Genomic DNA, 53,961 nt, shown 5'->3' on the forward strand with positions numbered 1-53,961 from the left:
TGATCGGGGCCTTGCGGCCCGCGCGGGGCCGGGTGGTGCGACAGCGCGGTTTGCGCCTTGGCTATGTGCCGCAGGGGCTGCGCATGGACGAGACCCTGCCGATGACCGTGAGCCGGTTTTTGAACCTGCCCAACAGAACCAGCGCCGAGGCGCGCGCCACGGCACTGGAGGAGGCGGGCGCGGGCGATCTGGCCGACCGCCAGATGTCGGCGCTGTCCGGCGGCCAGTTCCAGCGCGTTCTGCTGGCGCGGGCCTTGCTGAACGATCCGCAGGTTCTGATACTGGATGAGCCGACCACCGGGCTGGACCAACCGGCGCAGGCGCGGTTTTACCTGCGGATCGAGGATTTGCGCGACCGTCTGGGATGTGCCGTTTTGATGGTCAGCCACGAATTGCACGTGGTCATGAGCGCCTCTGACCGGGTGATCTGCCTGAACGGGCACGTCTGCTGCGAAGGCCACCCCGAGGTGGTCGCGCAGGCCGAGGAATATCGCGCGCTGTTCGGCTCTGGCACCCGAGGCGCGCTGGCGCTGTACCGGCACGAACACAGCCACCACCATGATCACGACCACGCTCATGATCACGACCATGATCATCACGGGCATGTTCACGACCATGAGCAAGCGCCGGGGGAGAGCCGCGATGCTGGATGATTTTCTGGTGCGCGCCGCGCTGGCGGCGGTGGGCGTGGCCTTGGCGGCGGCCCCGTTGGGGGTCTTTGTGGTCTGGCGGCGGATGGCCTATTTCGGCGATGCGACCTCTCACGCGGCGATCCTTGGGGTTGCTCTGGCGCTGGCCTTCTCTGTGCCGGTCTTTGCCGGGACGCTGGCGGTGGCGCTGCTGGTGGCCTTTGGCGTCGCGCATTTGTCTGGCCGGGGGTATGGCGCGGACATGGTGCTGGGCGTGGCGGCCCATGCGGCGCTGGCGCTGGGCCTTGTCGCGGCCAGTCTGCTGCCCGGTCCGCGGCTGAACCTTGAGGCCTATCTGTTTGGCGACATTCTGGCCGTCAGCCGCAGCGATCTGGCGGTGATCTGGGGTGGCGGGGCCTTGGTGGCGGCGCTGATCGGCTGGCGGTGGCAGGCGCTTTTGACCGCGACCGTGTCACCGGATCTGGCGGCGGCCTCTGGCCTGCACCCGGAACGAGAGCGCGTGGTGCTGATGCTGGCGCTGGCGCTGGTGGTCGCCGTGGCGCTGAAGGTGGTGGGCGCGCTGTTGATCGGCGCGCTGCTGATCGTCCCGGCAGCGGCGGCGCGGCCCTTGTCGACGACGCCGGAGGGAATGCTGGCGAGCACGGCAGCGGTGGGCGTGCTGTCGGCACTGGGCGGGCTGTGGGCGGCGTGGACCTTCGACACCCCGGCGGGGCCCAGCGTGGTTTGCGCGGCAGCGGTGCTGTTTGCGGTGGCCACGCTGGTGCCCAAGCGCCGGGGCTGACTAGCGTATCCAGACCCGGGCGTAGGGGGGCAGGGCGATTGTGCCGTCTTCGCCCCGGATGATGGCATCCGACAACAGCTCATGCAGGCCGGTTGCGCCGTGCTGGCGCAGCCAGCCGACCGGGACCGATGTCCAGTTTTCGGTGAAGTTGAAAAGGCAGACCACGCTGCCGGTGGGGGCCTGACGGGCAAAGCCGAAGAGGGCGGAATTGCCTGTTTCCAGAATTTCTATCGGGATGTCTCCGTGAAATTCCGGCACGGTGGCGCGGCGGGCAAGGATCGTCCGAAGGCCATGGTACACCCGGCCAGACAGGTTGTCCGGGTGCAGGCGCGCCTGCAACGCCGTGTCCCAATCCATCCGGGGCCGGTGCAGCCAGCGGCTGTCAAATGCGTGGGCCGGGTTGTCCTGATAGCCGTAGTCGTTGAGCAGCCCCAGTTCGTCACCCATGTAGACCAGCGGAATCCCCCCGAAACTGGCAATCAGCGCGTGGCCCATCAGGATGCGGTCGATGGCGCGGTCGATCTCTGCCGCATCCGCTGTTTCCAGCGCCCGCTCCAGTCCGGCCAGCGAGGCGCAGGTGCCGCTGTTGCGCTTGTCGCCGGTGTCGGGGTTGTGCTGGAACAGTTCCCCCTTGGCGAAAGAGCCGGGAAAGACGCCCTCGTAGAAATCCGCAAGAAAGGCCCGGTGGCCCGCGCCGTTCAGGCCGACGGCGGCCGCGTCCTCATCCGTCACCGCCCAGCCGATATCGTCGTGGCAGCGCAGGTAGGTGGCATAGGTCGCATTGGTCAGGCGCGCCGGGAAATGGGTGCGCAGCACATGGGTCATCAGGCGGGTGTCGCGGGTGGCCAGCGCCGACCAGACCTGCACCATCAATGAGTTGTGGTAGGCAAGGTTGCCCTCTTTGCCGTCATGTTCGCCACGGCCCAGATAGGGCAGCATCTCGGCCGGGCTGACGATGGCCTCTTCCAGATGGATCACCGCCGGGGCGACGATGCGGCAGGCGGCGCGCAGCGCCTGAAGGATCATGTGGCATTCCGGTTCCGACTGGCAGCGCGTGCCCATCCGTTTCCACATGAAGGCCACGGCGTCAAAGCGCAGCACATCGACGCCGCGATTGGCCAGCGACAACATGACCTTGGTCATTTCCAGAAAGACCTGCGGGTTGGCCCAGTTCAGATCCCATTGGTGTTCATTAAAGGTGGTCCAGACCCAGCGCTGGCAATCGTCGTACCAAGTGAAACTGCCCGGCGCGTTGTCGGGAAAGATCTCTATCAGGGTCCGTTCGTATTGTTTCGGCAGGGTGTCATCGGGAAACATCAGGTAGTAATCGGCATATACCGGATCGCCGGCGCGCGCCTTTTGTGCCCAGTCGTGCTCTTTGGCGGTGTGGTTCAGCACAAGATCGACGCAGACGCTGATGCCCTGTTCACGGCAGGCGCGGGTGGCGGATTCGAAGTCCTTCATCGTGCCGTAGACCGGGTTGATCTGTGCGTAGTCCTGCACCGAATAGCCGCCGTCGCTGTCGCCGTCGCGCGGTTTGAGGCAGGGCATGAAGTGGACGTAGCGGATGCCCAGATCGCGCAGGTAGTCCAGCCGGTCCGGCACGTTCTTCAGGTGGCCGCAAAAGCGGTCGATGTAAAAGACATAACCCGCCATGTCGGGGCGTTGAAACCAGTCCGGCTCCAGATCGCGCTTGAGATCCAGCAGCCGCAGATCGGCGGGTCGCGCGTCCCATGCCTTGCGCAGGGTCTTGTCCAGTTTCCGCGCGAAATCGCCATAGCCCGGATGATCGCCATACAGCCGGTCGAGCATCTGCCACAGGTCGTCGCGGCTGCGGTCGTAGCGCAGCGCGTAGAGCGTGGCGTGCATGTCGCTGTTGTCGGTCTTGGGAGTCGTCTTGGCCATCGTTTCGCGCTCGCAGGGGGATGTGTGACCTCTGTGTTAGCGCATTGGGCGGGCGCCGCGAAGGGATTGCAGGCCGCAGGTGAGGCATATAGCCATCCGGTGCCTTGTCGGCGTGGTCGGGACGGGGGCGGTTGGAACCCTCTGTCGGGACTTGGAAAATGAGGACAGGTGCGGGCGGGCGCACTTGTCGACGCGCGGATGCGGTTCCGGCCACGTGGAGTCGGCGCAAAGCGGGTCAGAGCATGGACCAGCGACAGCGCCGGGTTATGTCGCCTGCGGGATGGCCCGAGAGATGGCCAGCGGGGCGCACGACCCGTGTCACTGGTATTGTTGAAAATGGTGGGCGACCCTGGAATCGAACCAGGCGTGAGTCGCCTCGAGGGAGTTACAGTCCCCTGCCACACCTTGCGGCCTGTCGCCCACCGGACACCGGGCACGCCCGGTGTGAGGGGCTGACTACATCCGCCCAAAAACCGCGTCAACAGGAAATTCCCTTGGCAAAGCACGGCGCAGGGTGCAAACCCTGTCTCCTCAGAAAGCGGGGGCATCGGCGATGGCGAAGAAACCGAAATGGGTGGTCGAAAAGGAACAGGCGCGCAAGGCCTCGGCCAACGAAACCGTCTGGCTGTTCGGGTTACATGCGGTCCGCGATGCCCTGATGAATCCGCGCCGGGACAGGCTGCGGCTGATCCTGACCCCCAATGCGGCGGAAAAGCTGACAGAGGCGGTCGCCGCCTCCGGCATGACGCCCGAAATCCACGACCCGCGCCGGTTCGATGCGCCGCTGGACCCCGGTTCGGTGCATCAGGGGGCCGCGCTCGAGGTCAAGCCGCTGGATTGGGGGCGGCTGGAGGATGTGGCCTTTGCCGGGCAGGGCGCGCTGCGGCTGGTGCTGCTGGACCGGGTGACGGACCCGCATAACGTGGGCGCGATCCTGCGCTCTGCCGAGGTGTTCGGCGCGCAGGCGGTGATCGGCACCCGCCACCACGCGGCACCCGAAACCGGGGCGCTGGCCAAGACCGCCAGCGGCGCGCTGGAACGGCAGCCCTACCTGCGCGAACGCAATCTGGCAGAGACGATTCAAACGCTGCGCGACATGGGTTACCTTGTGCTGGGTCTGGACGGCGAGGCCGGGCAGACCATCGAAGAGGCGCTGGAGGGACGGCGCGACTCGCCCGTGGCGCTGGTGTTCGGGGCCGAGGGGCCGGGATTGCGGCCCAAGACCAAGGATACCGTCGACGCGCTGGTCAGGATTGATTTTGCCGGAGAGTTCGGCTCGCTGAATGTGTCGAACGCGGCGGCGGTTGCGCTCTATGCGGCGCGTGCCTAAATCGGCCTCATGGCCACGACAAAGATTGCAACCTGCTGTTATTGCGGCACCCGTGCGGCGCTGATCCTGAAGGGCGAGGTCCGTCACGAACTGGCCTGTGCGTCCTGCGGCGCGCCTTTGCACAACATGAAACACCTCAAGGCCGAGGCCACCGCCACCGGGCGGAAGGACAAGAAGCGGCCGCGCAAGATGACCGCCCCGGCATCGTCAGATCGCAAGGTCCGGCAGAAAGCCAGAAAAAAGAAAAGCAAGGGGCTGGCGCACCGCTTTTTCGATGAGGCCTTTGATCTGCTGGACGACATCTTTGACTGAGGTCCCAGAGCGCCCAGATTGCGGCGCGCCATCGACAGGTTGCGTCATGCCCGGGGGCTGAATCACGCGTTTGCGCAGGGGCGCGGTGCGTCACAGGCGACGCTTGGCTCTGGTCTTTGGCGGTGTGCTCAAGTATCCCGCTTCTGACTGGCAAAAGAGAGGCCCCATGCCCGATTTTGAAACACCGGGACCGGTTGAACAGGTCTGGTCCGATGCGATTTCCTCTGTCGAGGAAATCATCGAGGATGCCCGAAACGGGCGTATGTTCATTCTGGTCGATCACGAAGACCGAGAGAACGAAGGCGATCTGGTGATCCCCGCGCAATGGGCGACGCCGGATGCGATCAACTTCATGGCGCTGTACGGGCGCGGGCTGATCTGTCTGGCGATGACCTCGGACCGGATCGAGGAACTTGGCCTGCCGCTGATGTCCACCAACAACTCGTCGCGGCACGAAACCGCCTTTACCACCTCGATCGAGGCGCGTGAGGGCGTGACGACGGGCATTTCCGCCGCCGACCGCGCGCGGACCGTTGCGGTGGCCATCGACGCCTCCAAGGGGGCGGCGGATATTGCCACGCCGGGCCATGTGTTCCCGCTGCGCGCCCGCAAAGGTGGCGTGCTGGTGCGTGCCGGTCACACAGAGGCGGCGGTCGACGTGTCGCGGCTGGCGGGACTGAACCCGGCGGGCGTGATCTGCGAGATCATGAACGATGACGGCACCATGGCGCGGCTGCCTGAAATGGTGGCCTTTGCGCAGCGTCACGGGATAAAGATCGGCACGATTTCCGACCTGATCTCTTACCGGCGGCGTCACGACAACCTTGTGCGGGTCCGTACCGAAGAGACGATCACGTCAGAGTTCGGTGGCGCGTGGAACATGCGCATCTACACCGACGAAACCCACGGCGATGAACACATTGTTCTGACCAAGGGCGACATCTCGACGCCCGAGCCGGTGCTGGTGCGGATGCACGCGATGGACCCGATGCTGGACATCATCGGCACCGGGCCGAAGGGCAGGGGGCATGAATTCCAGCACGCCATGGAGGCGGTCGCCGAAGAGGGGCGCGGCGTGGTTGTCCTGCTGCGCGACACCTCGATGAAACTGGACGTCTCTGACGGAGTGTCGCCCAAGACATTGCGGCAATACGGACTGGGCGCGCAGATCCTGTCGTCGCTGGGATTGTCCAAGCTGGTGCTGCTGACCAATTCGCCGACGCCCAAGGTTGTCGGGCTGGAGGCCTACGGCCTCGAAATCACCGGAACCCGCAAGATCTCGGAGCTGGGCTGATGGCATCACATGAAACCCACCACGTGCTGGACCGTCCGACGTTCGACAAGCCGGTCAAGGTGCTGATTGTCGTGGCCCCCTACTACAAGGACATCGCGGATCAACTGGTGGCGGGGGCCGCGGCCGAGATCGAGGCCTGCGGCGGCTGGCACGAAACCATCGAGGTGCCCGGCGCGCTGGAGGTGCCGACCGCCATCGGTATTGCCGAGCGTCTGTCGAATTTCGACGCCTATGTGGCCCTTGGCTGCGTGATCCGGGGCGAGACCACGCATTACGACACGGTCTGCAACGACAGCTCTCGGGCGCTGACGTTGCTGGGACTTCAGGGGCTGTGCATCGGCAACGGCATCCTGACGGTCGAGACCTTTGAACAGGCCCGCGTGCGCGCCGAGGCGGCGGGCCAGAACAAGGGCGGCGGCGCGGCTGCGGCGGCCTTGCATCTGTTGGCGCTGGCCCGTAAGTGGGGCGGCTCGCGCAAGGGGGTGGGATTCGTCCCCTTTGGCGAGGAAATCCAGATCGCAGGCAGCAGCAAAGGCCCCGACATCGCATGACCCAGCTTTCGGGCAACCAGAAACGCAAGATGAAAAGCGCCTCGCGGTTTTATGCCGTGCAGGCGCTGTTTCAGATGGAACAGTCCGACGCGGGCCTCGACAAGGTCCGGCACGAGTTTCTGGAGTACCGGTTCGGCGCAGAGATCGAGGACGGCACAGAGATGATCGACGGCGATGTCGATTTCTTTGCGCGGCTGCTGGAGCAGGCGGTCAACTGGCAGGTCAAGATCGACCAGATGACCGACCGGGCGCTGGTGGCGAAATGGCCCATCGCACGGATCGACCCCACATTGCGGGCCTTGTTTCGCGTGGCCGGGGCCGAGATGCTGGCCTTTGATACGCCGCCCAAGGTGGTCATTGTCGAATTTCTTGAGGTGGCGTCGGCCTTCTTTCCGGACGGCAAGGAAGCCCGCTTTGTGAACGCGGTGCTGGACCATATGGCACGCGAGGCCAGGCCCGAGGCGTTTTGACGCCATAGGCTATTGGCCCGCCGGGTCGGGCTTGCAGGATCTTGCACAGGTGACGGGCGCTCGCCATCTTTGACCTGACCCAAGACGGACGAGGACGGGATGAGCGTTGAAGTGACGGGAATTGGCGGCTTTCTCCTGCTGGCGCTTGCCGTCTGGGCGATCATTTCCATCGTGAATTCGCGTGCCTCTACCGGTCGCAAGGTGCTGTGGTGCCTGTTGGTTCTGCTGTTCCCGCTGGTCGGTTTTCTGATCTGGCTGATCTTCGGCCCTCGCGCGCGGCGCTGAAATCGGGCTGCGACCGGTTGCCGGATTGCCATTCCGTCCCAAATTGCATTCTGTTAATGGAATGCGAAGGAGTCGCCCATGCCCAAGCTTATCCGTCTTTACATCATTCAGGTCCTGTCCGGTTTCGGCCTCTCGGCGCTGTTTGTCGGCGCGCTGCTGTGGTTCAACGTGGCGAACCTGTGGCACCTGATTTCCGGCAGCGATGTCGCGGTGGTGGCCGTGATCATGCTGGTCTTTTTCAATGGCGTGGTATTTGCCGGGGTGCAGTTCGCCATCTCGATCATGCGCATGGCCGATGAGGACGACACCTCGGATGGCAAGCGTCAGCGTGCCAATCCGCACGTGCCTGCGCGGGTGCAGGTTGCCGCCAAGACGCCCAAGGCGCGGTCGCTGCGGGTTTTGCGCGGTCGCTGATCCTCTGACAAGGCAGGCATTCGGATGCCCCCGACAGGCCTGCGGCCCAGCGGTCCGCCCTCTGGCCAGAGTCCGGTTTTGTATGTCCATGAGGCGTGCGGCGGGAACCACGCCAACCGTGTGGGTAGTGCATTCCCGAGGACCTGTATATACAGGTGGGCGCCAGGTAACGAGACCACGATCCCGCCAGAGCCAGCTCCCTCGGATTTGCTTAAGGCCACCGGAATGTACCCGTTTACGAGAAGGGCAGAACCCGCCAGCGCCTGAGGTAAGGCGCGGCAGGCGTCATGACAAGGCCATCGCTTCGATTTCGTGCAGATTGCCGACAAAGCCATGCCATCCCTTGTCCATCGCAAGCACAAGCCCATAGTCCCCGGCGTCTTCGGGCAGGCCCGAATGTTCCAGCGTCAGGTGGGTGCCGCCGGGGGCGGCGGTCAGGTGCCATTCGACGGTTGTCATCGTTCCGTTCAGAGGGCCGACGGTGAAGGACCAGCGCATGTGATCCTTTGGCGACAGTTTCTCTACCGTGCCCCAGCACATGCGGTCGCCGTCCTTTTGTGACAGCAGCGTATAGGCCTCGCCTTCGACAAGGTCAGAGGTGGCCGGGTGAAACCATTTGCCCAGCAGGTCGGCGCGCGTCAGGTGGTCCCAGACGGTGGCCTGATCTGCGGGCAGGAAGACGGATTTGCGGATGGTGAGGGTCATGTGTTGTCCTTGTCGTCTTGAAGCGTGGTTGAAAGGGCCATGAGCTTGTCGTCCCAGAAGGCATCGAAGTAGCTCAGCCAGTCCGTGACCGGTTTGAGCGCGGCGGCGTTGAGGGTCGAGATCGTCTCGCGCCCCTGGCGGCGCATGTGGATCAGGTTGCCTTCCTCAAGCACGACAAGATGCTTTTTCACGGCGGCGCGGGTCATCGCGCAATGGCGGGTCACTTCGGCAAGGGTCATCTCGCGCGCCGAGAGGCGGCGCAGGATGTCCCGGCGGGTCGGGTCCGCGAGGGCGCGGAAAGCGGGTTGCAGGTTTGGCGGCATGGCGGATCCGGGGTGCTGGGGAAAAGGATGCTGTTTGGTGTCCTTTTTTAGGATGCTAAACGGTATCCTGTCAAGTGCGAAGCAGTTTGGGAAAAAGGCCCAATGCCGGTTGCCGCTAGGACCCGTCGGTGACGAACCCGTAGCGCCTCAGTTCCTCGGGCAGCAGGATGTAGATTTCATCGGGTGGCGTGCCAAGCGCATGGCGCATCACCAGCGGGTCGATTCCCATGTCGTCGAGAAAGCCCATGACCTCTGCCTGACCGCGCTGGATGTCCTCGACCGCGACAAAGGCCGGCAGCAGGGTGCTCTCTCCGAAATAGTGCTGGTGCACGCCGATTGAGGCGGCCGCCGCGGCGCTGCGGGTCTGTCCGGCGGCAAAGAGATACGGGCAGGCGGAATAACAGAATTCGCCCGACAGGACCTCTGTCGCGATGCCCGAGGCGCGCAGGTGGCGGCCAAGGTCAAGGGCGTCGCGGACCGAGCCCCCGGAGGATTGCAGCACCAGCGCGGTGATCGGCGGGTCGGCGCGGTCGATCTGCGGGATCAGGCGTTCGGCATCGCCCTCGGCAATATCACCTTCCAGCCGCCAGATGCCCTCGTTCAGGGTCAGGGTCAGACGTTCGGGCAGCTCGCCGGGGTCGCGTTCGGGCGTCACGGCGGGACGGTCACGACCGGGTTTGAAGATGCGGCGCTGGTCGCCGGGGCGGACTGGTTCGGACAGGCGGGGTGCATCGGGTTTGAAGGTCGGCAGGGACAGGGTGCCTTGCCGCATGTCCCCAAGGACAAGCAGGACGCCGATGCCGACCTGAAAGATCAGCACGGCGGACAGGGTGCGTGCGACGCTGCGGTTCATCGTTGCGGCTCCGGTGCGGACATAGGGCCACCTGTCCCGGCCTTGCGCCGGGACCTCATAGCCGCCGTGTTGCGCCTTGGTCTCGGTCGCGCCCTCGTCGTCATGCGGATTTGCCTTTGAGCGGGGTGACATCGTCGCTCGGCGCGGACGGCGATTCAGGACGCGCGGGCGGCGGGCCTGCGACTGCCTCGACCTCGCGCAGGGCGGTGACGGCGGCGCGCAGTTCGGCCAGCGTCAGCGTGTCCTCCACACCCGCGCCTTCGCGGCCCTGCCGGATCGCGCCATGGGTGATGGCAAGGATAAAGACCAGCACCATGGGCAACAGGTCAATGGCGATGGCCCCGGCCCAAGACGGTATGAAATTGCCCGCATAAAGGATGACCGCGTCGGCGGCGGACAGCGGCGCATAGGTGACATCTGTGGGCGCTTGCAGCGATTGCACGTTCAGCGCCGCCCTTTCGAGGGTGGCGGCCCGTTGCGCCAGCACTTCCAGCACAGAGGTGATGGTGGCGGACTGGTCGGCGCGGCCCTGCGCGGTGGAACTGTCGAGTTCGGGCAGCACCACGGAGGCGGCCAGATCCTGCGCCGCGCGTTCGACCAGCGGGGCCACCGACAATTGCCGCAACTGGGTGATAAGCCCTTGGAGGCGCACGGCGGCCTCTGAGAACTCGACTGATCGAGCCTCGACGTTGCCGGGCTCCACCGTCAGCGCGCGCATCCGTGACAGGATGGTATTGCCCTCGGTAAAGGCGGTGTCGACCAGTGGCGTCTGGGCGGCGATCTGCGCCTCCAGCGCGGTGAGTTCGGCGGATTTCTGGCGCAGCACCCGAAACACCGCGCCGCGCCCGGCCAGACCGGAGAGCGCGCCCTGCGCCTCCAGTTCGGACAGATCCTCAAAGCTTTGCCGGGTGCGCGCCACGTCCCGCTCCAGCGCCTGCCCGGTCAGGGCGATCTCATGCGCGCGTTCCAGTGCCGCCTGATAGTCCTGCACCGTTTCGGCCAGATGCTGTTCGACCGCCGCCGATCCGGCAAGGGCTGCGGCGTTCAGCCAGGATGACATGGCGACGATGGCCAGACTGCCCAGCCCCATGGTGGCCAGCAGGCCAGCGCGGGCGCGCGCGGTGCGCACGGCGGGAAACAGGCGCAGCATGTAAGACCAGAACACGAAGATCCCGACAGAGACGGCGGTGGAATAGGCGATGGCGGCAAAGACCGACATCGCGCCGTTTTCATCCAGCAAGGACGACACGCCTAGATAGGTGTAAATGCCCGACGCGACAGAAAGCACACCCAGCGCTGTGCCCGAAAAGGTGTCGAGCCATGTCAGGTGCCCTTCCAGTTCGCGCGCGGCACGCACACCGCGCGCCTCTTCGCGGGACAGTCGGTTTTCGGGGGCGTCTTGGGACATGGGCAACCTTGGGTGTCATGAAAACGATGCTTTGGCGACAGTAGGCAATTCGCCGCCAGAGGAAAGGCGGCTGGCGGCGGGCTTGCGTTTGTTCACGTATTGTTCAATAATTTGAGCATGGATTTGCCTGTCGCCCCCGACCTGACGCCGCCCCTGATGCCTGGCCAGTTGCTGGCGCGCGGCGTGTCCCGCCATCTGGCGGGGCATGGCTTTGCCGTGGTTGAGGAATTTGTGCCCGATCGCGGTTTGCGGGTCGATATCATGGCGCTGGGCCCCAAGGGGGAGCTGTGGGTGGTCGAATGCAAATCCTCTCGGGCGGATTTCATGAGCGACGGCAAATGGCAGGGCTATCTGCCGTGGTGCGACCGTTATTTCTGGGCGGTGGATCAGGATTTCCCGACCGATCTGTTGCCCGAGGGGACCGGGCTGATCCTTGCGGATGGCTACGATGCCGAGATCCTGAGGATGGGGTCAGAGGACAAGCTGGCCCCGGCGCGGCGCACAAAACTGACCCGCAAGTTCGCGGTACACGCGGCGCGGCGGTTGCAGGGATTGCGCGATCCCGGCGCGGGGCTGAACGGCTGGGGATAGCCCTGTGCCGATTGCAGGGCTTGCCTGACCCGGCATTTCCGGTGGACGGTGGGACCGTCATCTATCGCACGGAAAGGATCTGCCATGAAGCTTGGAGCATTCTCGGTCAGTTTGTCGGTCAAGGATCTGACCGCCTCACGGACCTTTTACGAGGCGCTGGGGTTTCAGCAGGTCGCCGGTGTCGCCGAAGAGGGATGGCTGATCCTGCGCAATGGCGACAGCGTGATTGGCCTGTTTCAGGGCATGTTCAGCGGCAACATGCTGACCTTCAACCCCGGCTGGAGCGGCGGCGGCGAGCCGCTGGACGATTTCACCGATATCCGCGAGATGCAGGCACGGCTTCGCGCTGAGGGGATCGAGCCGGAAAAGGCCGTGGAGGAGGACAGTTCCGGGCCGGCCTGCATGACGCTGGTCGATCCGGACGGGAACACGATCTTTGTCGATCAGCACGTCCCCGCGCCGTCGCGGGCTTAACGCTTTGGCTTGCCCTTGCGCGCGGTTGCGGCGGCGGCGCGCAGTTCTTCGGCGATTTCCTCGGCTTCTTCGGGCTCGAAATCCATCGGAATTTCCAGCCCGTCAGCGAAGATGAACAGGCGGACCATGCCCTTGTCGGTGGGTCCGATCTGAAGGTTGGCTTCGATGTCGCGTTCGTCGTGGATGCTCATGTCACCAGTGCCTTGTCCGATAGGTTTAGAGGATCGACGTCACGTAGCGGCGCGGGGCTTGATTTGCAAGTCGCGCGGCGGTTTGGTCCGGGTATGGATATCGAATTGAAACCCCTTGGCCCCGGCGACATAGACTGGCTGGTGGCGGAACACCGTCGCCTTTACACGCGCGACGAAGGCTTTGACGAGACATTCCCGGCGCTGGTGCGCGAGATCCTTGAAGGATTTGACGCGCACCATGACCCGTCCTGCGAGCGCGCCTTTATAGCCTGGGAAGGGGCGCAGCGGTTGGGCAGCATTTTCTGTGTGCGTGAAGATGCGCAAACGGCGAAATTGCGGCTGTTCCTGCTGACGCCTGCGGCGCGCGGCAAGGGACTGGGCAAACGCCTGCTGGCAGAGTGCATGGGATTCGCGCGCGCCAGCGGGTATCGTCGCATGGCGCTGTGGACCCATGAAAGCCACCGCGCCGCCTGCGCGCTGTATGAAAAGACCGGCTGGCGTCTGGTCCGGTCCGAACCGAAACGCAGTTTCGGCATGGATGTGGTCGAGCAGGGCTGGGAGATTGATCTTTGACCCTGCGGATCACCGCTCTCCGGTGAACTTGGGCGCGCGTTTGTCGAGGAAGGCCGCGACACCTTCGGCGTAGTCGGGATGCTCACCGCAGGCCTTCATCAACTCGGCCTCCAGATCCAGATGGGCATCCAGCGTATTGGTGGCCGCCGCATCAATCGCCTGCTTGGTGCTGGAAAAGCCAAAGGTCGGGCCATCGGCAAATTGTGCGGCCAGTTTGCGCGCCTCATCCATCAATGTCTCATCCGGCAGCGCCTTCCAGATCAGGCCCCAGTCCTCGGCCTGCTGTGCGGGCAGCGGCTGGGCCGTCAGCGCCAGACCCATGGCGCGGGCGCGCCCCAGCAGGTGGGTCAGGTGCCAGCTGCCGCCGGTGTCGGGGATCAACCCGACCTTGGCAAAGGACTGGATGAACTTGGCGCTGTGCGCGGCCAAAACCATGTCGCAGGCCAGCGCCACGCTGGACCCGGCCCCGGCGGCCACGCCGTTGACGGCGCAGATCACCGGCATTTGCAGAGCGCGGATCTGGCGCACCAGCGGCGCCCAGTAGCTACGCACCGTTTCCCCCAGATCGGGCGGGCCATCCATCTTGCGCGGATCGCGGTCGCCCAGATCCTGCCCGGCGCAAAATCCGCGTCCCGCGCCGGTCAGCAGCACGGCGCGCTTGCCGTCTTCTGCCGCGCGGTTCAGCGCGGCGCGCAATGCCAGATGCATTTCGGGGGTAAAGCTGTTCAGCCTGTCGGGCCGGTTCAGCGTGACCTCGGCCCATGTGCCGTGGTCGGTGACAAGAATCGTGTCCGACATGTGATCCCCTCCGATACGCGGTCAGGGCAAGGGATGGCACGCCCGGATGCGATGATCAACTGACACTCAGTGCGCCGGGCTTTCGGGCTTGTCCTTGGGCAGCCGCAGCGGCGCGCGCGTCCGGTCGTTGCCGGCGGCGGCAACCTTGGCGGCGAGGCGGATAAACTCTGCTTTTTCCGTTTCGGTCAGGCCGACCAGCAGGTTCTTCTGCATCGTCTCGACGATGGGCCGGATATACGCAATGCGCTTTTCACCCTCGGGCGTCAGCGCCAGCACCTTGGCCCGGCGGTCAGTGAGGTTGGTGCGCCGTTCGATCAGCCCCTTGGCGCACAGCCGTTCGATCACGCCGCCGATGGTGGCGCGGTCATGGGCGATCAGACCGGCCAGCGTCGCCTGATCGATGCCGGGGTGTTCCTGCAACATCGTCAGCGCCGCAAATTGCGGCGAGGTCAGGTCAGAGCCGACGGCCCGCATCTGTTCGGCGAAGATCGACGAAGACAGTTGTTGCAGTCGGCGTATCAGATGGCCGGGCATGTTATAGATCGCGTGCATCTCCACAGGGTAGGCGACCGGGCAAAAGCCGCAAGTACGCATATTGTCATCACACTTCGTTTTCATCCGGTGGCGGCGAGCGGGCCGTTATGTGCATTATAGTGCGATTCTTGGTGGATTTCATGTTACTTGTTGCAAAAAATTGCACCTTTTGAATATAAGGTGTACGCTTATCAAAGAGGCGATTCCGCTGCCGGGCATGGGCCGGGGCACGGATCGAGGGGCCGGTGGTTTGGAGGAAGCCGGTGTCCGGTGCCAACCCGCCGAGACTGCAAACGCCATGGCGGGAGAGGCCCGCGCAACGTTAGTCTGGTGCGGGGACCGGACCGAATGGAAACGCCGCCACGCGGCGCGGGTGACAGGCAGGGAGGAGGCCACGTCATGAATGAAAACGCAGCACTGTATTTTGTCGACCGCCATCTGGACGAGGGGCGCGCCGACAAGGTGGCCTTTCAGGAGGCGGACGGGCGCAAGCGCAGCCTGACCTTTGGGCAACTGGCGGAGGAAAGCGGGCGATTTGCCGGGGCGCTCGACCGTCACGGCGTGCGCCGCGAAGAGCGGGTCGCCATGATCGTGCAGGACCAGATCGAGTTTCCGGTGATCTTCTGGGGCGCGCTCAAGGCCGGGGCGATCCCGGTGCCGCTGAACACGCTGCTGTCCGCGCAGGTCTACGACGCGATCCTGACCGACAGCCGGGCCTCGATCCTCGTGGTGTCGGAAAAGCTTTGGGAGACGGTACAGCCGGCGATCGCGGACAACCCGTTCCTGCGCGCGGTGCTGGTGATCGGCGACGCCCCCGAAGGCACCGAAAGCTATCACCAGTTTGTCGCCGGCGCGCCGGTTGTGCCAGCGGTCGAGGCGCATGAGGATGAGATGGCCTTTTGGCTGTATTCCTCCGGCTCGACCGGCCAACCCAAAGGCGTGCGGCATGTGCATTCCAGTCTGAAGGCGACCTCGGACACCTTTGGCGCGCAGGTACTGGGCATCCGTGAGGACGACATTGTCTATTCGGTGGCCAAGATCTTTTTCGCCTACGGCCTTGGCAACGCCATGTCGTTTCCGCTGTCGGTGGGGGCAACGACGGTGCTGCTGTCGGGGCGGCCGACGCCGGAGGTGGTCTTTGATATCCTCGGGACGCATCGCCCGACGCTGTTCTGCGGGGTGCCGACCTTTTACGCCGCGATGAACGCCGCGCTGGAGAAGTCCGGCCTGCCGCAGGGGATGGCCGTGCGGTTGTGTACCTCTGCGGGTGAGGCGCTGCCGCGCGAGGTGGGGGAACGCTGGCACCGGCTGACCGGCACCGAGATCGTCGACGGCGTCGGCTCGACCGAGATGCTGCATATCTTTCTGTCGAACCGTCCCGGAGAGATCGTCTATGGCACTTCCGGCACGGCGGTGCCCGGCTACGAGGTGCGGTTGGTGGACGAACGCGATGAGGATGTGGGCCAGGGCGAGGTCGGCGAATTGCTGGTGCGCGGACCTTCGGCGGCGGATGGCTATTGGAACAAGCGGCACAAGTCGCGCTCTACGTTCGAGGGCCACTGGACCCGGACCGGCGACAAGTATGAGTGCACCGCCGAGGGGCGCTATATCTACTGCGGGCGCACCGACGACATGTTCAAGGTATCCGGCATCTGGGTCAGTCCCTTTGAGGTCGAACAGGCGCTGATCGAACATCCCGCCGTGCTGGAGGCGGCGGTGGTCGCCTGCGCCGACGACAAGGGGCTGGACAAGCCCAAGGCCTTTGTCGTGCTGAAAGAGGGGCAGGAGGCGGCGGCGGTCGAGGGGCTCAAGGAGTTCGTGAAAGAGAAGATCGGGATGTGGAAATATCCGCGCTGGGTTGAGGTCGTGGACGATCTGCCCAAAACCGCGACGGGCAAGATTCAACGGTTCAAACTGAGGGCGCAGGCATGACAGTAGAGTGGACGGAAAACGGGCGGCTGACGGCGGCTGGCAAGGCGTTGGAGTACGCCTGTTTCGGGCCAGCCCCGGACAAGGCGCCGACCTTGGTCCTGTTGCATGAGGGGTTGGGGTCCGTGGCGCTGTGGCGCGATTTCCCGCAGGCTTTGGCGCAGGCGACGGGCTTTGGCGTCTTTGCCTATTCGCGGGCGGGGTACGGTCAGTCGGATCTGGCGGACCTGCCGCGCCCGCTGGACTATATGACCCGCGAGGCGGTGGATGTGCTGCCGCAGGTGCTGGACGCCATCGGATTTCAGCGCGGGCTTCTTGTGGGCCACAGCGATGGCGCGACCATCGCCGCGATCTATGCGGGCAGCGTATCCGATCAGAGGGTGCGGGCGCTGGTCCTGATGGCGCCGCATTTCTTCACCGAAGAGGGGGGGCTGGCCGAGATCGCCAAGGCGAAGACGGCCTATGACACCGGCGACCTGCGGACAAAGATGGCGCGTTACCACCGCGACCCGGACAACACCTTTCGCGGCTGGAACGACAGCTGGCTGCATCCCGATTTCAAGGCATGGAACGTGGCGGATGTCATCGACTACCTGCGCATTCCGGTTCTGGCGGTGCAGGGGCGCGAGGATCAGTACGGCACGCTGGCGCAGGTCGAAGAGGTGGAAAACCGCAGCTATGCGCCGGTCGAAATGGCGATCCTCGACGCCTGTCGCCATTCCCCGCATCTGGACCAGCCAGAACGGGTGGTGGCAGAGATCGCCGGGTTCTGCGCCCGGCTGGAGCGGATCGAGGCCGCCGCACCCGAACTCGCGTGAGCGCGGGCGACTGGTTCCTCCCGGCACAGGCCTATGTGCCGGGGCGCACCGCGCGGCACCCCGAGGGGCTGTTCGACCCTGTCCGTGCAACGGTGCATCCGGGGATGGCGGCTGATGACCTGGCGTACAGCGCCGCGTTTCGCCACGGGCTGTTCTATATTGAACGTGGTTTCTATTGGGAAGCGCATGAAGTGTTGGAGCCGGTCTGGATGGCGCTGCCGGATGGCAGCGTCGAGCGGCGCTTTGTTCAGGCCCTGATCCAGACCGCCAATGGCTTGCTCAAACTGCGCATGGGCCGACCGAAGGCCGCGCAGCGCCTGTGCAGGATCGCAAGGGCGCTGTTGCCCGAGACCCGCGACGCGCAGATCATGACAGTTGGCGCGGACGAGGTACACGCTATGATCGATTCTTTAGAAGTCAGCGTGAGATGTGAATTATAATGCATAAAAATTCGCAAATGGGCGGCGATTCTTGTAAGTAATTGAGAATATTCGTGAAATAATGTGCTTTATTGTGCATACATAAGTTTACTTACTTTCACCATTGATGTACGTTGCCTGCAACTTCGCGACCAGGGAGGACCCGATGACCAAGATGATCGACTTTCAGACAGACCCGTCCCGCTACCGCCATTGGCGTGTCGAATACGACGGTCCGGTGGCCACTCTGTTCATGGATGTGGACGAGGACGGTGGCCTGTTCGATGGCTACAAGCTCAAGCTGAATTCATACGATCTGGGCGTCGATATCGAGCTGAACGACGTGGTGCAGCGGATGCGATTCGAACATCCCGAGGTCAAGACCATTGTCATGAAGTCCGGCAAGCCCGGCGTGTTCTGCGCCGGCGCGAACATCCGTATGCTGGGCGGCGCGGCGCACAGCCACAAGGTGAACTTTTGCAAGTTCACCAACGAAACGCGCAATGCCTATGAGGCCGCCGAGGCGGAGAGCGGTCAGAAATACATTGCCGCCGTCAAGGGCGCCTGCGCCGGGGGCGGGTATGAACTGGCGCTGGCCTGCAACCATATCATGCTGACCGACGACAGCACCTCTTCGGTGGGTCTGCCCGAGGTGCCGCTGCTGGCGGTGCTGCCGGGCACCGGCGGGCTGACCCGCGTCACCGACAAGCGCAAGGTGCGCCGCGATCGGGCCGATATCTTCTGCTCGATCGAGGAGGGCGTCAAAGGCAAGCGCGCCAAGGAATGGCGGCTGGTCGATGAGGTGATCCCGAACTCCAAGTTCGACGACACCGTGGCCGAACGTGCCCGCGAATTTGCCACCGCGTCGAAGAAGGCTGACGTGGCTGAGGGCATCGCACTAGGGCCGTTGTCGCGCAACATCACCGAGGACGCAGTCAGCTATTCTCTGGTCGAGGTCGAGCTTGACCGGGCAGGGCGCAAGGCCGTGATCACCCTGAAAGGCCCGGAAGAGGATGCGCCCGCCGACATGGACGCCTTTGTGGCGCAGGGCGATCAGGCCTATATGCTGCGCCTCTGCCGCGAGCTTGAGGACGCGATCCTGCACCTGCGCCTGAACGAGATGGCGCTGGGTTTGTGGATCTTCCGCACGCAGGGCGATCCGGAAAAACTGGCCGCGCATGAGGCGCTGCTGGCGGCGAATGCCGATCACTGGCTGGCCAACGAGGTGCGCCAGTTCTGGAAGCGCACGCTGAAACGGATCGACGTGACCTCGCGCTCGCTGGCGGCCTTTATCGAACATGGCTCGTGCTTTGTCGGTGTGCTGGCGGAAATCCTCTTTGCGGTCGACCGCAGCTATATGATGGAAGACGAGTTCGAGGGCGACAATCGCCCCACGGCGACGATCACCCTGACCGACGACAACTTTGGCCCCTATCCGATGGGCAACGGCATCACCCGTCTGGAAACCCGTTTCCTTGCGGAGCCGGAGCATGTCGAGGCGCTGAAATCCAAGATTGGCGAGGCGCTGGAGGCCGAAGAGGCCGACGAACAGGGGCTTGTCACCATGATCCTCGACGACATCGACTGGGAGGATGAGGTCCGCATCTTCATGGAGGAACGCGCGTCGTTCAGCCCGGATGCGATGACCGGGATGGAGGCGAACCTGCGCTTTGCCGGACCCGAGACCATGGAAACCCGCATCTTTGGCCGTCTGACAGCCTGGCAGAACTGGATCTTTATCCGCCCCAACGCCGTGGGGGCCGATGGCGCGCTGCAACGCTACGGCACCGGCATCCGGGGCGATTACAACATGGAGCGTGTCTGACCGACGCGCGCAACGGCGGGGTAAACCCCGCCCTACGGGCCCCGGCAGGTGTCGGTCCCGTTGAACGCTGTAGGGCGGAAAATGCTCCGCCGCACCAAATGGGAGAGAGACATGCTCGATCTGATCAACGTAAGTTATGACACCCAGATCCCCAACAACGTGGGTCTGAGCTCGGACAAGAAGGTGCTGAAGGCGCTGGAAAAATGGCACCCCGGTTATATCGACTGGTGGAACAAGCTGATCCCGCAGAACTTTCAGGAATCGATGGTCTACCTGCGCACCGCCGTCAGCGTTGACCCCAAGGGCTGGGCCAAGTTCGATTACGTGAAGATGCCGGAATACCGCTGGGGCGTGCTGTTGGCCCCGCAGGTCGAGGGCCGTGTGATCCCCTGTGGTGAACATATGGGCGAACCGGCATGGCAAGAAGTGCCGGGCGAATACCGCAACATGATGAAGCGTCTGATCGTCATTCAGGGCGACACAGAGCCGGGCTCGGTCGAGCAGCAGCGCTTTCTGGGTCTGACCGCGCCGTCGCTGTACGACATGCGCAACCTGTTTCAGGTCAACGTCGAAGAGGGCCGCCACCTTTGGGCGATGGTCTACCTGCTGCAAAAGTATTTCGGCAAGGACGGTCGCGAAGAGGCGGATGACCTGCTGATCCGCTCGTCCGGGTCCGAAGAGGCGCCGCGCATGCTGGGCGCATTCAATGAGGAAACGCCGGACTGGCTGTCGTTCTTCATGTTCACCTATTTCACCGACCGCGACGGCAAGATGCAGCTTGAGTCGCTGGCGCAATCGGGTTTTGACCCGCTGTCGCGCACCTGCCGGTTCATGCTGACCGAAGAGGCGCACCACATGTTCGTCGGCGAAACCGGCGTGGGGCGCACCATTCAGGCGACCTGCGAGGCAATGAACAAGGCGGGCATCACCGACCCCCATGACATCAACAAGATCCGCGATCTGGGTGTGATCGACCTGCCCACCATCCAGAAAAAGCTGAACCTGCACTACACCCTGTCGCTGGATCTGTTCGGTCAGGAAATCTCGACCAATGCGGCGAATGCCTTCAATGCGGGCATCAAGGGCCGCTACATGGAAAGCCGGATCGACGACGACCACCAGCTCAAGAACGACACCTACAAAGTGCTGGATCTGGAAGGTGGCGCGATTGTCGAAAAGGACGTCCCGGCGCTGACTGCGATCAACATGCGCCTGCGCGACGACTATGTCCGCGATGCCGCGGGCGGGGTGGGTCGCTGGAACAAGATCATCGAAAAGACCGGGATCGAGTTCGAGCTGAAGCTGCCGCACCAGTCCTTCAACCGCAAGATCGGCGTGTTCGCGGGTCACAACTTTGACCCCGACGGCAATCACGTCGCGGGCGAGGCGTTCGACAAGGGGTTGCCGAACTGGCTGCCGACCCATGGCGACGGCGATTTTATCCAGTCGCTGATGAAGCCCTGCTACGAGCCGGGCAAGTTCGCCAGCTGGATCGCGCCGCCGAAAGTGGGCATCGACAACAAGCCGGGCGATTTTGAGTACGTCAAACTGCACATGGCGTGACGTGGAGAGAGAGACGAATTTTCGTCGAAAATTCGTCTCTGCCACGGTCAGCGGCCAGCAGGAGGAGGAAAGGCTATGATCACCAAACGCAACGTGGGTCATGCACCGCGAGTAACCGAGGTCGCCAGGGAACTGGGTGAGACCGGCTGCTGCATTGGGTGCGAGGATTGCCGGGGCCTGTGTCAGGCCTTGATCGAGGCAATCGCCATCCCGGAGGCCGTGCTGAACCGGGGCCGCTGATGCCGGACCCTGCCCTGGTCCCGGAGCGGCGCAGATTCGTGCGCGGCGTGCCAACCGGGACGCTCGGGTCTCTTCGCGCAGCCAAAGTGGGACGGTTTTCGCTTTGCAATTCAGGGGACGGCCCGGCCCTGACCGCGACGGGATGACGTTCGGGTGGCGCTGGTCCGCCACCCTGGCCACCCCCGCGCGAGGCAATCGGATAGAAACACCGTCAGAAGATGCTGTGTTTTATTGCGAAATCGGCCTAGATCGTGCGCAGATCAAGCAGGAACAGGAACGGTGTCTCGCCTAAGATTGGTCGACCGCTCCGTTCTGGGAGGAATGACGAGATGAACAAGCCGCTGAAACAGCACCTGATCGACCCGGAAATCTGTATCCGCTGCTACACCTGCGAGATGACCTGCCCCGTGGGCGCCATCGAGCATGATGACAACAACGTCGTGGTGAATGCAGAGGCCTGCAATTTCTGCATGGATTGCATTCCGGTCTGCCCGACCGGGTCAATCGATGAATGGCGCGTGGTCGACACGCCTTATTCGCTGGAGGAACAATTCGGCTGGACCGAACTCCCCGAGCAGGGAGAGGTCAGCACGGCCGACGCGGCGGATGCGGGTGTTGAGGGTGGTGAGGATCCCGTGGCGGTCCTGTTGGCAGAGGCGCACAAAGGGGCAGGCGGCAAGGCCACGGCCCCTGCCTCGGCGGCGAAACCGACGGTAAACCTCTACAATCTCGGCAGCCCGGTCGAAGCGGTGGTGCAGGGCAACTATCGCCTGACCGCCGAGGGGTCGGATTCGGACGTGCGCCACGTCATCCTCGACTTTCAGGGCAAACCGTTCCCCGCGCTCGAAGGTCAGTCGCTGGGCATCATCGCGCCCGGAACCGACGCCGAGGGCAAGCCGCATCTGCCGCGGCTATATTCGGTGTCCAGCCCGCGCGACGGTGAGCGGGCGGGGTATCACAACGTCTCTCTGACGGTGAAGCGCGAAGAGGGCGGCCTGTGTTCGAACTACGTCTGTGACCTGAAGAAGGGCGATACCGTTCAGGTCACCGGGCCGTTTGGCGCGACCTTCCTGATGCCCAACGACCCGGACGCGCGCCTGCTGATGATCTGCACCGGCACCGGCTCTGCGCCGATGAGGGCCTTTACGATGGCGCGGCAACGGACGGTCGGCAAGAAATCCGGCGGTATGGTCATGTTTTTCGGGGCCCGCACCCCGGAATCGCTCCCGTATTTCGGTCCGTTGAACAAGGTGCCGTCCACCGTGCTGCAAAAGCATCTGGTGTTCAGCCGGATGCCGGGACAGGACAAGGAATACGTTCAGGACCGGATGCGCATCGAAGAGGACATCGTCGCAAACATGTTGCAGGACCCGGCGACCCATATCTACATCTGCGGGCTGAAAGAGATGGAGGAAGGCGTAGAGCGGGCCTTTACCAACATCGCCGAAAGCATCGGCCACCAGTGGCGCAACCTGCGCGACGTGCTGCGCGAAGAGGGCCGCTATCACGTGGAGACCTACTAGCATGGAGCCACGTCCCGACACAGCATACCGCCATGAGATTCGCGTCACATGGGGCGACTGCGATCCGGCGAGAATCGTCTACACGGCGCGAATCCCATGGTTTGCGCTGGATGCGATCAATGGCTGGTGGGTCGAGAATCTGGGCGGCGATGGCTGGTTCCAGATGGAACTGGATCGCAATGTGGGCACGCCCTTTGTCCGGTTGGAGATGGATTTTCGCGCGCCCATCACGCCCCGGCATCCGCTGATCTGTCATGTCTGGCCGGTGCGACTGGGCGAAACCTCGATCACCTTTCGGGTGGATGGCACGCAGGACGGGACGCTGTGTTTTTCCTCGCGCACGGTCAGTGTGTTCATTGACGCGGCGGCCTTTTCCAAGCGCACCCCGCCCGACGACATGCGCGCTGCGATAGAGCGGCTGTTGCCCGGCGCGGGCTGATTTCCGGTACCGGTCTGACATGCCGGAATTCCGCCCGACAGGGTGTGCCGTGGGGCTTGCGCTTGGATTTTGGCTTTGCTAAATAGCCCTACGTTCGGCGTCGGACCTTGGTGTTCAGCGCCCTGTGCCGCCTTAGCTCAGTTGGTTAGAGCGCTTGATTGTGGATCAAGAGGTCCCTGGTTCGAGACCAGGAGGTGGTACCACTCCCCCCAATTTCTTCGGTCCGGGCCACGTCACAGGGGGTGTCGCAGGGCGGCCACTCTGGAACATGTCGCGGGGCGACCTCTCTGGTCTAGGTCGGTCATCCGTCGTCCGGCGCATCCGCGTTTGACAGGTCCAGATCCTGGGTGACGTTTTCCAGCGCGTCCAGCAGATCGGCGATCCGATCCGCGCCTAGCCGCTCTTCGATTTCCTTGTAGATCCCGGCGCTTGTCTGGCCCGCTTCATGTAGCAGCGCCTTGCCCACAGCACTGATGTTCACCAGCGTGCGGCGGCGGTCTGCCGCATCCCTGTGCAGGGCGATCAGGCCCCGTGCCTCAAGAGTCTTGAGGATGCGCGTCAATGAGGGGGCCAGCACGCAGGCGGCGCGGGCCAGTTGCGTGGCGTCGATCTCGCCAGCTTCCTGCACCACCCGCAAGACGCGCCATTGCTGTTCGGTCACGTCGATCTCGCGCAGCATCGGGCGGAACCGTTCCATCACCGCCTCACGGGCGCGCAACAGGGCGATCGGCAGGGTGCGCTGCGTTTCGGACAGCGGAAAGGCGTCGGGGCGGTGTTTGGTCGGGGCCATGGATTTCTCCTGTTGACAGGCAGTCTAATATTTAACATGTTAAGTGTCAAAGGGAGGGCTGCTGGATGCCGCATCTGAGGGTGGAGTATTCTCCGGGGCTGGAGGCGATAACGTCTATACAGGCCATGTGTGATGCACTGCACGCGGCAATGGCCGCGACCGGAGTGTTTCCTTTGGCGGGCATCCGGGTCAAGGCGCATCGCTGCGCGCAGGTCTGCGTGGCCGACCGGCATCCGGACAACCACTTTGTGGCCTTGGAACTGTCGGTCGGTGCCGGGCGGCCCAAGGCGATGTTGTCCGGGGCCGGAGATGCGGTGTTCGCGGCGGCCAAGACCGCGCTGGCCCCGCTGCTGGCCCATCCGCATTTCATGCTGTCGATGGAACTGCGTGAGATCGACCCGGAGCTGAGCTGGAAAGCCAACCCAATCCATGACCGCCTGCGGGCGCAGAGTTGAGAGGACGCCATGAGTGACCTGACTGAAAACCTCGCCAAGGCCGAGACCGCGCTGGCGCGTTTCCGGCGTGAGGGCGTTCTGAACCACATCGGCGGCACGCAACGCCTGGCGGCCTCGGGGGCGACGTTCGACACGACCTCTCCGGTGGACGGTGGCGTTCTGGCGGCGGTGGCCAAAGGCGGGGTAGAGGACGTGGACGCGGCGGTCCGCGCCGCCACAGAGGCGTTTGCCGCGTGGCGTGACCTGCCCGGCAAGGACCGCCGCGCGATCCTGCACAAGGTCGCCGACGGCATCGTCGCCCGAGCCGAGGAAATCGCGCTGGTCGAAAGCATGGACACCGGGCAGGCGATCCGTTTCATGTCCAAGGCGGCCATTCGCGGGGCCGAGAATTTCCGGTTTTTCGCCGACAAGGCACCCGAGGCCCGCGACGGCCAGACCCTACACGCGCCGGGCCAGATCAACATCACCTCGCGCCGCCCCATCGGGCCGGTGGGGGTGATCACGCCGTGGAACACGCCCTTCATGCTGTCGACGTGGAAGATCGCCCCGGCGCTGGCGGCGGGCTGCACCGTGGTGCAGAAACCGGCCGAGTTTTCGCCGATGACGGCAAAACTGCTGGTCGAGATCGCCGAAGAGGCGGGTTTGCCGCCGGGGGTGCTGAACGTGGTCAACGGCATGGGAGAGGACGCAGGCAAGGCGCTGACCGAACATCCCGGCATCAAGGCGATCGCCTTTGTCGGCGAAAGCCGCACAGGCTCGATGATCATGCGGCAAGGGTCAGAGACGCTGAAACGTGTGCATTTCGAACTGGGTGGCAAGAACCCGGTGATCGTGTTCGACGATGCGGATCTGGAGAGGGCGGTCGATGCGGCGGTCTTCATGATCTACTCGCTGAACGGCGAACGCTGCACCTCTTCTTCGCGGCTGCTGGTGCAGGACACGATTTACGATGACTTTTGCGCCCGTGTGGCTGAACGGGCCGCGCGTATCAAGGTGGGGCATCCGCTGGACCCCGACACCGTGGTCGGGCCGTTGATCCATCCGGTGCATGAGAAAAAGGTGCTGGGCTATTTCGACACCGCGCGCGCAGAGGGGGCAGAGATCGCCACCGGCGGCGTCAAGGTCGGAGATGCGGGCTGTTACGTGGCCCCCACGTTGTTCACCAAGGCCACCAACGATATGGCCATCGCCCGCGAAGAAATCTTTGGTCCGGTCCTGACCGCCATCCCCTTTGCCGATGAGACAGAGGCGATGCGCATCGCCAATGACACCGACTACGGCCTGACGGCCTATCTGTGGACCAATGACCTGACCCGCGCGCTGCGCATGACCGAACGGCTGGAGGCGGGCATGATGTGGGTCAACTCGGAAAACCTGCGCCATCTGCCAGCGCCCTTCGGTGGGGTCAAAGCCAGCGGGATAGGCCGCGACGGCGGCGACTGGTCGTTCGATTTCTACATGGAGACGGTGAACGTCTGCCTTGCCACAACCGCGCATAAGATCCCCCGGCTGGGGGGCTGACCGCCGGTCCGGGCCAACCTGATCCTTGATCTGCACTGAGGAGGTGCGTGATGCCAATTCCTGACCCAAATCTATATCCGCCATTCAACATCGTGCGTCTCAGCCATGTTGAATTCGGGGTGACGGACCTTGCCGCCAGCCGCGCCTTTTATGTCGACACGCTGGGTCTTCAGGTGACGGAGGAAAGCAATGAGGTGATCTGCCTGCGCGCGCTCGAAGAGCGCGGCCATCACTGCATGGTGCTGCGCCGGGCCGACACAGCGACCGTGCGCTACCTGACCTACAAGGTCTACGCCGAAGAGGATCTGGACAAGGCGCATGACTGGTTCACGGCCGAGGGCCATCCGGTGGAGTGGGTCGAGCGGTCGCATCAGGGACGCACCCTGCGCACGCAGGACTGTTTCGGCGCACCGATGGAGTTCTATCACAAGATGGACCGCCTGCCGCCGATCCATCAGGAATACCGGCTGTATCACGGGGTCAAACCGCTGCGGATCGACCATTTCAACTGTTTCGCGCCGGACGTGGACAAGGCGGTGGCATTTTACGGGCGGCTGGGGTTCCGGGTGACCGAGTACACCGAGGATGACACCAGCAAGAAACTCTGGGCGGCGTGGATGCACCGCAAGGGCGGCGTGCATGACGTGGCCTTTACCAACGGCACCGGCCCGCGCCTGCATCACACCGCCTTCTGGGTGCCGACGCCTTTGAACATCATCGACCTGCTGGACCTGATGTCGACCACCGGCTACCTCGCGAATATCGAACGGGGGCCGGGGCGGCACGGGATTTCCAACGCGTTCTTCCTGTACATCCGCGACCCGGACGGCCACCGGATCGAGATTTATTGCAGCGATTACCAGACCGTCGATCCGGATCTGGAGCCGATCAAATGGGACCTCAAGGACCCGCAGCGCCAGACGCTCTGGGGGGCGCCCGCGCCGCAGTCGTGGTTTGAAGAAGGCTCGCTGTTCGAGGGCGTGACCCCTGTCGAGGCGGCGTTGAAGGCGACGCCCATCGTTGCACCCTAGGAGGACACATGGACTGGGATGAATTCGCCCGCTGGGGCCGCCAACTGAGCGATTACGGTGCCGAGTATCACAAGACCCTGCGCGACCGTCCGGTGCGGCCCCGCGTGTCGCCCGGTGAGATCGCGGCGCAACTGCCTGCCTCCCCACCCGAGGGCGGTGAGGGTATGAAAGCGATCCTTGAGGATTTCGAACGCATCGTGATGCCGGGCCTGACCCATTGGCAGCACCCCCGGTTCTTCGCCTATTTCCCGGCCAATGCCGCGCCGCCGTCGATGCTGGCAGAGATGCTGGTCACAATGCTCGCCCCGCAGTGCATGTTGTGGCAGACCTCTCCCGCCGCGACAGAGATGGAAGGCGTCATGCTGGACTGGCTGCGGCAGGCGGTGGGTCTGCCGGACGGCTTTCAGGGTGTGATTCAGGACTCGGCTTCCTCGGCCACGCTGGCGGCGGTTCTGGTGATGCGGGAACGGGCGCTGGGCTGGGCGGGCAACGTCAAGGGGCTGGCAGGGGGGCCGGCGGTGCGGATCTACTGTTCCGATCAGGTGCATACCTCGATTGACCGGGCGGCCTGGGTGTCCGGTGTGGGGCAGGAGAACCTTGTGAAGCTGCCCACCGTCGCGGGCGATCCTCTGCGGCCTATGGATATGGCGGCACTCAGGGCGGCGATTGCGGCGGACCGGGCGGCAGGCCATCTGCCAGCGGGGATCATCGGCGTGACCGGGGCCACCGGCATGGGTGCCTGCGACCGGCTGGGCGATCTGGCTGACGTGGCACAAGCCGAAAACCTTTATCTGCACATTGACGCGGCATGGGCCGGGGCGGGCATGATCTGTCCCGAAAACCGGGTGTTGTGGGAAGGCGTCGAGCGGTCCGACAGCATGGTGTTCAATCCGCACAAGTGGATGGGTGCGCAGTTCGATTGCTCTGCGCATTTCATCCGCGACCCGGATGCGCTGCGCCAGACGCTTGCGATCCGGCCCGAATACCTCAAGACATTGGGCGCGGAGGACGTGACCGATTACAGCGAATGGTCGATCCCGCTGGGCCGTCGCTTTCGCGCGCTGAAACTGTGGTTCCTGATCCGCTCCTACGGGCTGGAGGGGCTGCGGCAGATGATCCGCAACCACGTCGCCTGGTCGCGTGATCTGGCGACGCGGCTGGCGGCGGAACCGGATTTTGAGATCGTGACCGCGCCGGTTCTGTCGCTGTTCACCTTCCGGCACACAGGCGGTGATGCGCATAATCTGGCCCTTGTCGAGGCGATCAACGCCGACGGGCGGATCTATCTGACGCAGACCAAGGTGGACGGGCAGGTGGTGATCCGCTTTCAGGCCGGGGCCTTTGGCGCGACAGAGGCGGATGTGGCCATGGCCTTTGATGTCATAACGGAAATCGCGAGGGACCGGGCATGATGACACCGCATTTTGTGACCTACAGCCATGAAGGGCGGCTGGCCTACGGGCTGCACACCGGCGACGGCGTGATCGACCTGTCCACGGCAAATCCGCACTGGCCGACCCTGCGCGAGGTGATCGCGGCGGACGGGTTGAAAGAGATATTCATGCAGGCGGCGGGGCGACAAGCCGATCTGCCGCTCGGGGCGGTGACGCTGGAGCCGCCGATCCCCGCGCCGGAAAAGATCATCTGCGTCGGGGTGAACTTTCCCGACCGCAACGCCGAATACAAGGACGGGCAGGCGGCGGCGGGTCGGCCGTCGCTGTTCATCCGCTTTCCGCGCACCTTTGTCGGCCATGGTGCAAACCTTGTCCGTCCACCCGAAAGCCCGCAACTGGACTATGAGGGGGAAATCGCGCTGGTGATCGGCAAGGGCGGGCGGCGCATTCCGGTTGAGCACGCCTATGATCACGTCGCGGCGCTGACCCTGTGCAATGAGGGCACGATCCGCGACTGGGTGCGGCACGCCAAGTTCAACGTCACGCAGGGCAAGAACTGGGAGCGCTCCGGCGCGATTGGCCCTTGGCTAGTGCCGTTCACCAGTGCGGCGCAATTGGACGATATCGCGCTGGAATGCCGGGTGAATGGAGAGGTGCGGCAGCTAGACCGGACCTCGCGGATGATCTATGACTTCCGCTACATCATCAACTACGTCTCGACCTTTTGCACGCTGGTGCCGGGGGATGTGTTGGTTTGCGGCACGCCCACGGGGGCGGGTGCGCGGCTGGACCCGCCGGTCTGGTTGCAGCCCGGCGATGTGATCGAGGTTGAGGCAGAGGGTATCGGCATCCTGCGCAACGGGGTGGAGGACGAGGCGTGACCGAGGATGAGGTTCACGCGGCGGCCCGTGCCTTGGTGCGGGCAGAGGCAGCGGCTGAGCAGATCGGTCTGCTGTCCTTGGCGCATCCGGGCATGACCATGGCCGAGGCTTATGCGGTTCAGGCGGCCTACGTGACGGCCCGGCTGGCGGCGGGGCGGCGGCAGGTGGGGTGGAAGATCGGCCTGACCTCGCGGGCGATGCAGGACGCCCTGGGCATCGACACGCCTGACAGCGGCGTCTTGCTGGATGATATGGTGTTCGAGAGTGGCGGCGTGGTGCCCAAGGGGCGGTTCATTCAGCCTCGGGTCGAGGCGGAGATCGCTTTTGTGATGAAAGGGCCGCTGGAGGGGGCGGTGACGCGCGAGGAGGTCGTGGCCGCGACGGACCATGTCTGCGCGGCGTTGGAGATTTTGGACACGCGGATTGTGCGCAAGGATCCGGCGACGGGGACGGCGCGAAATGTCTGCGATACGATCGCCGATAATGCGGCCAATGCGGGCATCGTTTTGGGGACTCGTCACATGAATCCAAGGCTGGTGGACCTGCGCTGGGTCGGGGCGATTGTGGCCCGTGACGGTGAGGTCGAAGAGACCGGGCTGGGCGCGGGGGTGCTGAATGATCCGGTCATGGGGATCGTCTGGCTGGCCGAGAGATTGGCCCGATATGGGCAGAAAATCGAGGCCGGGCAGGTGGTCCTGTCGGGGTCTTTCATCCGGCCGGTGGAGTGTCCGGCGGGGTCGATGATCGAGGCAGATTTTGGCGATTTTGGCAGCGTTTCTATCGCCTTTGAATAGACCTGTCCACGCGTGGACAGAAGGGTGACGTCGCGTCTTCAATGGCTTGCAGAGGCGTTTTAACGAAGGCTTAGGATTTGCCACCGCGCCGCAAGCCCAGTCAGTCCGCCGTCTCGATCTGCATTTCCTGCCGCAATTTGCCCGATCCGCGGTCAAAGATCAGGATGCGGTCGTCTCCGGTGACAACGGCGTACCAGTCGCTGCCTTGGGTATAGGCGGTGGCCGTGGTGCCGTCAGGCAGGGTGATGACCTCTGGCAGCGGCGCGCGGGCGTTGCTATAGCGGTGCCAGATCAGGCCGAGGATCCCGACGATCCCGGCAATCATCACACCTGTCAGAACCGTGACCAGCACGCGCAGAAAACGCAGGCCAGCCGGTTCGGGCAAATTGTCGTCTTCGGGTTCGGGAGAGACCATGGACATCCTTCGGGTCGAAATCGCGGACAACCCGCCGCCGCGCCTTGATAAGGCGCTTGCGCGCGATGTGCCAGAGGAGGCGGCGCTGTCGCGGACCCGGCTGGCGCGGCTGATCGCAAGCGGCGCTGTCACCCGCGACGGTGTGGTGCTGACCGACCCCAAGGCCAAGGTGGCCGAGGGCGACGTGCTGGACATCGCCGTGCCACCTGCCGAGGACTATGACGTTGTGGCGCAGGACATTCCGCTGGTGGTGGTCTGGGAGGATGACGATGTGATCGTCATCGACAAACCCGCCGGAATGGTGGTGCATCCCGCACCCGGTACGCCGGACGGCACCTTGGTCAACGCGTTGCTGCATCACTTTGGCGGCAAGCTGTCCGGTGTGGGCGGCGAAAAGCGCCCCGGCATTGTCCACCGCATCGACAAGGACACCAGCGGGCTGCTGGTGGTGGCGAAATCGGACCGGGCGCATCACGGTCTGGCGGCGCAGTTCGAAAAACACACCGCGCGGCGCGCCTATCTGGCGCTGGCGCATGGGGTGCCGGAAATCGCCGACCCGCGTCTGGTGAACACGCGCGGCGTCAAACCCGGACCGGATGGCGGCGTGACCATCACCAGCGGGCTGGCCCGGCACAAGACCGAACGCCAGCGGCAGGCGGTCTATTTCGACGGGCAGGGGCGGCACGCGATCACCCATGTCAAACTGCTGGAACGGTTCGGGCAACCGGCCTGCATCAGTCTGGTGGAATGTCGGCTGGAAACTGGTCGCACCCACCAGATCCGGGTTCATATGGCCCATGCGGGCCATGCGCTGATCGGAGATCCGGTTTACGGCGGGCGGCGCAAACTGTCGGAGAAGGCGCTGGGCGCGGCCTATGCGCCTGCGCGGGGCTTTGCCCGGCAGGCCTTGCACGCCGCCGAACTGGGCTTTGACCATCCGGTGACGGGTGAGCCGCTGATGTTCAACAGCCCGCTGCCCGACGATATGGCGGATCTGTTGGCGGCGCTGCGCGCGATCTGAGGCCTTGGACAAAGGCCGTGTTGGTGGCATCCTGCGGGCTTTTCCGGGGGCGCGATTGATGAAATATCACCTGTTGTATTGTGACGACGCGGGCGACAGCCATTGGCGTGATGTGGACGTGGCGCTGACCGAGACGGAATTTGCGCCGCCCGCCCGCAGCATTCTGGTGTCAGAAGGAGAGGCCGCCAAGGCCACGCTGTTCCTGCGGCTGGAGGCCGGTTGGAATGAGCCGATCCACCCGACGCCGAAACGCCAGACCCTGATCCCGCTGGCGGGGCGTATTCGCGTCACCGCCAGCGACGGCGAGGCGCGCGACTTTGGCCCCGGCGACGTCTGGCGGATGGAGGATACGCAGGGCAAGGGCCACCATACCTGCGTGATCGGCGATGAAGATTTCGACTGCGTGGTTGTGCAGTTCGACTGAGGCATGTTTCGGGGCGGCGGTCAGATCCGCCCGGTGATCAGCAACCAGAGGCACAGCGCGCTTTCGGCAAGGATACAGACCAAATAGGCGGGCTCAAACGTTGCTGACAGGCTGGGGGCGGTCAGGCGCAGCAGGCTGCCGGTCAGGTAGACAAGACCCGCCGCCGCGATGCCAAGGGCGATGATCCGGGGGGTGTCCCCAAGGGCCAGCAGCCGGGCCATGAGCAGGCTGTTCACGCCGAACAGGATCAGGCCGATGTCATAGCCAAGCGCGTGCATCTCGGTCATGTGGACGGCCATGCGCGGCGCGTCATCCAGCAGGGCGGGGGCGCTGGCCAGCGCCATCAGGCTGGCCCCGATCAGCACCGCCTGACCAAGGCGAAAGACAAGTGCGGCGCGGGCCAAGGCAGGGGCGCGGTCCCGCAGCAGGCTGAAGAACACAAGCGCCAGCGCGATGTCGGCCAGCAGCATGATGACATCCGCCAGCAGGCTGAGCCGCAGGTGCGGCAGATGTGCGGCCATCGCGGCGGCGATCTCTTGCGGGGTGCCGTGCAGCAGCGGGCCGCGCAGGGCAAGCTCGGCCGTCAATCCGCACAGGATGATCACAAGGTACAGCGCCCCGGCGCTGCGGGTGAGGGCGGGGGATTGGGCGAGGGCAGGCATGGGGAGGCTCCGTTCCGGCGAGGGCTGACGACACCCTTATATCATGCCATAATGCTTGAATATTGGCGTATTATGCAGTACAAGTATGCAGTTCTGCATGTATTGCAGGAATATCGGAACCAAGCACGTCTTCGTGACGCTGTGACATAAAGCGTGACAGCCCGGAGGCTGGGTCATAGCTGCGGTTCAAATAGAATGCGACGGGTCCAGGACTTGAACTGAAGCGTTCAGTTACCTAACTAATGTTAAGCCCCGTAACATGCGGGTCCGAACGGAGGGACACAAACAATGTCGAACTATGCAAATTTGCCGGCACCCTCGCCGGAAGCGGGCCTGAGCCGTTACCTTCAGGAGATCCGGAAATTCCCCCTTCTGGAACCGGATCAGGAATACATGCTGGCCAAGCGCTGGGTCGAGGATGAAGACACCGAAGCGGCGCACCAGATGGTCACCTCGCACCTGCGGCTGGCGGCCAAGATCGCCATGGGCTATCGCGGTTACGGGCTGCCGCAGGCAGAGGTGATTTCCGAGGCCAATGTGGGTCTGATGCAGGCGGTCAAACGGTTCGACCCGGAAAAGGGCTTTCGCCTTGCGACCTATGCGATGTGGTGGATCCGGGCGTCGATTCAGGAATACATCCTGCGGTCGTGGTCGCTGGTCAAGCTGGGCACCACCAGCGCGCAGAAAAAGCTGTTCTTCAACCTGCGCAAGGCCAAGGCGCGCATCGGCGCGCTGGAAGAGGGCGACCTGCGCCCGGAACATGTGCAGAAGATCGCCACCGATCTGGGGGTGACCGAAACCGAAGTCATCAGCATGAACCGGCGTCTGTCGGGCGGCGATGCCTCGTTGAATGCCACCGTCGGCTCTGAAGGCGAGGGCACGATGCAATGGCAGGACTGGCTGGAGGACGAAGACGCCGATCAGGCCGGGGATTACGCCGAACGCGATGAGCTGGAGGCGCGGCGCGCCTTGCTGGCCGAGGCGATGGAGGTTCTGAACGACCGCGAAAAGGACATCCTGACCCAGCGGCGTCTGGAAGAGTCGGCGGTCACGCTGGAGGAGCTTTCGGGACAATACGACGTGTCGCGCGAACGCATCCGCCAGATCGAGGTGCGCGCGTTTGAAAAGCTGCAAAAGCGGATGCGCGAGCTGGCCAAGGATCAGGGGATGCTGGTCAGCGCCTGACACAGGGTTCGTGCGACCGCCGTTCGACAACCCCGGCCCAAGACTTCCCTCAAGTGTTCCAAGGCACGGGTTGGCCCCCATCGGTTTTCCGGTGGGGGTTTTTTCATGACCTGACGGGTGGTCAGTGGTCGCACGGCGGGCCGACCCCCGATCCGGCGACATGTCAGGCGCGCCGCCCCAGGCGCGGAGCGTCCCGCGCGGCGGCGGAGGCGGCACAAGGCGCGACAGGGGCCTGTCGGTGGCGCGGTTGCGCGGCGGGAGCCAACGGGCGTCACCCCGATCAGCCAGGTGTTGCAGGCGGGCGCGCATGAAGTAAGGTTACCGCAATCACAAAAGGATTGAGCCATGACAAACCACGTTCGCTGGGGCATTCTGGGCGCTGCGAAATTCGCGCGCGAACATATGGGACCGGCGCTGCATATGGGGCGACGCGGGCGGCTGGCCGCATTGGCAACCTCGTCGCCGGACAAGGCCGCGCCGTTTGCGGCGCTGGCACCGGGGCTGCGCGTCCATGACAGCTATGACGCGCTGTTGGCGGACCCGGAGATCGACGCGGTATATGTGCCGCTGCCCAACCATCTGCACGTGGAATGGGCGCTCAAGGCGCTGGAGGCGGGCAAAAACGTGCTGGTGGAAAAGCCGCTGGCGATGACGGCGGCAGAGTTTGACCCGGTGATCGCCAAGCGGGATGAGACCGGCCTGCTGGCGGCAGAGGCCTATATGATTGTGCATCACCCGCAGTGGCAAAAGGCCAGCCAACTGTATCAGGAAGGCGCGATCGGCAAGCTGGTGCGCGTGTCAGCCGCGTTTTCCTATGACAACCGCACCGATGGCGGCAACATCCGCAACCGGGCGGACACCGGCGGCGGCGCAGTGCCGGATATCGGTGTCTATATCTATGGCGCGACCCGCTTTGTGACCGGCGAAGAGCCGGAAGAGATCCTGTCGGCAGAGGTGGTGCGCGAAAACGGCGTGGACGTCTGGACACATATCACCGCGCGCTTTCCCTCGTACCATTACACCGGCATCGTCTCTATGCGGATGGCGCCGTGGCAAGAGGTGGTCTTTCACGGTGAGGACGGCGTGATGAAGCTGACCGCGCCGTTTAACGCAGGCGTTTACGGTGAGGCGCGGGTGCTGGTGCAATCCAAGGATCTGGTGGAGACGGCGTATCGCTTTCCCTCGGACAATCACTATGTCCATCAGGTCGAGGCGTTCAACGCCAGCGTGCTGGACAAGGTGCATTACCCCTGTCCGCTGGAGTTCAGCCGGGGCACACAGGCGATGATCGACATGGTCTGGGCCAAAGAGCAGGCAGGCTAGGGATCCAGATCGGTCACGATGACCTCTGTCAGGGTGCCATCTGCGTCGCGGGTAAGGGTGATGCCTGTCGCCTCTTGCACCGCGTCGCGGCGGATGTGGGAATAGTCGCTCTCCATGATCGGATGGTTCGGAAACCGCAGCGGGACATAGTCGCGCGCCAATTCCGGACCGTCCAGAAAGCCGGATGCAGCGGCAAAGTTGCGCGCGCCAAAGATGAAATGCGGCTGTTTTTGCTCAAAGATATAGGGGCGCAGGAACTCGGCGTTGCCCATGTTCTTGGCCACGTCGCGGTCGACCAGCCCGCCCAGATCGACAAGGCCTATGGATCGTTCATAGCTGATCGCGCCCGCGTCGTGATGCGCCAGCAGGGGGCTTTGGATGCTCATGCGTTCGGCCACCTTGGCAAAATTCTGACCGATCTCTGACACCACCGCCAAAGGCGTGGTCGGGTCGGCGTCGAACTTGTCCACCTGCGTCAGCGTGTTGGCAAACAGCGCGACAGAGGCGAGCGTGGCAAGCCAGGCCCGCGACCGCAGGGAAAACCCGTGGTCGATGGCCATGACCGCAGGCAGCACGATCAGCGGCAGCACCGGCATCAGGAACCGGTACTGTCCCATCCAGTCGCCCTTGGCCCAGACGACAAAGCCGATGTGCCCGGCCAGCGCGGCAAAGATCACCCAGCGGCGCGGCAGGCTGTCCCTTGCCCCGACCACCATGACCAGCGGCAGCATCAGGATCAGCCCGCTGTCCTGCAACCCGCCCCAGACATAGCGCCAGCCGCCGCCAAAGGGATTGACCAGCCCGGCAAAGCTGCTGGCCGAGGTCTTGGCGTGGTAGGGGTTGGGGAAGGGATCACCGAAATACTGCATCCGAAAGGCCATCAGCCCGGCAAAGGCGGCAAAGGGCAGCGCGGCAAGGATCAGGTTGCGCCAGAACCGGGTGCGCCCCTCTTCGACGCGGGTCATGTACAGCGCGGCGGTAAAGACGGCGATCACGATCAGTGGGGTTTCGGGGCGGGTCCAGACAAGGAGTGACAGCAACAGCGCCACCGGCAGCCGCCAGCGACGCAGATGGGCGGCGACCGCGATGAGCAGTAGCAGCAGCGCTTGCAGCGCGTGTTCCTGCCCCGAGGTCGCCCAGACCACCGTGGGGGCGGTGCCGATGGCCGCGACGGTCAGCACCATGGCCAGCGCGCTTTCGGTCACGCGCCAGACCCAAGTGATGCTGATCCACAGGGTCAGGACCGTCAGCCCAAGGCCGATGGTTTTGGCCGCCTGCGGGATGTCGACGCCTAGGCTGTGCGCCGCCGCAAGGGTCGCCATCCATGTGGTGCTGGAATAGCCCTCGGTCGGTGGGGTGCCGGGATGAAAGGTCAGGCCCGCGCCCTCGGCCAATGAGCGCGCGTAGGAAAAGGTGATGCCCGCGTCGTCGATCCACCAATCGGAGAGTTGCTGGGCATAGAGCAGGAAACAAGCCGTCAGTCCCGCGCCCAGCAGCCAGAGCAGCCCGGCGACGGGCTGGCCCTCCGCCCGGCGGGCGTCGATCCACAGCGCCAGGGACAGTGCGATCATCCCGGCGCCAAAGCCGCGCATCAGCCAGTCGCGCGTCTCGAACGGACCGGCGAGGTGTGAGACCCGCGCCAGCACCGCCTCTGGCATGGCAAGGGCCGCGCCGCCAAGCGCCAGCAGCAGCAGATGCGCCACGAGGGTTGGCAGGACATGGGCGGTTCGGGTCATGGCGGGTCTTCCCGGAGAGGCGTTCGGGGGGCCGGGGCCCCCTCAGCCGTGGTTAACCCGCGCCTATGGCGAAAATGGGGCGTCAGACGTCCAGCGTGACGACCACCTTGCCAGTGGATTTGCGGTTGCGCAGCAGTTCCATCCCCTCTGCCGCGCGGTCCAGCGGCAGGACGTGGCTGACGTGAGGCTTGATCCGCCCCTCGGCGTGCCACGCCATCAGTTGCGCCAGCGATCCGGTCAGCACCTCGGGGCGGAACTCCAGATAGCCGCCCCAGTACAGGCCCATGACCGACAGGTTCTTGACCAGCAGGTGATTGGCCTTGATCTGCGGCACCTCGCCGGAGGCAAAGCCGATGGTCAGGATGCGCGCCTCTGGTCGGCAGGACCGGAAGGCGGCCTGAAACTGGTCGCCGCCGACCGGGTCATAGACCACATCCGCGCCGCCAAGCGCCTTCATCTCGGCGCGGATGTCGGCGTCGGAGGCGTCGATCAGGTGGTCGGCCCCGGCGGCCTTGGCGGCGGCCAGCTTGTCCGCGCCGCGTGCGCAGGCCACAACCCGCGCGCCCATCAGCTTGCCGATCTCCACCGCCGTCAGGCCGACGCCGCCTGCTGCCCCCAGCACCAACAGCGTCTCACCCGGTTGCAGGTGCGCCCGGTGGTCCAGTGCCACATGGCTGGTGCCATAGGCGATCTGAAAGGCGGCGGCGTCGACCCAGCCCATGCTGTCGGGCAGATGCACCGCGCGGGAAGCCGGAAAACAGCCGTAGTCCGCCAGACCGCCCTTGCCGCCAAACACCGCCACCCGGTCGCCGGGTTTGAACCCCTCGACACCTTCGCCAACCGCATCGACGATTCCCGACACCTCCATCCCGAGGACAAAGGGCAGGGCGGGGGTGTCCTGATAGGTGCCGGTCTGCATCAGCAGGTCGGCGAAATTCAGTCCGCAGGCGGCGATACGCAGCCGGATTTCGCCCGAAGCGGGCTCTGGCACGGCGATCTCGCTCAGGCTAGGCGGGCTGTTGTGGTCGGTCAGATAGTAGGCGCGCATACCGGTCTCCGCTTGAGATTATGCCTTTGCCTAGCGGAGATCGCACAGGAGGCAAAGCCATCGACCATCCCGATGCCCTGCAAAAGTATCCAAAAGGATAAGGACCCTATTCAACTTTGTCGTGTTTTTGGGTTTGGTTTTCCATCAATGGGTGGTCGCGCGGCTTGATTTCGGGGACCGTTATGATGTAGCAATTCAGGGTATATACGTGCAGGATGATGCGGGTCTTTGGGGGATTGGGGTTCGGTCCCGGCTCATCTGGTCACACCCATAGTACAGGAAGACACAGATGGCGCACCCCGTGGATGTTCACGTCGGCAAACGAATCCGGCATCGCCGTTGGCTGGTCGGAATGACCCAGCAGCAACTGGCAGAACGTGTCGGTATCAAGTTCCAGCAGATCCAGAAATACGAAACCGGCGCCAATCGTGTCAGTGCCTCGCGGCTCTGGGACATTGCCGATGCTCTGGACGTGCCCGTGAGCTTTTTCTTCGAGGGAATCGAGAACGAGAATGCCGAACCGCAGAGCGGCGAAAGCGTTCCGGCGGATATCATGGGCGACAAGGAGGCACTGGATCTGGTGCGTTCCTACTACGCGATCCCGGAAAACCAGCGCCGCCGTCTGTTCGAACTGGCGCGCGTTCTCTCTGACGTGGCTTGAGCCGGTCCAGTCCCTGCTGTAGCCCGGTGACGGGCACAGGAGGGACGCATGGATCGGATCGCAGGGGATCTCGCAGTTGAGCTGATGGACACCGCCGAGGCCCTGGCCGACGCGGCGGGCAAGGTGATTCTGCCGTATTTCCGACAGCACGGGCTGGCCACCGAAAACAAGGCCGGCGGGGCCGGATTCGATCCGGTGACAGCGGCCGACCGGGCGGCGGAACGCGCCATGCGCGATCTGCTGGCGCGGCTGCGCCCAAACGACTCGATTCTGGGTGAGGAATACGGCACCAGCGCCGGGAACAGCGGCCTGACGTGGGTGCTGGACCCGATCGACGGCACCCGCGGCTTTATGTCCGGCACGCCCACTTGGGGCGTGTTGATTGCGGTCCGCGACGCGCAGGGGCCGCTATACGGCGTGATCGACCAGCCCTACACCCAAGAACGGTTTCGCGGCGGCTTTGGCCGCGCCGATTTCGCCGGGCCGCATGGCGCAGGCGCGCTGGGCACCCGAGACACCACCGGGCTGGATCAGGCGATCCTGTTCACCACCTTTCCAGAGGTCGGCACGCCCGCCGACCGCGCAGGCTTTGACCGGGTCGCGGCGCAGGCGCGGCTGGTGCGCTATGGCATGGATTGTTACGCCTATGCGCTGCTGGCGGCGGGGCAGATCGATCTGGTGATCGAGGCCGGGTTGCAGACCTATGACATCCTTGCCCCCATCGCGGTGATCGAGGCCGCAGGCGGCCTTGTCACCAACTGGGAGGGCGGCCCGGTCCATGACGGCGGGCGCGCGGTGGCCGCCGCCAACCCCCGGATTCACGCCGCCGCGCTGGACTTTTTGCGGGCAAACGGCTAGAGACGCCGCGCAGAGCGTGCGTCCTTCCCCTTTTCTGGCGCGCTGCTGTGGATCTCTCACCGAAATGGGGCCCAGTGAGAGTCTGACATGGCACAATCCGAACGTCTTATCCGCAATGCGCGCACCGTCCTGTGTATGGACGACGCGAAAACCGAACTGTCCGGCGTCGACCTGCGGCTGCGCGACGGGGTGATCGCAGAGATCGGGCAGGGGCTGACCACAAATGGCACGGTGATCGAGGCGGGCAACTGCGTGGTCACGCCGGGCCTCGTGAACACGCACCACCATCTGTATCAGACCCTGACCCGCGCGGTGCCCGGCGGGCAGGATGCGTTGTTGTTCGGCTGGCTCAAGACGCTCTACCCGATCTGGGCGCGCTTTGGCCCCGAAGAGATGTTTGTCTCAGCGCAGGTCGGGCTGGCCGAACTGGCGCTGTCGGGCTGCACCCTGACCTCTGACCATTTGTACCTCTATCCCAACGGCGCGCGGCTGGATGACACCATTGCGGCGGCGGCGGAGGTGGGGTTGCGCTTCCATCCCACGCGCGGCGCGATGAGCATTGGCGAAAGCGCCGGGGGCTTGCCGCCCGACAGTCTGGTCGAGCGTGAGGCGGCGATTCTGGAGGATTGCATCCGGGTCATCGACGGCTTTCACGATCCGCGCCCCGGCGCGATGGTGCGCGTCGGCGTCGCCCCCTGTTCGCCGTTTTCGGTCAGCCGTGATCTGATGCGCGACGCCGCCTTGCTGGCGCGCGACAAGGGGGTGATGCTGCACACCCATCTGGCCGAAAACGATGAGGATATCGCCTATTCTCTGGCGCAATTCGGTTGTCGCCCCGGCCAATACGCCGAGGATCTGGGGTGGACCGGCGATGACGTCTGGCACGCCCATTGCGTCAAGCTGGACAGCCAAGAGATCGATCTGTTCGCGCGGACCCGGACCGGCGTGGCGCATTGCCCCTGTTCCAACTGCCGTCTGGGCAGCGGAATTGCGCCGGTTCGGGCGATGCGGGACGCGGGCGTGAAGGTTGGGCTTGGCGTCGATGGATCGGCCAGCAATGATATGGCCAACCTTGTGGCCGAGGCGCGGCAGGCCATGCTGTTGCAACGGGTCACACGCGGCGCGGACGCCATGAGCGCGCGTGAGGCGCTGTGGATTGCCACGCGCGGCGGGGCCGAGGTGCTGGGCCGCGACGACTGCGGTCAGATCGCGGTGGGCAAACGGGCGGATCTGGCGCTGTGGGATGTCACTGGCGTCGAAAGCGCGGGCAGCTGGGATCCGGCGGCGCTGTTGCTGGCGGGACCGCAGCGGGTGCATGGCCTGATTGTCGAGGGACGCGAGGTGGTCAGGGCCGGGCAGGTCGTCAGTTTCGATCTGGAGGCCGCGATTGGACGCCAGACCCGTTTGGCGCGGAGGCTGGCGGAAACAGTGTAGGAGGGCACGGGATGCGGTGGTTGGCTTTGGCGCTGGTGATGGCGGCGGGGGCCGCCGGTGCCGGTGAGGAACGCGCGCTGTTGAACGGGTTGCGGGCCGAGGCGGGGCTGGCGCCGCTGTCCACCTCTGCAACGCTGGAAAAGGCGGCGCGCCGCCACGCGCGCGACATGGCGCGCCGGGGGTTCTTTGCGCACAGCGGGTCCGACGGCAGCGACGCGATGGACCGCGCCCGCCGCGCCGGCTATCGCCCCTGCCAGATCGCCGAGAACATCGCCAAGGGCCAGCGCAGCCTTGAAGAGGTGTTTGCCGACTGGATGACCTCACCCGGACACCGCCGCAACATGCTGAACGGCGGTGTCAGGGATTACGCTCTGGTGCGCGGCGACGGCAATATCTGGGTGCTTGTGCTGGGCCGCGACGGCTGTTGAGGCGTTATTCCTCGACGTCGTCCATATCGACCTGACCGGACAGCTTGCGCCGGATGATCGACCAGCTCAGGCCCACGCCCAGCACCAGCGACAGGGCAAAGATGCCGACCCATGTGGCCAGCTTGGGATTGCTGAGGTCGACCAGCCCGTAAAAGATCAGCACCCAGAGAATCGCCCCCACAAGCGCGAGGATCAGCGCCATGCCGAACAGGCCGATCGACCGCAGCGTGGCGCGCAGATAGATGATGTAGCCGATCAGCAGCACCAGCCCGAGCAGCACCACCACCGGCATCTGGCTGTCGAAATTGGCCGACGCCCAGCGGACAAAGTTCCACTGCGTCGGATTGAACGTCGCTGCGAGCAACACAAAGGCAAAGAGCCAGCGCAGAAAGAAACTCATTTTGGTGGCCTCCCGGAGTTTGGTGCCTTGCTGCCCTGACACGCCGCCCCTGTCCAGCCTCTTGCGGCGTTTTTGCGGTTTCGCAGGCGGGATTGCGCGCGTATACACACGCGGGTTTGCAACGCCGGTAAAGGGGAAATCCATGGCTAATGTGGTCGTCGTGGGCGCGCAGTGGGGTGACGAGGGCAAGGGCAAGATCGTCGACTGGCTGTCCAGCCGGGCGGATGTGATCTGCCGCTTTCAGGGGGGTCACAACGCGGGTCATACCCTTGTCGTCGATGGCAAGGTCTACAAGCTGCACGCGCTGCCCTCGGGCGTTGTCCGTCAGGGCAAGCTGTCGGTGATCGGCAATGGCGTTGTGCTGGACCCCTGGCACCTGATCGGTGAGATCGAGACGGTGCGCGCGCAGGGCGTTGAAATCACGCCGGAAACGCTGATGATCGCGGAGAACACGCCGCTGATCCTGCCGATCCACGGTGAGCTGGACCGCGCCCGCGAAGAGGCCGCCAGCAAGGGCACCAAGATCGGCACCACCGGGCGCGGCATCGGCCCCGCCTATGAGGACAAGGTGGGCCGCCGGGCGATTCGCGTCGCCGATCTGGCCGATGACGCCACGCTGGAGGCGCGGGTGGACCGCGCGTTGCAGCACCACGATCCACTGCGCCGCGGTCTGGGCATCGAGCCGGTGGACCGCGCCGCGCTGATCGCGCAACTGCGGGAAATTGCACCGAAAATCCTGCAATACGCCGGTCCGGTCTGGAAGATCCTGAACGAAAAGCGCCGCGCCGGGGATCGTATCCTGTTCGAGGGCGCGCAGGGCGCGCTGCTGGACATCGACTTTGGCACCTATCCCTTTGTCACCTCCTCCAACGTGATCGCCGGTCAGGCGGCGACCGGCACCGGCATCGGGCCGGGGGCGATCGATTTTGTGCTGGGCATCGTCAAGGCCTACACCACCCGCGTCGGTGAGGGGCCGTTCCCGTCTGAACTGGAGGATGCCGACGGCCAGCGGCTGGGCGAACGCGGCCATGAGTTCGGCACCACCACGGGCCGCAAGCGGCGCTGTGGCTGGTTCGACGCGGTTCTGGTGCGCCAGACCTGCGCGACGAGCGGCGTCAACGGCATCTCACTGACCAAGCTGGACGTGCTGGACGGGTTCGAGACGCTCAAGATCTGCGTCGCCTACGATCTGGACGGCGAGCGGCTGGACTATCTGCCCTTTGCCGCCGACGCGCAGGCGCGCTGTGTGCCGATCTACGAGGAAATGGACGGCTGGGCCGAGTCGACCGAAGGCGCGCGCAGCTGGGCCGATCTGCCCGCGGCAGCGATCAAATACGTGCGCCGGGTCGAGGAGTTGATCGGCTGTCCGGTGGCGCTGCTGTCGACCTCGCCAGAGCGTGACGACACCATTCTGGTCACCGACCCCTTCGAGGACTAAATCCGCAGGCAGGGGCGGGGCGATCCCCCCGCCGTGCCGCCAAGAGGAGCAAGAACATGGCACTCAGCTACAAGGCGCGCAAGCGGTGGTCCCTCTTTGTGCTGCTGGTGGGGTTCCCGCTGTATATCGTGCTGGCATGGGGCATCCTGAGCCGGTTGAACCTGTGGCAGTTGCCGTTGCTTGTCGAATTGGTGATCTACGTGGTCTTTGGTGTCGCGTGGATCTTGCCGCTGAAACCGATCTTCAAGGGCGTCGGCCAGCCGGACCCGGACGCCAAGGACTGACCCCCGCCGGTCTTTGACAGGCAAAAGCCCCCCGCGACATCGGTCGCGGGGGGCTTTTTCATGTGCTGTGATTCATGTGTCAGGACAGGCTCAGCCGTTGGCGGCGGGCTTGAAGCTGATCGTTTCGGCGGCAGTGAACCGGCCGCCCGAGGTCTTGCGGATCTTGCCCTCGCGCAGAAGCTGGCCAAAGCTGCGCAGCCGGTCCTCACGCGAACTGTCGGTCAGTTCCGCCTGCCGCAGGGTGGTCATCAGTTGCGGGCGCGAGAACTGATCGCGGCCCTCGACATAAGACATGTAGGCGGCGGCGGCCTCCAGCAATTCGGGCAGATCCTTGACGCCCACATCCTCGGCGAAGGCGGCAAAGCCCGTCGTGTCGCCCGCGACCATCGCGGGCGCGGGGGCCGGTTCCGTGCGGCGCACGCGGCGCGGACGGACCGGACCGCCGGTCTCTGCTGCGGGCGCGACCTCATTCGAGGCCACAACGCGCTGTTCGGCCACCAGTTTCAGCGGTGTCGGTGCCTCGGCCGGGGCCTCGGGGCGTTCGGTCGGGCGTGAGACACTTTGCGGGCGGCGCGGGCGCACCACGCTGGCCAGATCCTCGCGGTAGGGTTCCTGCTCTTCGGCGGCGTCGGCCTTTTTGCCCAGCAGGCGGTCGGCCTTGGTCGCGGCGACGGCGGCGCGCAGATGCGCAATGGCGCTGCGGCGGCGGTTGCCTTCGGGTTCGTCCATCTCATTGTCGGTCTGGTCCATCAGGCGCGAGGTGTCGTCGTCCTTGACCTCACGTTCGGTCAGCAGGGCGCGGGCCGGGCTGGCCAGTTTGACGGCCTTGCGGGCGCTGCTCTGCATCTCTTCGTCGCGGTCCTCGTCCCAGTCCGGACCGACCGACGTGTCGGCTGCGGCAATGGGGTTGTCGAGGCGCAGCGGCGCGGCATGGTCGGTGTCGTGCTCATCCGCTTCGGGATCAACGTCAGCAATGCCCGGCATGGTCGACGCAAAGGTCGGGTCCGGGTCGGCATCGTCGTCATCCCAAGCCCCGAAATCGCTGGCGAGTTCGGCCTTTACGGCGGCGAGTTCGCGGGCGAGTTCCTCTTCTTCGTCGGGCGACAGGCTGCTGGTTTCGGCCTTGGGCGCAGGTGGCGGCGGGGCGTCGTCCTCGATCTCTTCGAGGATGCCATTGTCGATGGCCTGTTCAAAGGCGGCGCGCTTGACCTTGACCACGCGGGCCCGCACGTGCGGTTGCGGGGCCTGAGGGGCCGGGTCATGGGCGGGGGCCGGTGTTTCGGCAATTTCCGCAGGCTCGGATTCGGACCGGGGCGACATGGGCCCTTCGGCGGCCCAGTTCCGGCCCAGAACGGGCGCGGCGGTGTGGTCTGTGTCCCTATGGGCGCTGTCCGTGATATCCGTCTCGTCCAGCGCGTCAAAGGCATCCAGCTCGGCGGTCTCTGGTGCGTCGTCGTCGTCATCGTCGGACTGCCCGGCGGCCAACGCCGCGACCGCAGAGACCGCAGCGGCAATCGGTGCCGACCCGGCGGGCGCATCGTCATTGCCATTGCTGGCCATCAGGCTGGCGACGGCGGCGTCCAGGGCGCTGTCTGCGGCGTCATCGTCGAAGTCGTCGTCGTCAAGGTCATCGTCGTCAAGGTCGATGTCGTCGGTCAGATCGGCGGCGTCGGCCTCGCCGCTTTCGACCACCAGTTCCCCCAGCAGCGATTCGAGCGCGTCATCCCGCGCCTCTTCCTCCGGGGTGTCGTCCTCTGGTGCCTCATCGGGCAGGGACAGCTCTTCGGGCGTTTCATCGAAAAGCGCCGCTTCGGCAAGGGGATCTTCGACGAGGGAGTCTTCGACCAGAGGCTCTTCGACAACGGGCTCTGCGACAAGCGTTTCGGCGCTCTCGACCACAGGGGCCTCGTCCGGCACATCTGTCATTTCGGGCGCCATTTCGGGCGCGTCGTCTTCGGCGTCCTCCTCGGCGGTCTGCGCAACAACGGCGCGGATGCGGTCCAGCTTGGCGGCGATATCGTCCGGAGCGGAGGCGAGCGGAGCAGGCGCCGCCTCCGGCCCGTCGGGCACCAGATGGTCCAGCACGGCCTCATGGTCGAGGTCGGACACGTCCGGCGCCAAAGTTTCCGTCAGGACGGCGGTGGCCTCGATGGTGTCGTCATCGGGCAGCAGGGCGTCCTGATCATCTGTGTGTGCGGCGGGGCTTTTCATCGCGGCGGCCATCGCCCCGGCAGAGGCGGCGGCGGCCATCACCCGTGGCGGGCTGCCCAGCGACAGCGTGCCGCCGGTGTCGGCCATCCGGTCGCGCAGGTATTCGGTGGCCAGTTCCGGGTCGAACTGCGGCGGTTCGGCACCAAAGAACCGATCCTCGCCCACAACGCCGCGAAAGAAATGCGTTGTTTCCTTGACCACTTCCATCGGATCGTCAAATCCTTCGGCGGTACAGGAGAAGGTGCCATAGGACACGGTCAGGATCTTGCTCGAACTCACCATGGTCTGCTCACTTTCATTCGTTCTGCAACAGTGTGTTTACCACGTTGACCGAGACGAAAGCTGTTCGAATCTGTGCCGTCAACGGTATCATTTCATGACCGGATTGTGGTCTGTTTCCCAAACCGTCATTAATCGGCCATGAATACTAAAATTGTTCAATACTCCGCGCCAGTGCTGCTGGTCGGTGGCGGAGAGGTCGACCGACAGGTTCTTGCGGCGGCTTTGCCGACGGCGGGCCGGGTGGTGGCCGCCGATGGCGGTGCGGCGCAGGTGCTGGCGCTGGGGCGGATGCCGGACGCGGTTTATGGCGACATGGACTCGTTGTCGCCAGAGGTGCAGGCGCAACTGGACGCGGGCGTCCTGCGCGCGATCCCGGAACAGAACAGCACCGATTTCGACAAATGCCTGCGCCATATCGAGGCACCGCTGGTCTTTGGCTACGGCTTTCTGGGGCAGCGGCTGGATCATCAGCTTGCCGCGATGACGGTGCTGGTCAGACGCGCGGACCGGCGCTGCCTGCTGATCGGGGCCGAGGACGTGGTGATGGTCTGCCCGCCGGATCTGTCGCTGGACCTGCCGACGGGCACGCGCTTTTCGCTGTATCCGATGGCTCCGGTGACCGGACGGTCGACGGGGCTGCGCTGGCCCATCGACGGTCTGACGTTCACCCCCGCAGGCACCACCGGCACCTCGAACGAGGTCGACGGGCCGGTGCGGCTGACACTGGACGGGCCTGCAATGCTGCTTATCCTGCCGGTGGCGTGCCTGAGTGCATTGCTTGCGGGGCTGGCGGACGCGCCCGGAACATGGCCCGCTCGCGGATGACAATATAAAGACCCGCGCCGATGGTGATGGCGATGCCCACCGTGGCCAGCGGGCCGGGCAGGTCGCCGAAGATGGCAAAGCCCACGGCGGTGGCAAATGGGATCTCAAGATACTGCATCGGGGCCAGCGTCGCGGCGGGGGCATAGCGCAGCGACCACGTCATCAGCAGATGCGCAAAGGTCCCGGCGGTGCCCATCAGCGCGATCAGGGTCCAGCCCCGCATGCTTGGCGGGATCCACGCGAGTTCGGGCAGAACGTCGGCGGGCGTCAGCGCGATGACCGGCACCAGCAGGACTAACGCGACCATCGCCGACACCGCCTGCATACCGATCGGATCGGTGGTCCCGGCAATGCGCCGCGTCACCAGCATGAAAAAGGCAAAGATCACCGCGACCCCCACAGGCAGCAGCGCGGGCCAGCCGATGTCGGTAAAGGCCGGTTGCACCACCAGCAGGGTGCCGACAAAGCCGACGGCGCAGGCGACAAGGCGGCGCAGGCCAACCTCTTCGCCCAGAAACCAGTAGCCCAGCAGCAACATGATGAAGGGCATCACAAAGGCGATGGCCACCGCATCCGCCAGCGGCAGGAACAGCAGCGCGCTGAACATGAAGGCGACGCCCGCGATGTGCAGCAAGGTGCGCAGCACCACAAAACCAAACGTGCGCAGGTCCATCCGCCAGACCCGCCCGGTGAGCAGCGTCAGCGGCACCAGAATCGCCGCCTGAAAGACAAAGCGCAGGGTGACAAGCTGGCCCACCGCCATCTCGGGGCCCAGCAGCTTGGCCAATGCATCCGCAAAGGGGGCCAGTAGGCAGAAGCCCAGCATCAGGGTGACGCCTAGCAGCGGCTTATCGTGATCAGTGAGGGTCATGCCGCGACCCTAGCGCCGGTACGCGATGGGCGAAATGATCAAATGCCCCGCGATGGGGCCTTTGCGGTATCAAGCGCCGCCAGCAAGGCGGGCAGCGCCGACACCGGGATTTCGGCCTGTTTGCGCCACGGCGCGTAACGATGCAGGAGCATGCCGCCAAACACGGCCAGCGCCGCCAGCGGCACAGCCATGCCGACCAGCCGGTCGGACCTGACGCCAGTGGCCAGCGCGGCGGCCCCGATCCCAAGGCCGGTCAGCAGCGACAGCAGACCGATCCCGAACCAGACCCGGCGCAATCCGCCGCTTTCCCCGATCCTGACCGGCAGATCCGGCGCGCGTTCGGCCAGTCGCGTCGCCACCGCCTGACACAGCGCCCGGTGCGCGGCGCGGTCGGGGTCATCCGGGGGCAGGCCGCGACGGGCGTTGATGGCAATCCGGAACGGGCCGGACGGGCCGATCAGGTCCAGCCGCCGCAGCCGCATAAACTGCACCGACATATCGACAAAAACCGCCGCCTCGATCTCTGTCAGGGCGCAGCGTGGTACCGGGCATTCCGGCGGGCCGATCAGCAGATCGCCCTCCAGCCGCCAGCCGGTCGCCGCGCGCAGCGGCGCGCGGCGAAAGGTGAAGGTCTCAGTCAAGCGCCCGCCAGCCAATGTCACGGCGGAACACGCCCTGCGGCCAGTCCACCGCGTCGACCATGGCATAGGCCCGGTCGCGCGCCTCTTGGAGGGTGTCGCCGCGCGCGGTGGCGTTCAGCACCCGCCCGCCATTGGCCAGAACGCGGCCGCCCTCGGCCTTGGTGCCTGCGTGGAACATCATCCGGAAACTGTCCTCGGGCAAGCCGTCCAGACCGCCGATCTCGCTGCCCCTGGCATAGGGGCCGGGGTAGCCATCGGTCGCCATCACAACGGTCAGGGCATGGTCATCGGCCCATGTGACCTGCGCCTCTGCCAGCCGCCCCTCGGCGCAGGCATGCATCAGGTCCAGCGCCTGCGCGCCAAGGCGCAGCATCAGCACCTGACATTCCGGGTCGCCAAAGCGCGCGTTGAATTCCACCAATCGGGGCTGCCCGTCCTCGATCATCAGACCGACATAGAGCACACCTTGATAGGGCATCCCGCGTTTGACCATCTCGGCCATCGTGGGCCGCACGATCTGGTCGAGGGCTTTTTGCGTGACCTCCGGCGTCATGACCGGGGCGGGAGAATAGGCCCCCATGCCGCCGGTGTTGGGGCCGGTGTCGCCCTCGCCGATGCGCTTGTGATCCTGCGCGGTGCCGATGGGCAGGCAGGTCTCACCGTCGACCAGCACAAAGAAAGACGCCTCTTCGCCGGTCATGAATTCTTCGATCACGATCTCGGCCCCGGCCTCGCCAAAGGCACCGCCGAACATCTCATCGACCGCCGCCTTGGCCGTGGCCTCATCCATCGCCACCACCACGCCTTTGCCAGCGGCCAGCCCGTCGGCCTTGACCACGATGGGTGCGCCGACCGCCTCGATATAGTGGTGCGCGCCCGAGGGGCCGTTGAAGGCAACCCAGCTGGCCTGCGGCGCGTCGGCGGCATCGCAGATTTCCTTGGTGAACTTCTTGGAGGCCTCTAGCTGGGCCGCTGCCGCAGAGGGGCCAAAGACCAGAAACCCCGCCTCGCGCAGACGGTCGGCGACACCCGCCGCCAGCGGGGCCTCGGGGCCGATGATCACCAGATCGATGGCGTGTTCGCCAGCAAATTCGGTGACCGCGCCGGGGTCTTCGATGTCCAGCGTTGCGCATTCGGCGATCTGTTCGATCCCCGCGTTGCCGGGGGCCACGATCAGCTTGTCACATTTGGGGTTTTGCAGCGTGGCCCATGCGAGGCTGTGTTCACGGCCGCCGCTGCCGAGGATGAGGATATTCACGGGCGTGCTCCTTGTTGGGCCGGGAGGGTGGGGCGTCATGCCAGAGGCGTGCTTTCGGCATGCCCCCGTCGCTTGGGCGACTTCTCGGGGTATTTGGACAGAGAAGAAGCCCAGGGTGGCTTTTCCGGCGGTTGGGGGTCGTTTAAGGTCCCGCGCAGGCAAGAGCAAGCGAGGCGGCATGGACCTGATCGAGGACGGACCAGAGGGCAACACGCCGGAGTTCTCAGTGACCGAGCTGTCGGGCGCGGTGAAACGGGTGATCGAGGGCGAGTTCGGCTTTGTCCGGGTGCGCGGCGAGGTCGGGCGCGTCAGCCGTCCGAAGTCCGGGCATGTCTATCTGGACCTCAAGGACGACCGCTCGGTGATTGCGGGGATCATGTGGAAAGGCGTCGCCGCGCGTCAGCAGGCCCCGGTCGAAGAGGGGATGGAGGTGGTCGCCACCGGCCGTCTGACCACCTTCCCCGGCCAGTCCAGATATCAGATCGTCATCGAGGAAATCCGCCCGGCGGGGGCGGGCGCGTTGATGGCCATGCTGGAAAAGCGCAAGGCGATGTTGCAGGCCGAAGGGCTGTTCGCGGCAGAGCGCAAGCGGCCTTTGCCCTATCTGCCAGAGATCATCGGGGTTGTGACCTCGCCCTCGGGCGCGGTGATCCGCGATATCCTGCACCGGCTGCGCGAGCGGTTCCCGCGCAAGGTGCTGATCTGGCCGGTGGCTGTGCAGGGCGCGAACTGCGCGCCCGAGGTGGTGCGCGCCATCGAGGGGTTCAACCGGATGACGCCCGGCGGCGCGCTGCCCCGGCCCGACCTGCTGATTGTCGCGCGCGGCGGTGGCTCGGTCGAGGATCTGTGGGGCTTCAACGAAGAGGCGGTCGCGCGGGCGGCGGCGGCCTCCGAGATCCCGCTGATCTCGGCGGTGGGGCATGAGACCGACACCACGCTGATCGACTTTGTGTCCGACCGGCGCGCGCCCACCCCCACGGCGGCGGCGGAACTGGCGGTGCCGGTACGGATGGACCTGATCGGCGCGGTGCGCGATTTCGGCGCGCGGACGGACCGCGCCATGGTGCAGCGGCTGGAGGTGCGCGGCCAGCGGCTGCGCGACCTGTCCCGCGCCCTGCCACGGGTCGAGGAATTGCTGGACGGGCCGCGCCAGCGGCTGGACATCATGGGCGAACGGCTGCCGCAGGCGCTGACCCGCAGCGTCGACCGCCGCAAGCTGGCGCTGTCAGAGGTCGCGGGCAGCCTGCGCCCCGCTGTCCTGACGCGCGCCCTGTCGGTCGAGCAGCGCCGCCTGTCGGAACGCGCTGCGCGGCTCAAGCCCGCGCTGGACCGTCTGGTGCAGGTCCGGCGCGAGGCGCTGGGCCGCCGCGCCGACCGGCTCAGCCCGCGCGCCATCCTGCGCGAGATCGCGGTGCAGCAGACCCGGCTGGCCGATCTGACCCGCCGTCTGGCGGATGGACAAGACGCCCGCCAGACCGATCTGCGCGCCCGGCTGGACGCCCTGACCCGCCTGCATGAGACGCTGGGCTACCGCGAGACGCTGCGGCGCGGCTATGCGGTGGTGCGCGGCGACGGCCATGTGGTGACCACCAAGGCGGCGGCGGAAAACGCCACCGGTCTCGAAATCGAATTTGCCGATGGCAAGCTGAAACTTGGCGGCGGCTCTTCATCCCGCAAACCGGCCAAGCGCAAGCCGCCCGAACAGGGCAGCCTGTTCTGACCGCCTTGTGGCCATCCGCAGGATAAACACCGCTGGACTTTCCTTTTCTTCTGCGCTCGCATAGGATTGCTGCAATGCATCATTGGCAAGGGAGGGGAGCCTGTGGCCGAGAGTGAAAAACCGCTTCTGATCAAGCGCTACGCCAGCCGGCGGCTCTATAATACGGAAACCTCCGACTATGTCACACTTGAGGACATTGCCGGGTTCATCCGCGACGGGCGCGAGGTCAAGATCATCGACCTGAAATCCGGCGACGACCTGACCCGGCAGTATCTGCTACAGATCGTGGCCGAGAACGAGAGCAAGGGCCAAAGCGTGCTGCCGATCAGCGTGCTGACCGACCTTGTGCGCAGCTATACGACCCATGCCACCAGCGCCGTGCCGCAGTTTCTGGCCGCCAGCTTCGAGATGTTCCGCGACAGCCAGTCGAAATGGCTGGAGAACGTGAACTCTATGAACCCGATGGCCAAAAGCCTTGAGGCGATGCAGGCCCAGCAAGAGGCCTTTATGAAGGCGATGACCGGGGCGGCGGACGAGGCAGAAGGCAAAAAATCCGCGTCGCAGGGCAAGGAAGACCTCGAATCGATCAAGCAACAGCTCACAGACCTGCAAAGCAAACTGTCCAAGCTGGAAAAGTAACCGGCGCTGTGGGGCGCGGCCCCGCACGCAATCGGTTTGCGCGGCCCGGTTTGTCCGGGCCGTTTTTCATTGTGGCAATCCCTGCGCGCAACCGGGACAGATCCTGTCCCGGTCAAACCGTGCCGGGACGCGCCCCCAACAGGGCGCATCCCGGCGGCAGTACCGGCCTCAAGTGCCGTAGGCGCGCGTCGGTGTTGCGGCCTGTTCCGCGGCGCGCACAAGAATCGCGGCCACGGCATCGCAGTCCGTGAGTGTGAGGCGGGCAGGCAGTCGGGTGTCGCAGGCGCGCATCAGCATGGCGCGCGTGCGCGGAAGCTCGGGCATTTCGGGCAGGAACTGCCAGTTCCAATAGGCCCGTGCGTTGTCGCGGCTCAGGCCAAAGACCTGCACCTTGACACCTTCGTCGGCAGCGGCGGCGACAAAGTCGCGGACCTCATCGTCCGACAGGCCGGTCAGGTTGAACTGAAGCGAATCCGGCGCGCGTTCCTCGGGCGGCAGATGCGCGGGCACGTCGATCCATGGGCTTTTGGTGATGGTGGCGGCGACGTGGTCGTGATTGCGGCGGCCATCGGCAACGCGCTGGTCGATGTGGGACAGTTGCGGACGGATCACCGCTGCCGACAGGTTCGACATGCGCAGGTTGTACAGCGGCAGCTTGTTCTGCCAGCGGGCAAAGGCCTGTTCCAGTTCGGCGGTATTGTCGCCGGGGGTCAGGTGTTTGGCCCATGCGTGCTCATAGGCCCCCGACAGGATCACCGCGCGCGCCACCAGATCGGCGTCGTCGGTGACAAGAATGCCGCCTTCGCCTGCATTGACCAGCTTGTAGCTTTGGAAACTGAAACAGCCGACCCGGCCCAGCGTGCCGATCTTGCGCCCGTGCCATGTGGTGCCAAGGCTATGCGCCGCGTCCTCGATCACCGGCACACCGGCCTTGGCGCAGAGCGCCAGGATTGCGTCCATGTCAGAGGTATGGCCGCGCATGTGGCTGACGATGACGGCGTCGACCGCGGGCAGGCGGGCGGCGAAATCCGCCATGTCGATGCGATAGTTCTCCCCGACCTCGCACAGCACCGGCACCAGACCGGCATGAATGACCGATGACGGCACGGCGGCAAAGGTAAAGCCGGGGATCAGCACGCGCCCGCCCTTGGGCAGGTTCAGCGCCTCCAGCGACAGGAACAGCGCGGCAGAGCAACTGGACACCGCCAGCGCGTATTTTGTCCCCATGAAGGCGGCGAACTCGCGTTCCAGCAGCGCGACGGGGGCATCTTCGGGGGCGGTGTAGCGAAACAGGTCGCCGGACTGCAAAAGGCGGTCGATCTCGGCGCGGGCCTCGGCTGGGATCGGTTCGGCGTCGTGCATATTCGGGAGCATGTTTTCAAAATCCTGAATTTTGGTTTTCAAAAATGTAAATCAGATGCGCGCGTCGGGGAAGCCTAAAAGCGACGCAAAGCGCTTTGGCGGCGAATTACAGCCGCGCGGCATCGCCGAGGCGCGGCGTGGTTGCGGAGAAAGGGGGGGCTTGAGTGGCCGTCAGACGCCCAGCCGGTCGCGCATCGCGTACCAAGTCATTGCCAGCGTCAGCAGCGGCGCGCGCAGACGCGGCCCGCCGGGAAAGGCCGGTGAGGGCAGGGCGGCAAAGGCATCGAACCCGGCGGATTGCCCGCGGATCGCCTCGGCCATCAGCTTGCCCGCCTGCACCGCGTTGCCGACGCCGTGGCCGGAATAGCCCGAGGCGCTGAGGATGTTGGGCGCAACCCGTTCCAGATGGGGCAGGCGTTTCAGCGTGATCGCCAGCGTGCCGCCCCATGCATAGTCCAACGCCACGTCGCGCAGCGCCGGAAACACCTCTGTCATCGGTTTGCGCACGGTGGCGCGGATGTCGGCGGGAAAGCGATAGCCATAGCTTTCGCCGCCGCCGAACAGCAACCGCTTGTCGGGCGACAGGCGGAAGTAATTGACGACAAAGCGGTCGTCAGAGACCGCCACGTCCTGCGTCAGCACCTCGGCGGCGCGGGCGCCCAGCGGCTCGGTGGCGACGACAAAATTGTTGATCGGCATGACACGGGCCGCCACGCGCCGGTTCAACCGTCCCAGATAGCCGTTGCAGGCCAGCACGACATGATCCGCCGT

The 53,961-nt window shown here is 64.9% G+C and carries 59 protein-coding genes and 2 tRNA genes (2 of these 61 running past the window's edge); 40 read left to right on the forward strand and 21 right to left on the reverse strand.

Annotation, left to right across the window (positions count from 1 at the left end; genetic code table 11):
- Together ACN0S5_RS05650 and ACN0S5_RS05655 are read left to right on the forward strand one after the other, a co-directional pair.
- Positions 1-653, forward strand: partial view of a metal ABC transporter ATP-binding protein gene (locus ACN0S5_RS05650; protein ID WP_417206794.1) — the 3' portion only. 148 nt of this gene lie to the left of the window's left edge; 653 of the gene's 801 nt are visible here — the last part of the coding sequence; its start codon lies off the left edge, out of view; the stop codon is at positions 651-653.
- Positions 643-1,431: a metal ABC transporter permease gene (locus ACN0S5_RS05655; RefSeq protein ID WP_417206796.1), complete on the forward strand. Its 789-nt coding sequence runs from the start codon at positions 643-645 to the stop codon at positions 1,429-1,431. Before ACN0S5_RS05650 ends, ACN0S5_RS05655 begins: the two co-directional genes overlap by 11 nt.
- On the opposite strand, the gene ACN0S5_RS05660 is transcribed toward ACN0S5_RS05655, so the two are convergent.
- Both ACN0S5_RS05660 and ACN0S5_RS05665 read right to left on the reverse strand, forming a co-directional pair.
- Complete coding sequence (locus ACN0S5_RS05660; RefSeq protein ID WP_417206798.1) at positions 1,432-3,336, reverse strand: amylosucrase; 1,905 nt, start codon at positions 3,334-3,336, stop codon at positions 1,432-1,434.
- A gap of 337 nt (positions 3,337-3,673) precedes the next feature.
- Positions 3,674-3,757, reverse strand: a tRNA-Tyr gene (locus ACN0S5_RS05665).
- A 132-nt stretch (positions 3,758-3,889) separates the two neighbouring features.
- On the opposite strand from ACN0S5_RS05665, the gene rlmB reads away from it, so the two are divergent.
- From rlmB to ACN0S5_RS05700, 7 genes are all read left to right on the forward strand, one after another.
- On the forward strand, positions 3,890-4,666 hold the full coding sequence (gene rlmB / locus ACN0S5_RS05670) for a 23S rRNA (guanosine(2251)-2'-O)-methyltransferase RlmB (RefSeq protein ID WP_417206800.1): 777 nt from the start codon (positions 3,890-3,892) through the stop codon (positions 4,664-4,666).
- 9 nt (positions 4,667-4,675) lie between these two features.
- Positions 4,676-4,978: a hypothetical protein gene (locus ACN0S5_RS05675; RefSeq protein WP_417206801.1), complete on the forward strand. Its 303-nt coding sequence runs from the start codon at positions 4,676-4,678 to the stop codon at positions 4,976-4,978.
- Positions 4,979-5,144: 166 nt separating this feature from the next.
- Positions 5,145-6,272, forward strand: a complete 1,128-nt coding sequence (ribB, locus tag ACN0S5_RS05680; RefSeq protein ID WP_417206803.1) for a 3,4-dihydroxy-2-butanone-4-phosphate synthase — start codon at positions 5,145-5,147, stop codon at positions 6,270-6,272.
- Positions 6,272-6,823, forward strand: coding sequence for a 6,7-dimethyl-8-ribityllumazine synthase (locus ACN0S5_RS05685; protein ID WP_417206805.1), 552 nt, complete (start codon positions 6,272-6,274; stop codon positions 6,821-6,823). Before ribB ends, ACN0S5_RS05685 begins: the two co-directional genes overlap by 1 nt.
- Positions 6,820-7,293 (forward strand): transcription antitermination factor NusB, encoded by a 474-nt coding sequence (gene nusB / locus ACN0S5_RS05690; protein WP_417206808.1) that lies wholly within the window; start codon positions 6,820-6,822, stop codon positions 7,291-7,293. The genes ACN0S5_RS05685 and nusB overlap by 4 nt, the downstream gene beginning before the upstream one ends.
- Before the next feature lie 99 nt (positions 7,294-7,392).
- Positions 7,393-7,578, forward strand: a complete 186-nt coding sequence (locus ACN0S5_RS05695; protein ID WP_417206810.1) for a PLD nuclease N-terminal domain-containing protein — start codon at positions 7,393-7,395, stop codon at positions 7,576-7,578.
- A 78-nt stretch (positions 7,579-7,656) separates the two neighbouring features.
- Positions 7,657-7,992, forward strand: a complete 336-nt coding sequence (locus ACN0S5_RS05700; RefSeq protein WP_417206812.1) for a hypothetical protein — start codon at positions 7,657-7,659, stop codon at positions 7,990-7,992.
- Between the two features lie 285 nt (positions 7,993-8,277).
- Here ACN0S5_RS05700 and ACN0S5_RS05705 read toward each other — a convergent pair whose 3' ends face one another.
- The 4 genes from ACN0S5_RS05705 to ACN0S5_RS05720 form a co-directional block, all read right to left on the reverse strand.
- Positions 8,278-8,697, reverse strand: a complete 420-nt coding sequence (locus tag ACN0S5_RS05705) for an SRPBCC family protein (protein ID WP_417206814.1) — start codon at positions 8,695-8,697, stop codon at positions 8,278-8,280.
- A complete protein-coding gene (locus tag ACN0S5_RS05710; RefSeq protein WP_417206815.1) occupies positions 8,694-9,020 on the reverse strand; it encodes an ArsR/SmtB family transcription factor in 327 nt (108 codons plus the stop codon). The genes ACN0S5_RS05705 and ACN0S5_RS05710 overlap by 4 nt, the downstream gene beginning before the upstream one ends.
- A gap of 115 nt (positions 9,021-9,135) precedes the next feature.
- Entirely contained in the window at positions 9,136-9,873 is a 738-nt protein-coding gene (locus ACN0S5_RS05715; protein ID WP_417207308.1) for a hypothetical protein, read from the reverse strand.
- A gap of 100 nt (positions 9,874-9,973) precedes the next feature.
- On the reverse strand, positions 9,974-11,281 hold the full coding sequence (locus tag ACN0S5_RS05720; RefSeq protein ID WP_417206817.1) for a hypothetical protein: 1,308 nt from the start codon (positions 11,279-11,281) through the stop codon (positions 9,974-9,976).
- Positions 11,282-11,398: 117 nt separating this feature from the next.
- Here ACN0S5_RS05720 and ACN0S5_RS05725 point away from each other — a divergent pair, with 117 nt between their 5' ends.
- Both ACN0S5_RS05725 and ACN0S5_RS05730 read left to right on the forward strand, forming a co-directional pair.
- Complete coding sequence (locus ACN0S5_RS05725) at positions 11,399-11,872, forward strand: MmcB family DNA repair protein (protein WP_417206819.1); 474 nt, start codon at positions 11,399-11,401, stop codon at positions 11,870-11,872.
- Between the two features lie 84 nt (positions 11,873-11,956).
- Positions 11,957-12,346 carry a VOC family protein gene (locus ACN0S5_RS05730; protein ID WP_417206821.1) on the forward strand — a complete coding sequence of 130 codons (390 nt, stop codon included), beginning with the start codon at positions 11,957-11,959 and terminating at the stop codon, positions 12,344-12,346.
- Here the strand turns inward: ACN0S5_RS05730 and ACN0S5_RS05735 are convergent.
- Positions 12,343-12,537, reverse strand: coding sequence for a DUF6324 family protein (locus tag ACN0S5_RS05735; protein ID WP_417206823.1), 195 nt, complete (start codon positions 12,535-12,537; stop codon positions 12,343-12,345). The two genes, ACN0S5_RS05730 and ACN0S5_RS05735, sit on opposite strands and share 4 nt — an antisense overlap.
- A 93-nt stretch (positions 12,538-12,630) precedes the next feature.
- Here ACN0S5_RS05735 and ACN0S5_RS05740 point away from each other — a divergent pair, with 93 nt between their 5' ends.
- Complete coding sequence (locus ACN0S5_RS05740) at positions 12,631-13,110, forward strand: GNAT family N-acetyltransferase (RefSeq protein ID WP_417206824.1); 480 nt, start codon at positions 12,631-12,633, stop codon at positions 13,108-13,110.
- 9 nt (positions 13,111-13,119) lie between these two features.
- On the opposite strand, the gene paaG is transcribed toward ACN0S5_RS05740, so the two are convergent.
- Together paaG and ACN0S5_RS05750 are read right to left on the reverse strand one after the other, a co-directional pair.
- Positions 13,120-13,908 (reverse strand): 2-(1,2-epoxy-1,2-dihydrophenyl)acetyl-CoA isomerase PaaG, encoded by a 789-nt coding sequence (gene paaG / locus ACN0S5_RS05745; protein ID WP_417206825.1) that lies wholly within the window; start codon positions 13,906-13,908, stop codon positions 13,120-13,122.
- A 66-nt stretch (positions 13,909-13,974) separates the two neighbouring features.
- The gene (locus tag ACN0S5_RS05750; protein ID WP_417206826.1) at positions 13,975-14,442 is read right to left on the reverse strand and encodes a MarR family winged helix-turn-helix transcriptional regulator; all 468 of its coding nucleotides are present in this window, start codon (positions 14,440-14,442) and stop codon (positions 13,975-13,977) included.
- Positions 14,443-14,841: 399 nt separating this feature from the next.
- On the opposite strand from ACN0S5_RS05750, the gene ACN0S5_RS05755 reads away from it, so the two are divergent.
- From ACN0S5_RS05755 to ACN0S5_RS05795, 9 genes are all read left to right on the forward strand, one after another.
- Positions 14,842-16,374 (forward strand): benzoate-CoA ligase family protein, encoded by a 1,533-nt coding sequence (locus tag ACN0S5_RS05755; protein WP_417206827.1) that lies wholly within the window; start codon positions 14,842-14,844, stop codon positions 16,372-16,374.
- Positions 16,371-17,189, forward strand: a complete 819-nt coding sequence (locus ACN0S5_RS05760; protein ID WP_417206829.1) for an alpha/beta fold hydrolase — start codon at positions 16,371-16,373, stop codon at positions 17,187-17,189. Before ACN0S5_RS05755 ends, ACN0S5_RS05760 begins: the two co-directional genes overlap by 4 nt.
- Positions 17,186-17,629, forward strand: coding sequence for a DUF309 domain-containing protein (locus tag ACN0S5_RS05765; RefSeq protein WP_417206830.1), 444 nt, complete (start codon positions 17,186-17,188; stop codon positions 17,627-17,629). The genes ACN0S5_RS05760 and ACN0S5_RS05765 overlap by 4 nt, the downstream gene beginning before the upstream one ends.
- A gap of 145 nt (positions 17,630-17,774) precedes the next feature.
- A complete protein-coding gene (boxC, locus tag ACN0S5_RS05770) occupies positions 17,775-19,433 on the forward strand; it encodes a 2,3-epoxybenzoyl-CoA dihydrolase (RefSeq protein WP_417206832.1) in 1,659 nt (552 codons plus the stop codon).
- 111 nt (positions 19,434-19,544) lie between these two features.
- The gene (boxB, locus tag ACN0S5_RS05775) at positions 19,545-20,996 is read left to right on the forward strand and encodes a benzoyl-CoA 2,3-epoxidase subunit BoxB (RefSeq protein ID WP_417206833.1); all 1,452 of its coding nucleotides are present in this window, start codon (positions 19,545-19,547) and stop codon (positions 20,994-20,996) included.
- A 75-nt stretch (positions 20,997-21,071) separates the two neighbouring features.
- Positions 21,072-21,236 (forward strand): hypothetical protein, encoded by a 165-nt coding sequence (locus tag ACN0S5_RS05780; protein WP_417206835.1) that lies wholly within the window; start codon positions 21,072-21,074, stop codon positions 21,234-21,236.
- Positions 21,237-21,565: 329 nt separating this feature from the next.
- Positions 21,566-22,759, forward strand: coding sequence for a benzoyl-CoA 2,3-epoxidase subunit BoxA (gene boxA, locus ACN0S5_RS05785; protein ID WP_417206838.1), 1,194 nt, complete (start codon positions 21,566-21,568; stop codon positions 22,757-22,759).
- Position 22,760: 1 nt separating this feature from the next.
- Entirely contained in the window at positions 22,761-23,198 is a 438-nt protein-coding gene (locus tag ACN0S5_RS05790; RefSeq protein ID WP_417206840.1) for an acyl-CoA thioesterase, read from the forward strand.
- A 126-nt stretch (positions 23,199-23,324) separates the two neighbouring features.
- Positions 23,325-23,401 (forward strand) — tRNA-His (locus tag ACN0S5_RS05795).
- Positions 23,402-23,499: 98 nt separating this feature from the next.
- On the opposite strand, the gene hpaR is transcribed toward ACN0S5_RS05795, so the two are convergent.
- Positions 23,500-23,988 carry a homoprotocatechuate degradation operon regulator HpaR gene (gene hpaR, locus ACN0S5_RS05800; protein ID WP_417206842.1) on the reverse strand — a complete coding sequence of 163 codons (489 nt, stop codon included), beginning with the start codon at positions 23,986-23,988 and terminating at the stop codon, positions 23,500-23,502.
- Positions 23,989-24,053: 65 nt separating this feature from the next.
- Here hpaR and ACN0S5_RS05805 point away from each other — a divergent pair, with 65 nt between their 5' ends.
- From ACN0S5_RS05805 to hpaH, 6 genes are read left to right on the forward strand one after another with little or no spacing between them, the layout of a single operon-like run.
- On the forward strand, positions 24,054-24,443 hold the full coding sequence (locus ACN0S5_RS05805; RefSeq protein WP_417206845.1) for a 5-carboxymethyl-2-hydroxymuconate Delta-isomerase: 390 nt from the start codon (positions 24,054-24,056) through the stop codon (positions 24,441-24,443).
- A gap of 9 nt (positions 24,444-24,452) precedes the next feature.
- On the forward strand, positions 24,453-25,964 hold the full coding sequence (gene hpaE / locus ACN0S5_RS05810; RefSeq protein WP_417206846.1) for a 5-carboxymethyl-2-hydroxymuconate semialdehyde dehydrogenase: 1,512 nt from the start codon (positions 24,453-24,455) through the stop codon (positions 25,962-25,964).
- Between the two features lie 50 nt (positions 25,965-26,014).
- Positions 26,015-26,995, forward strand: coding sequence for a 3,4-dihydroxyphenylacetate 2,3-dioxygenase (gene hpaD, locus ACN0S5_RS05815; RefSeq protein ID WP_417206848.1), 981 nt, complete (start codon positions 26,015-26,017; stop codon positions 26,993-26,995).
- A gap of 8 nt (positions 26,996-27,003) precedes the next feature.
- Entirely contained in the window at positions 27,004-28,407 is a 1,404-nt protein-coding gene (locus ACN0S5_RS05820; protein WP_417206850.1) for a pyridoxal phosphate-dependent decarboxylase family protein, read from the forward strand.
- The gene (locus tag ACN0S5_RS05825) at positions 28,407-29,270 is read left to right on the forward strand and encodes a fumarylacetoacetate hydrolase family protein (protein ID WP_417207310.1); all 864 of its coding nucleotides are present in this window, start codon (positions 28,407-28,409) and stop codon (positions 29,268-29,270) included. The genes ACN0S5_RS05820 and ACN0S5_RS05825 overlap by 1 nt, the downstream gene beginning before the upstream one ends.
- Positions 29,267-30,064 carry a 2-oxo-hept-4-ene-1,7-dioate hydratase gene (gene hpaH, locus ACN0S5_RS05830; protein WP_417206852.1) on the forward strand — a complete coding sequence of 266 codons (798 nt, stop codon included), beginning with the start codon at positions 29,267-29,269 and terminating at the stop codon, positions 30,062-30,064. Before ACN0S5_RS05825 ends, hpaH begins: the two co-directional genes overlap by 4 nt.
- Positions 30,065-30,164: 100 nt before the next feature.
- Here hpaH and ACN0S5_RS05835 read toward each other — a convergent pair whose 3' ends face one another.
- The gene (locus tag ACN0S5_RS05835; RefSeq protein WP_417206854.1) at positions 30,165-30,479 is read right to left on the reverse strand and encodes a DUF6476 family protein; all 315 of its coding nucleotides are present in this window, start codon (positions 30,477-30,479) and stop codon (positions 30,165-30,167) included.
- Here ACN0S5_RS05835 and ACN0S5_RS05840 point away from each other — a divergent pair.
- The gene (locus tag ACN0S5_RS05840; RefSeq protein WP_417206857.1) at positions 30,478-31,500 is read left to right on the forward strand and encodes an RluA family pseudouridine synthase; all 1,023 of its coding nucleotides are present in this window, start codon (positions 30,478-30,480) and stop codon (positions 31,498-31,500) included. The two genes, ACN0S5_RS05835 and ACN0S5_RS05840, sit on opposite strands and share 2 nt — an antisense overlap.
- Positions 31,501-31,558: 58 nt before the next feature.
- Entirely contained in the window at positions 31,559-31,924 is a 366-nt protein-coding gene (locus ACN0S5_RS05845; RefSeq protein WP_417206859.1) for a cupin, read from the forward strand.
- Positions 31,925-31,944: 20 nt separating this feature from the next.
- On the opposite strand, the gene ACN0S5_RS05850 is transcribed toward ACN0S5_RS05845, so the two are convergent.
- Positions 31,945-32,586 carry a DUF4386 domain-containing protein gene (locus ACN0S5_RS05850; RefSeq protein ID WP_417206861.1) on the reverse strand — a complete coding sequence of 214 codons (642 nt, stop codon included), beginning with the start codon at positions 32,584-32,586 and terminating at the stop codon, positions 31,945-31,947.
- A gap of 288 nt (positions 32,587-32,874) precedes the next feature.
- On the opposite strand from ACN0S5_RS05850, the gene rpoH reads away from it, so the two are divergent.
- Both rpoH and ACN0S5_RS05860 read left to right on the forward strand, forming a co-directional pair.
- Entirely contained in the window at positions 32,875-33,771 is an 897-nt protein-coding gene (gene rpoH, locus ACN0S5_RS05855; RefSeq protein WP_417206863.1) for an RNA polymerase sigma factor RpoH, read from the forward strand.
- 345 nt (positions 33,772-34,116) lie between these two features.
- Positions 34,117-35,094, forward strand: a complete 978-nt coding sequence (locus tag ACN0S5_RS05860) for a Gfo/Idh/MocA family protein (protein ID WP_417206865.1) — start codon at positions 34,117-34,119, stop codon at positions 35,092-35,094.
- On the opposite strand, the gene ACN0S5_RS05865 is transcribed toward ACN0S5_RS05860, so the two are convergent.
- On the reverse strand, positions 35,091-36,830 hold the full coding sequence (locus ACN0S5_RS05865; RefSeq protein WP_417206867.1) for a hypothetical protein: 1,740 nt from the start codon (positions 36,828-36,830) through the stop codon (positions 35,091-35,093). The two genes, ACN0S5_RS05860 and ACN0S5_RS05865, sit on opposite strands and share 4 nt — an antisense overlap.
- Positions 36,831-36,912: 82 nt before the next feature.
- A complete protein-coding gene (locus ACN0S5_RS05870; protein ID WP_417206869.1) occupies positions 36,913-37,878 on the reverse strand; it encodes an NADPH:quinone oxidoreductase family protein in 966 nt (321 codons plus the stop codon).
- A 289-nt stretch (positions 37,879-38,167) separates the two neighbouring features.
- Between ACN0S5_RS05870 and ACN0S5_RS05875 the strand changes: the two genes are divergently transcribed.
- The 4 genes from ACN0S5_RS05875 to ACN0S5_RS05890 all read left to right on the forward strand — a co-directional run bounded on the left by ACN0S5_RS05875 (position 38,168) and on the right by ACN0S5_RS05890 (position 41,259).
- A complete protein-coding gene (locus tag ACN0S5_RS05875; RefSeq protein ID WP_417206871.1) occupies positions 38,168-38,539 on the forward strand; it encodes a helix-turn-helix domain-containing protein in 372 nt (123 codons plus the stop codon).
- 48 nt (positions 38,540-38,587) lie between these two features.
- On the forward strand, positions 38,588-39,397 hold the full coding sequence (locus ACN0S5_RS05880; RefSeq protein ID WP_417206873.1) for an inositol monophosphatase family protein: 810 nt from the start codon (positions 38,588-38,590) through the stop codon (positions 39,395-39,397).
- A gap of 87 nt (positions 39,398-39,484) precedes the next feature.
- Positions 39,485-40,831 (forward strand): 8-oxoguanine deaminase, encoded by a 1,347-nt coding sequence (locus tag ACN0S5_RS05885; protein ID WP_417206875.1) that lies wholly within the window; start codon positions 39,485-39,487, stop codon positions 40,829-40,831.
- A gap of 11 nt (positions 40,832-40,842) precedes the next feature.
- Positions 40,843-41,259: a CAP domain-containing protein gene (locus ACN0S5_RS05890; protein WP_417206878.1), complete on the forward strand. Its 417-nt coding sequence runs from the start codon at positions 40,843-40,845 to the stop codon at positions 41,257-41,259.
- Positions 41,260-41,263: 4 nt separating this feature from the next.
- On the opposite strand, the gene ACN0S5_RS05895 is transcribed toward ACN0S5_RS05890, so the two are convergent.
- Complete coding sequence (locus ACN0S5_RS05895) at positions 41,264-41,659, reverse strand: DUF6524 family protein (RefSeq protein ID WP_417206880.1); 396 nt, start codon at positions 41,657-41,659, stop codon at positions 41,264-41,266.
- A gap of 142 nt (positions 41,660-41,801) precedes the next feature.
- On the opposite strand from ACN0S5_RS05895, the gene ACN0S5_RS05900 reads away from it, so the two are divergent.
- Both ACN0S5_RS05900 and ACN0S5_RS05905 read left to right on the forward strand, forming a co-directional pair.
- Positions 41,802-43,097, forward strand: coding sequence for an adenylosuccinate synthase (locus ACN0S5_RS05900; protein WP_417206882.1), 1,296 nt, complete (start codon positions 41,802-41,804; stop codon positions 43,095-43,097).
- A gap of 56 nt (positions 43,098-43,153) precedes the next feature.
- Entirely contained in the window at positions 43,154-43,381 is a 228-nt protein-coding gene (locus ACN0S5_RS05905; RefSeq protein ID WP_417206884.1) for a DUF2842 domain-containing protein, read from the forward strand.
- Between the two features lie 90 nt (positions 43,382-43,471).
- Here the strand turns inward: ACN0S5_RS05905 and ACN0S5_RS05910 are convergent, their stop codons facing one another.
- Entirely contained in the window at positions 43,472-45,874 is a 2,403-nt protein-coding gene (locus ACN0S5_RS05910) for a hypothetical protein (RefSeq protein ID WP_417206885.1), read from the reverse strand.
- 138 nt (positions 45,875-46,012) lie between these two features.
- On the opposite strand from ACN0S5_RS05910, the gene ACN0S5_RS05915 reads away from it, so the two are divergent.
- Complete coding sequence (locus ACN0S5_RS05915; RefSeq protein ID WP_417206887.1) at positions 46,013-46,699, forward strand: thiamine diphosphokinase; 687 nt, start codon at positions 46,013-46,015, stop codon at positions 46,697-46,699.
- Here ACN0S5_RS05915 and ACN0S5_RS05920 read toward each other — a convergent pair.
- Genes ACN0S5_RS05920 through purD form a run of 3 tightly spaced genes read right to left on the reverse strand, consistent with a single transcriptional unit; the run spans position 46,620 to position 49,469 of the window.
- Positions 46,620-47,570 carry a DMT family transporter gene (locus tag ACN0S5_RS05920; protein WP_417206888.1) on the reverse strand — a complete coding sequence of 317 codons (951 nt, stop codon included), beginning with the start codon at positions 47,568-47,570 and terminating at the stop codon, positions 46,620-46,622. The genes ACN0S5_RS05915 and ACN0S5_RS05920 overlap by 80 nt on opposite strands.
- 38 nt (positions 47,571-47,608) lie before the next feature.
- On the reverse strand, positions 47,609-48,211 hold the full coding sequence (locus ACN0S5_RS05925) for a hypothetical protein (RefSeq protein ID WP_417206890.1): 603 nt from the start codon (positions 48,209-48,211) through the stop codon (positions 47,609-47,611).
- Positions 48,204-49,469, reverse strand: a complete 1,266-nt coding sequence (purD, locus tag ACN0S5_RS05930; RefSeq protein ID WP_417206892.1) for a phosphoribosylamine--glycine ligase — start codon at positions 49,467-49,469, stop codon at positions 48,204-48,206. The genes ACN0S5_RS05925 and purD overlap by 8 nt, the downstream gene beginning before the upstream one ends.
- Before the next feature lie 178 nt (positions 49,470-49,647).
- Here purD and xseA point away from each other — a divergent pair, with 178 nt between their 5' ends.
- Both xseA and phaR read left to right on the forward strand, forming a co-directional pair.
- Positions 49,648-51,189 carry an exodeoxyribonuclease VII large subunit gene (xseA, locus tag ACN0S5_RS05935; protein WP_417206895.1) on the forward strand — a complete coding sequence of 514 codons (1,542 nt, stop codon included), beginning with the start codon at positions 49,648-49,650 and terminating at the stop codon, positions 51,187-51,189.
- 102 nt (positions 51,190-51,291) lie between these two features.
- A complete protein-coding gene (gene phaR / locus ACN0S5_RS05940) occupies positions 51,292-51,828 on the forward strand; it encodes a polyhydroxyalkanoate synthesis repressor PhaR (protein ID WP_417206897.1) in 537 nt (178 codons plus the stop codon).
- A gap of 168 nt (positions 51,829-51,996) precedes the next feature.
- Here the strand turns inward: phaR and ACN0S5_RS05945 are convergent, their stop codons facing one another.
- Positions 51,997-53,202, reverse strand: a complete 1,206-nt coding sequence (locus ACN0S5_RS05945; RefSeq protein ID WP_417206899.1) for a DegT/DnrJ/EryC1/StrS family aminotransferase — start codon at positions 53,200-53,202, stop codon at positions 51,997-51,999.
- 159 nt (positions 53,203-53,361) lie between these two features.
- Positions 53,362-53,961: the end of an NAD(P)/FAD-dependent oxidoreductase gene (locus ACN0S5_RS05950; protein WP_417206901.1), read on the reverse strand. The gene runs 702 nt beyond the window's last position; only the last 600 of its 1,302 coding nucleotides appear in the window; the start codon falls outside the window, past its right edge; it ends in the stop codon at positions 53,362-53,364.

Source organism: Antarctobacter sp., assembly GCF_048262615.1.
Lineage (GTDB): Bacteria > Pseudomonadota > Alphaproteobacteria > Rhodobacterales > Rhodobacteraceae > Antarctobacter.

Bases quoted from the DNA above. Each gene is read 5' to 3' on its own strand.
- ACN0S5_RS05875 (WP_417206871.1), top strand. From the start codon at position 38,168: ATGGCGCACCCCGTGGATGTTCACGTCGGCAAACGAATCCGGCATCGC.
- ACN0S5_RS05835 (WP_417206854.1), bottom strand. From the start codon at position 30,479: ATGGTCTCTCCCGAACCCGAAGACGACAATTTGCCCGAACCGGCTGGC.
- ACN0S5_RS05695 (WP_417206810.1), top strand. From the start codon at position 7,393: ATGAGCGTTGAAGTGACGGGAATTGGCGGCTTTCTCCTGCTGGCGCTT.
- ACN0S5_RS05885 (WP_417206875.1), top strand. From the start codon at position 39,485: ATGGCACAATCCGAACGTCTTATCCGCAATGCGCGCACCGTCCTGTGT.
- ACN0S5_RS05735 (WP_417206823.1), bottom strand. From the start codon at position 12,537: ATGAGCATCCACGACGAACGCGACATCGAAGCCAACCTTCAGATCGGA.
- ACN0S5_RS05720 (WP_417206817.1), bottom strand. From the start codon at position 11,281: ATGTCCCAAGACGCCCCCGAAAACCGACTGTCCCGCGAAGAGGCGCGC.
- ACN0S5_RS05915 (WP_417206887.1), top strand. From the start codon at position 46,013: ATGAATACTAAAATTGTTCAATACTCCGCGCCAGTGCTGCTGGTCGGT.
- xseA (WP_417206895.1), top strand. From the start codon at position 49,648: ATGGACCTGATCGAGGACGGACCAGAGGGCAACACGCCGGAGTTCTCA.
- boxC (WP_417206832.1), top strand. From the start codon at position 17,775: ATGACCAAGATGATCGACTTTCAGACAGACCCGTCCCGCTACCGCCAT.
- paaG (WP_417206825.1), bottom strand. From the start codon at position 13,908: ATGTCGGACACGATTCTTGTCACCGACCACGGCACATGGGCCGAGGTC.
- ACN0S5_RS05900 (WP_417206882.1), top strand. From the start codon at position 41,802: ATGGCTAATGTGGTCGTCGTGGGCGCGCAGTGGGGTGACGAGGGCAAG.
- hpaD (WP_417206848.1), top strand. From the start codon at position 26,015: ATGCCAATTCCTGACCCAAATCTATATCCGCCATTCAACATCGTGCGT.
- boxA (WP_417206838.1), top strand. From the start codon at position 21,566: ATGAACAAGCCGCTGAAACAGCACCTGATCGACCCGGAAATCTGTATC.
- ACN0S5_RS05905 (WP_417206884.1), top strand. From the start codon at position 43,154: ATGGCACTCAGCTACAAGGCGCGCAAGCGGTGGTCCCTCTTTGTGCTG.
- ACN0S5_RS05845 (WP_417206859.1), top strand. From the start codon at position 31,559: ATGAAATATCACCTGTTGTATTGTGACGACGCGGGCGACAGCCATTGG.
- ACN0S5_RS05910 (WP_417206885.1), bottom strand. From the start codon at position 45,874: ATGGTGAGTTCGAGCAAGATCCTGACCGTGTCCTATGGCACCTTCTCC.
- ACN0S5_RS05840 (WP_417206857.1), top strand. From the start codon at position 30,478: ATGGACATCCTTCGGGTCGAAATCGCGGACAACCCGCCGCCGCGCCTT.
- ACN0S5_RS05895 (WP_417206880.1), bottom strand. From the start codon at position 41,659: ATGAGTTTCTTTCTGCGCTGGCTCTTTGCCTTTGTGTTGCTCGCAGCG.
- ribB (WP_417206803.1), top strand. From the start codon at position 5,145: ATGCCCGATTTTGAAACACCGGGACCGGTTGAACAGGTCTGGTCCGAT.
- ACN0S5_RS05750 (WP_417206826.1), bottom strand. From the start codon at position 14,442: ATGCCCGGCCATCTGATACGCCGACTGCAACAACTGTCTTCGTCGATC.
- ACN0S5_RS05870 (WP_417206869.1), bottom strand. From the start codon at position 37,878: ATGCGCGCCTACTATCTGACCGACCACAACAGCCCGCCTAGCCTGAGC.
- boxB (WP_417206833.1), top strand. From the start codon at position 19,545: ATGCTCGATCTGATCAACGTAAGTTATGACACCCAGATCCCCAACAAC.
- ACN0S5_RS05790 (WP_417206840.1), top strand. From the start codon at position 22,761: ATGGAGCCACGTCCCGACACAGCATACCGCCATGAGATTCGCGTCACA.
- ACN0S5_RS05700 (WP_417206812.1), top strand. From the start codon at position 7,657: ATGCCCAAGCTTATCCGTCTTTACATCATTCAGGTCCTGTCCGGTTTC.
- ACN0S5_RS05715 (WP_417207308.1), bottom strand. From the start codon at position 9,873: ATGAACCGCAGCGTCGCACGCACCCTGTCCGCCGTGCTGATCTTTCAG.
- rpoH (WP_417206863.1), top strand. From the start codon at position 32,875: ATGTCGAACTATGCAAATTTGCCGGCACCCTCGCCGGAAGCGGGCCTG.
- ACN0S5_RS05705 (WP_417206814.1), bottom strand. From the start codon at position 8,697: ATGACCCTCACCATCCGCAAATCCGTCTTCCTGCCCGCAGATCAGGCC.
- ACN0S5_RS05850 (WP_417206861.1), bottom strand. From the start codon at position 32,586: ATGCCTGCCCTCGCCCAATCCCCCGCCCTCACCCGCAGCGCCGGGGCG.
- ACN0S5_RS05675 (WP_417206801.1), top strand. From the start codon at position 4,676: ATGGCCACGACAAAGATTGCAACCTGCTGTTATTGCGGCACCCGTGCG.
- ACN0S5_RS05920 (WP_417206888.1), bottom strand. From the start codon at position 47,570: ATGACCCTCACTGATCACGATAAGCCGCTGCTAGGCGTCACCCTGATG.
- rlmB (WP_417206800.1), top strand. From the start codon at position 3,890: ATGGCGAAGAAACCGAAATGGGTGGTCGAAAAGGAACAGGCGCGCAAG.
- ACN0S5_RS05710 (WP_417206815.1), bottom strand. From the start codon at position 9,020: ATGCCGCCAAACCTGCAACCCGCTTTCCGCGCCCTCGCGGACCCGACC.
- ACN0S5_RS05725 (WP_417206819.1), top strand. From the start codon at position 11,399: ATGGATTTGCCTGTCGCCCCCGACCTGACGCCGCCCCTGATGCCTGGC.
- ACN0S5_RS05820 (WP_417206850.1), top strand. From the start codon at position 27,004: ATGGACTGGGATGAATTCGCCCGCTGGGGCCGCCAACTGAGCGATTAC.
- ACN0S5_RS05660 (WP_417206798.1), bottom strand. From the start codon at position 3,336: ATGGCCAAGACGACTCCCAAGACCGACAACAGCGACATGCACGCCACG.
- nusB (WP_417206808.1), top strand. From the start codon at position 6,820: ATGACCCAGCTTTCGGGCAACCAGAAACGCAAGATGAAAAGCGCCTCG.
- ACN0S5_RS05755 (WP_417206827.1), top strand. From the start codon at position 14,842: ATGAATGAAAACGCAGCACTGTATTTTGTCGACCGCCATCTGGACGAG.
- ACN0S5_RS05860 (WP_417206865.1), top strand. From the start codon at position 34,117: ATGACAAACCACGTTCGCTGGGGCATTCTGGGCGCTGCGAAATTCGCG.
- hpaE (WP_417206846.1), top strand. From the start codon at position 24,453: ATGAGTGACCTGACTGAAAACCTCGCCAAGGCCGAGACCGCGCTGGCG.
- ACN0S5_RS05945 (WP_417206899.1), bottom strand. From the start codon at position 53,202: ATGCTCCCGAATATGCACGACGCCGAACCGATCCCAGCCGAGGCCCGC.
- ACN0S5_RS05890 (WP_417206878.1), top strand. From the start codon at position 40,843: ATGCGGTGGTTGGCTTTGGCGCTGGTGATGGCGGCGGGGGCCGCCGGT.
- ACN0S5_RS05685 (WP_417206805.1), top strand. From the start codon at position 6,272: ATGGCATCACATGAAACCCACCACGTGCTGGACCGTCCGACGTTCGAC.
- ACN0S5_RS05865 (WP_417206867.1), bottom strand. From the start codon at position 36,830: ATGACCCGAACCGCCCATGTCCTGCCAACCCTCGTGGCGCATCTGCTG.
- ACN0S5_RS05760 (WP_417206829.1), top strand. From the start codon at position 16,371: ATGACAGTAGAGTGGACGGAAAACGGGCGGCTGACGGCGGCTGGCAAG.
- ACN0S5_RS05730 (WP_417206821.1), top strand. From the start codon at position 11,957: ATGAAGCTTGGAGCATTCTCGGTCAGTTTGTCGGTCAAGGATCTGACC.
- ACN0S5_RS05780 (WP_417206835.1), top strand. From the start codon at position 21,072: ATGATCACCAAACGCAACGTGGGTCATGCACCGCGAGTAACCGAGGTC.
- ACN0S5_RS05655 (WP_417206796.1), top strand. From the start codon at position 643: ATGCTGGATGATTTTCTGGTGCGCGCCGCGCTGGCGGCGGTGGGCGTG.
- ACN0S5_RS05825 (WP_417207310.1), top strand. From the start codon at position 28,407: ATGACACCGCATTTTGTGACCTACAGCCATGAAGGGCGGCTGGCCTAC.
- hpaR (WP_417206842.1), bottom strand. From the start codon at position 23,988: ATGGCCCCGACCAAACACCGCCCCGACGCCTTTCCGCTGTCCGAAACG.
- ACN0S5_RS05805 (WP_417206845.1), top strand. From the start codon at position 24,054: ATGCCGCATCTGAGGGTGGAGTATTCTCCGGGGCTGGAGGCGATAACG.
- ACN0S5_RS05880 (WP_417206873.1), top strand. From the start codon at position 38,588: ATGGATCGGATCGCAGGGGATCTCGCAGTTGAGCTGATGGACACCGCC.
- ACN0S5_RS05740 (WP_417206824.1), top strand. From the start codon at position 12,631: ATGGATATCGAATTGAAACCCCTTGGCCCCGGCGACATAGACTGGCTG.